Genomic DNA, 57,671 nt, shown 5'->3' with positions numbered 1-57,671 from the left:
AAGCCCCGTTATATTTCCTTCATCATCAATATCAATCATCTCCGAAGCCGGTGTTTCCGGCAAGCCCGGCATACGCATCATCTCGCCGGCAATCGGAACCAAAAATCCTGCGCCTGCGGCGATTTCAATTTCACGAATCGAGAGTGTAAAGCCCGTGGGTCTGCCCAAAAGATCAGGGTTATCGGAAAGCGATTTCTGTGTTTTGGCAATGCAAATAGGCAAAGCTTGAAGACCAATCGATTCGATGAGTTTAAGGTCGCTCTTGGCCTTTGATTGAAATTCAACGCCCGAAGCTCCATAAATTTCACGTGCAATGGTTTTGATTTTTTCTTCAACCGGTGCAGCCCAATCATAAAGCGGTTGATGCTTCCCGCGTTTCTTTTCAGCCGCTTCTGCAACAAAGGTTGCGAGTTCAACCGCACCTTCGCCGCCCTTTTCCCATACTTCCGAAAGCGAGACGTTCACGCCCAAGGCGGCGCATCGCTCTTTAATCAACGAAAGTTCTTCCGGGGTATCGGTGTAAAATTTATTGATGGCGACAATCGGTTCAAGCCCAAACTTCTTCACATTCTCCAAATGCTTTTCCAAATTGGCGAGTCCATTTTCAACTGCTTTTGGGTTTGGTGTTTTGAGTTCTTTCAAATCGCCTCCGCCGTGATATTTCAGCGCGCGAACGGTGGCGACAATCACCACCGCCGAAGGTGATATTCCTGCATACCCGCACTTGATGTCCAAGAACTTTTCACCGCCCAAGTCGAAGCCAAAACCTGCCTCCGTAACCACATACTCCGAAAGGCTCATTCCCATTTTGGTTGCAAAAATGGTGTTGGTGCCTTGTGCGATATTGGCAAATGGGCCGCAGTGCAATATTGCAGGGTTTCCTTCCAAGGTTTGAACCAAGTTTGGTTTTACGGCGTCTTTAAGCAAAGCGGCCATAGCCCCGTGCGCTTTGAGGTCGCGGGCGAATACGGGTTTTTTTTCAGTGGTCATCCCCACAAAAATGTTTCCAAGCCGCTGTTTCAAATCGGCGAAAGAGCGAGAAAGGCAAAGAATGGCCATCACCTCCGAAGCCGCGGTGATATCGAATCCCGTTTCGCGTGGAATGCCTTGCGCCGTGCCGCCAAGCCCAACCAAGATTTTTCGCAGTGAGCGATCGTTCATATCCATCACGCGTTTCCAACGAATGCTGCGCGCTTCAAGGCCGAGCTTATTTTTTTTGTTTTGAAGATTATTATCGATGATTGCGGCCAGCAAGTTGTGGGCTTTTTCGATTGCGGAGAAATCGCCGGTGAAATGCAGGTTGATATCTTCCATTGGCACCACTTGCGCTTTACCGCCGCCGGTTGCACCGCCTTTAATTCCAAAAACAGGCCCAAGCGAGGGCTCGCGCAAAACGGCGGTTGCGCGTTTTCCAATTCGGTTAAGCCCGTCGGTTAGGCCAATACTATTGGTGGTTTTGCCTTCCCCGGCAGGCGTCGGCGTAATGGCGGAAACCAAGATGAGTTTACAAGTGTTTAGCTTATCACTATTGATAAGGTGAAGCGGGAGTTTGGCTTTGAATTTTCCGTAGAGTTCCAATTCATCGAGTGGGATGTTTAGTTTTTGAGCGATGGATTGAATCGGGTGAAGTGTTGCGGCACGCGCAATCTCAAGGTCAGTCAGCATTTTGCCGTTGTGAATTGGTTATAATGTAAATGAAAACTAAAAACGATATTAAGAATAGATTCATTCTCAAAGAAATGTTCCTAAGCTTCATTTAAAAAATCTTTTGATGATTGAGAGGATGGTAAACGTTGGAATATGAATACGAGAAAGAAGTGTTAATTTTGAAATCAAAATAAAATGAGAAGGCATGTTATCTATTAATGTAAAAAAGCAGTTGCTCATCGAGGAGATTAGGGAATTATCGGATGAACAGTTTAAAGAGTTTGATAAGGAAGTTAAAAGTATCCTTAAGCCAAAACGCAAAAAGAAACGTATTTCACTAAAAGGTATTTGGAAAGATGTTGATTTTGGAAGTGATGAAGAATTAAAAGAAGATTTAACAGGACTAAGAATAGAGCTGCAAGAAAAAATTCTTAAAAGAGCACAGTGAATTACCTCCTTGATACCGTAACGATTATTCGTCACTTATCTGGAAAAGGAGATATTGGTAAAAGAGCAAAAAAGAATTTTAGCCAACATTGAATCATCTAGAGATAACTACTTTATTTCGGCAGTTTCTTTGATGGAAATTCTGTATCTCTCAGAAAAAAAGCGAATTCACTTGACTTTAGATTCAGTTCTTGAATCAATAAAGGAATCGGGTTTATATAATGTTATTGATTTAAATGTTGAAATACTTAATGAGGCTCAAAAATTGAAATTGAGTGAACTGCACGACCGAATGATTGTTGCCTCTGCTATTTGGGTTGATGCAGCAATAATTTCAAGCGACGAATCATTTAAGGGGATTAAGGGATTAGTCGTTATTTGGGATTGAAATGGAATTCAAATTTAAATGGAAAAAAGTTCTTCGCATAGTGTTATGAATCTGATTTCAATTGGCGCAACGCATCAAACCGCGCCGGTTGAGATTCGTGAGCGTCTGTCTTTTACTGAGACAGAGGCGAAAGCATTGCTTGAAGAGCTTTCTCAATCGGGTCTTGTTACAGAATCTTTCCTTGTTTCGACATGCAACCGTACGGAGCTTTATGCCGTGCCCGCCCGCGAAGAGGTTACGGCAGAGCACTTGAAGGAATTGATTATCGAGCGAAAACACGCGCGTAAAGAAGTTCGGCCTGAGCACTTTTTCTCACGCTTCGCTTGCGGTGCGGTGAAGCATCTTTTTGAGGTGACTTCGGGTGCCGATTCGATGATTTTAGGCGAATCGCAAATTTTAGGGCAAGTGAAGGATGCCTACCGCATTGCTGCTGAAACCGAGGCAACGGGAACGGTACTGAATCGGCTCTGTCATCAAGCCTTTTCAGTGGCGAAGCGGGTGCGAACTGAAACTAAACTGACAGACGGGGCTATCTCGGTGAGTTACGCGGCGGTTGAATTGGCGAAAAAAATATTTTCAGATCTTTCCGCAAAGCGTGTCTTGCTTGTGGGTGCCGGCGAAACCGCCGCCCTTGCCGCCAAACACTTGCTTGAAAAGCGGGTCACGCATATTTCAATCACCAATCGAACCACCGAACGCGCCGAAGAACTCGCACGAGATTTAGGCACCTCATCTGTAATTCCATTCACAAGTTTTAGTCAATACTTGGGTGAATATGATATTGTGATCACCGCAGTAGGTGGCACCGGTGAAGTGATTTCAGAAAGCGCTATTGAAAAAGGAATGCAAGCCCGCAAGCACGAGCCAATTCTCTTTTTGGATTTAGGCGTCCCGCGCAATATCAGCCCAAAAGCCGGCTCGATTTACAATGTTTTTCTCAAAGATGTCGATGACCTTCAAGGCATTGTAAGCAAGAATCTTGAAGCCCGCCGTGCCGAGTTGCCCAAGGTTGAAAAGATTGTAGGCGAGGAATTAGTCGAGTTTGAAACGTGGTTTAATAGCCTGCAAGTTGCACCTACAATACGAGACTTAAACGCGAAGTTTCAGAGCATTCTCAATGAGGAATTAGAGCGAATCAAGGGAAAGGTGTCGGAGGAAGAGTACAAGCGCACGGCGCAAGTTGCGGAGCGAATGATGCGTAAATTTCTTCATCTTCCCATCTCAAGCCTCAAGTCACCGCTCGATACCGCGCAATCCACCGCCGGAAAAATCAATCTCATTCGCGCCCTCTTCGAATTAGAAAAGGTAGAGCGATAATTCTATTCCATTCGAATAAAAGAGAAAAATTCAAGATGCTATATATCTGGGAAATCATTACCTCTCGTATGTATTTGGCGCGGTTCTGGGATGTCGTTTATGATATAATTGAACTGTGAAAACTTCTCGAAAACCCGAAATGAAGGATGGCGTCTTGGCGGTAGAAGCCAATTCTGCTGCTGCGTGGCGAGCGTGGCTTCAAGCGCATCATCAAACGCATAAATCAGTATGGCTGATCATCTACCGAAAAGAAAGCGGCATTCCCTCGGTTTACTATCCCGAAGCGGTGGATGAAGCGTTGTGCTTTGGTTGGGTGGATAGCAAGCCAAACAAACGAGACGACGTGAGTTATTATCAATTCTTTGCAAAGCGAAACCCCAAAAGCAACTGGAGTGCAATCAATAAAAAGAAAGTGGAGCGCCTTATTGCAGAAGGAAAAATGATGCCCGCAGGGCTTGAAATGGTTGCTTTGGCAAAGCAAACCGGAACGTGGGAAGCCTTGGAAAAAGTAGATGCCCTTATTCTTCCCGAAGATCTTCTCTCGCGATTTCAATCCAATCAAGTGGCTTATAGCAACTGGGAAAAATTTCCGCCGTCGTCTAAGCGGGGCATCTTAGAATGGATACAAGCAGCGAAAAAAGTTGAAACCCGAACGAAACGCATCGATGAAACCGTTTCGCTGGCAGAAAAAAATATCAAAGCCAATCATTACCGTCAGTAAGCCCTCATTTGTAGCCAAGGCAATAATAAAAGGAGAAGTTATTTTTTGAACTTCAACTTTCCATCGCTTCCTGAAGGTGTTGCTTTCGAAACAAACGGATTGCCTTTGATAAAAAACCGCCACGGTAATTCAACACTCCGAGTAATACCGATTCGAGTAGAAACCGAGATCTCGAATTTCCTCTTGGCGTGAGGGTTTTCTGCGATAAACAAGGGAGATTGAAAGAGCTCAAGCCCGTTTTCCTTTTTCCCGATACTGAACGCGGCAGTGAGTTTCCCCGGCCCATTCGTGAGGTCAATCTCTTTTTCAATGTTATTTCGAAACGATTTCATCGCTTCAAAGCCCATCATCGGTTCAACCGCGCGAATGAGGACTGCCGCGGCAATGCCTTCAGGTTCTGAAACCACATTCAGCATAAAGTGATTGCCGTAAGTGAAATACACATACGCCAACCCGGGTGCACCAAACATGACGGCATTTCGTGGCGTGATTCCCCGGTAGGCGTGGCAAGCCTCATCCTCAAGAGCGATATATGCTTCAGTTTCAACTATGACCCCCGAGCGTGTTCCTTCCGGTGTTTGATGAACTAGCACTTTCCCAAGCAGCGACTTTGCCAGACTCACCGTTGGCATAGAAAAATACGATTCCGGCAAAGGATGATACAGAGATGAAAACCGTGAATTCACAGAATGAGTGTTATCGAAAATGAACGATATGTCGTTAAAAATTAAATATGGTGATGAATCCTTATATTTAATGTTTATGTCGAAAAAAGGCAAACAAAGAAAAGCCAGAGGCATACCAACCGAATTTTAATCATTCGTCTGTTTCGATGGGAAAAGTTATCGCTATTGTAAACCAAAAAGGGGGCGTGGGAAAAACAACCACCGCTGTCAATCTTGCCTCGGCCATTGCGGCAGCAGAATTGACAACTCTTTTAATCGATATTGACCCGCAGGCCAATGCAACTTCGGGCTCAGGTACAAAAATGACTGAGGAAAGTAAAACAATCTACGAAGTGCTCATCGATAAGGTCGATATCGAAAATGTAATTCACTCTTCCAACATCCCGTATCTTGATATTGTACCTTCTCATATCAATCTGGTAGGAACTGAGATTGAGCTTGTGGATGTCCCGAATCGCGAACGCGTGATGCAAGAAGCGCTCGCAAAAGTTCGGAAGAAATATGATTATGTGCTAATCGATTGCCCGCCTTCTTTGGGTTTGATAACCGTTAATTCGCTCACCGCAGCCGATGCCGTTCTTATTCCGGTTCAAACCGAATACTACGCGCTTGAAGGGCTTGGGCAATTGCTCAATACCATCAATATCGTTCGCAAGCACTTAAACCCTGAACTTGAAATTGAAGGCGTTTTGCTTACGATGTTCGATAGCCGGCTTCGCCTTTCAAATTTAGTTTCCGAAGAAGTTCGAAAGTATTTCAAAGAAAAAGTGTTCAATACGGTGATACGCAGAAATGTAAAAATTTCTGAAGCCCCAAGCCACGGAAAGCCGATTTTGCTTTATGATGCGCAAAGTTTGGGCAGCAAAGATTATCTCGACTTGGCCTACGAAATGTTTGAGCGCGATGGCATCCGCCGCTTTAAGCGCGTGAATACGAAAACAAAAGGCAGTGAGAAAAACACACCCGGCGCCGGCACAACTGATCCAATCAACGAATAGCGAGCGAAATTATGGCACAAAAACCACCATTAGGCAGAGGGCTTCAAGCTTTGATTCCAACAGGCGGGATGGAAGTCTTTGAAAAAAAAACCGAGACAGGCGAAACCACTACTATTGTTCGCGAAGTAGCCACAGGAGCGACCGGAACCATCGGCAAAATTGAAGTGGCCTTGGTTCGCCCAAATCCGTTTCAACCGCGTGTCGATTTCGACCCCGTGGCGCTTGAAGAGTTAAAAAACTCGATTATTGAAAAAGGGGTCATTCAGCCCATTACCGTTCGAAAAACCGATTCGGGCTATGAACTCATCAGCGGCGAAAGGCGGCTTCGTGCGTCAACCCTTGCCGGAATAAAAGAGATTCCCGCTTATATCCTTGATATCCGCTCAGACCGCGAAATGCTTGAGCTTGCACTCATCGAAAACGTTCAGCGCGAAAAGCTAAACCCCATTGAAATTGCCAATGGCTATAAACGCTTAATGGAGGAATGCGGGCTTACGCAAGAGCAAATTTCGCAGCGTGTAGGGAAAGACCGTTCAACTGTCACAAATTTTTTAAGACTCCTTAAATTACCCAACGACATACTCCAAAGCCTTCGCATCGGTGAAATCACGATGGGGCATGCCCGTGCCTTGCTTGCACTGGAAAGCACACGAAAGCAACTTGAGATTTGGAAACAAACCCTTGAACAGCAGCACTCTGTTCGCAAAGTGGAGCAATTGGTAGGGAAAGCCGTTCGAGAAGCCGCGATAGAAAAAGGTGAAAAACCGCAACCCAAATTGATGAAGGGTGCAGAAAGTGCCGCCGAATATGAAAATCTTTTAAGGCAAAAATTGGCAACAAAAATTAAAATTAATCATACCGCAAAAGGTAACGGCGAAATCGTAATTGAATATTTTTCAACCGATGAATTGGATCGGATTGTAGAAGCGATTTCCTCCATACCGCAATAATTCTTCATTTTCCGTTTCAATGCAGTTTGTGGAAAAAAGAAATTGGGATGTTGAATATTTTCTGCCTTGCTTTGACAACCTTAATCCTAACCTAGCTTGCCTTTCAAAAAGCGTCCTTTCAAATGGCTTGAATCGCTAAAAGATGCCATTATTTTTTTGATTTTTTTTTGCGTTAATCACCCGTGTTCAAATTTATTTGCCCATTCGATTTCAATTCCTGTTGAACGGTCACTTCCTTTGGTATCGGCGGATTCCTTAATTGAAAGAAAACGAGTAAATAGTTTTGAAGATGATTCGCTTCAGGTGCTTTCAGATTCCTCTCGATTCGTTATTGCGAATCAAATTGTTTCTGAAAGGCAAGATACAGCCTCTCGGATGGAGCCTTGGCAAGTGGTGTTATGGTCCATTCCGTTTCCGGGCTTCGGGCAATTCTATAACGAGTCGTATTGGAAAATACCCATTGTTTATGGAGGACTTGGGGCAATGATGTACCTCGCACTGACAAACAATACGCTTTACTTGGACTACCGAGAGCGATATATCAACAGCTTAGCCACAAATGACCCGCTTGCAGAATCAAACCGGCGGCTTCGTGATTTTTACCGAACCAATCGCGATCAATATTACATTTTTTTTGTTGCGGCATACGCGCTTGCCTTGCTTGATGCCTATATCGATGCGCATTTTTTCGGGTTTGAAACTTCTGATAATCTCTCTATTCGAATCGCCCCTCAATTTGGCCCTAATCAAAATGAATTAATCCCATCGATTCCCCAAGGTGCATCAGTCGGGATACAAATAGGATTTTAGAACGTTTCTTTGACTCTAACAAAGCCTATTTAATGCGGTTTTTACAGTAGGCTTAAACCAAAAGAATAAAAAATAACATTAACCATCCGAACGATATGGATCAACTTCAAACCTCAGATATCACCGTGCGTGAAAGTTCAGAACAAACCTGTTTGAACTGTGGCACGGTGTATCAAGGCAATTTTTGCCCCAATTGCGGGCAGCCTGCGCGTGAAGGTTTGAAAACGTCTTTTGGAAAATTTATTAAAGAAAGTGTTTTGGATTTCTTTATGTGGGATTCAAGACTCGTCAAAACCTTGCGCATTTTTTTTCGATTTCCGGGTGCATTAACGCAAGAGTATAATCAAGGAAAGCGAATTGGGTATTTGCCACCATTTCGTTTTTTCCTTTTCTCGACAATTGTATTCTTTATTCTGAACGGGTTCTTAAATGGTTCAAAAGACGAAACCGAAGAAGGAAAAAGCAAATTTCGTGAGTTTGAACAGGGATTGAGAGAAGGCGGGAAACTTGATTCTCTTTTATCAGATACCACAAATGAACAAGAAGTTGATGATGAGTGGCAAATCGGATTAAACGGTAAGATCTCGCAAAGTGAAGCGAAGAAAGGTGAAAGCAAACAAAAATCAATTCTCAATTCGAAGAAGGAAGGAAAAAAACTTATTGACATTTCTTCTGACTCAAGTGAAAATTGGTTTGTTAAACGAATCGAGAAAAACTATAAAGCTCTTGAGGAAAGACCGAATGGGGTTAGTGAACTGATTTTAAGAAGGTTTACTCACATGCTGTTTTTTTTAATGCCTCTTTTTGCACTTGTCTTAAGAGTGTTATTTAGAAAGTCCGTGATGGCTTATACCGAGCATTTGGTTTTTTCATTGCATGTTCATGCACTGCTCTTCTTGGTTTTTCTCTTCAATATCTTGTTTAGTGAATTGGGTGAGCGGCTTCATCTTGAATGGTTGGAAACCATTTCAAATTGGATGTATATCTATCCACCCGTCTATTTATTTCTTGCGATGAGGCGGGTTTATGGTCAAAGCCGATTAAAAACTTTTGTAAAGTTTTTTTTGCTCAATTCAATTTATTCTTTCGCTTTGGTCATTGGAATGGGGGTTGCAGCCCTATTGGTTCTTATTGGTTTCTAAAGGAATTCAACTAAAGAAAAAAGTTTTTTTGACAATTGATTAAAAAAAACTATGTTCAAAAACTTAATTGAAACGATTAAATAGTTGTTTCAACGGCAGTTCAAAGCCGAAATAAATCAAGTTCATTAATCCAATAACGAATGACAGGGGCAAAATCGCCTCTTCACCAATATGAAGTCATTGATCTCGGCATTTTTGGCATTGGTATGTTTAGCATCATTCTCTGCCAAAGAAAGCATTGGGGCAGCCATTGAAAAGCCCGCGACCGTTTTAGGCACGACAGGAAAATTGACCGGTTCGGTCATCGATGTAAATACGAAAGAACCATTGATTGGTGCCAATATTAAAATTGATGGGACGCGATACGGCGGCACCACAGATGCCAACGGGAATTATACCATTCTTAATATTCCTCCCGGGACTTATACCATTAAAGCCTCTTATCTTGGGTATCAACCCAAAACTGTAACCAATATTCGAATCAAAGCTGATTATACCGAAAGGCTTGATTTTGTTTTGAACACCGATGAAATCAGAAGTGATGAAATCGTGATTCGAGCTGAGCGTCCGATTGTGGTCAAAGATCAAACTTATTCAGCTGCGGTTGTAAGTTCGGAAGAAATTCAAGCGTTGCCGGTGGAAGACATCAACCAAGTCATTGGCATTCAAGCGGGGGTTGTCGGTGGAAGTTTCCGAGGTGGCCGTCGAAATGAAGTCGCTTATTTGGTGGACGGCATTTCTGTAACCGATGTTTTCGACGGTAATTTCAGTCGTACCTTTCAAGCCGGGGCTTCGAATTTTATTGACCCGCAAACGATTCAAGAAGTGCAAGTCATTTCCGGTGCGTTTAATGCCGAGTACGGCCAAGCGATGTCGGGTATTGTGAACATCATTACCAAAGACGGAAGTGAAAAATATACCGGTCAAATGATGCTTTATGGTGGAGACTATCTGACTTCACGTGCTTCTTCGTACCGTGGGCTTTCTTCAGTTTCTCCCTTAGCAATCCCAAATATGCAGGCTAATATCAGTGGCCCCGTTCCTTTTACGGGAAACGATTTAACATTTTATGCGGCAGGTCGGTATTTCGCGAACGATGGATTTCTGAACGGGATTCGTCAATATCAACCCGGCGATGTCCTCTCGCTTTTGGATGTTGTCAATAATCCATATGCCTTATTACAAACCCCTTTTCCGGCAATTCGGGGTCGATTCGTTATCGGCAATCAAGGCTTTGGTACGATTTCATTTCCGGGAAACCCAACCTCCCCACCGATTGCACTTGACCAAAATGGCCGTGCAATCGTTGACCGTGCCAATGGCATCCCGGTCGCGGTACCATACAACCCAACGACTTCAAACCTTGCGATCTTTAATAACTATAGAAATTTAGGGACTGGCGATGATGCGGTTGTTCCGCTGAGCAACTACGAGCGCCGTTCATTTCAAACCAAATTGGCTTTTAAGGGATCTGCTATCCTTAAACTCACCTATAGTTTGAATTATGAGGATGAAAATTTCAGATCGTATGATCACGGCTGGTCATTAAATCCGGATGGCGATCAGCGGTTCTTTCGAAACACACTGAATCATATCGGCAAAATCACTTACACTGCTTCAAATACAACCTTTATTGAAGCAACTTACTCCAATTACAACACGCGGTCATTCAATTATGTTTTCGAAAACCCACTTGACCCTCGCTATCAATTTCCGGGTCTGGGAGGCAATGTCGGGCAAGGCGATTTCTTTTTAGCCGGTGGTACAAAAAATGATCGCTTTGACCGCACGACAAATACCAATCACTTCAGAGCCGACCTGACCAGTCAAATGACCGATATTCATCTTGTGAAAATGGGCGTTGATGTGAAATTTCATCGTCTCGATTTCAATGCCCTTGTCGTTAGAGATCAATTTGAAAATGGGGTTCCAAACCTTGTCAATGGATTTCAACCCGAACTTGCCGACCCTGTGACAGAGCTTGGAGGGGGCGATGTTTACCAAAGAACGCCGTTTGAACTTGCGGCTTATTTACAGGATAAAATTGAATTCGGCAGTTTAGTCATCAACTTAGGCATCCGGTTCGATTACTTCAACTCAAGAACTACAATCCCAAGAGATCCCAGTGACCCCAGCGAATTTATTAAGCTCCTGCCCGATAGTATTTATGCTGAGCGGAATGGAACAACCAATCGCCAAATTGATGCAACACCAAAATATGCCATAAGCCCACGGCTTGGCGTTTCATTTCCGATTACCGAAAACGGGTTGGTTTATTTTTCATTTGGTCAATTTTTTCAAATGCCACAGTTATCTCTGCTTTATGAAAACTCGCGTTATAAATATGGAGAGCAGGCCGGCGCCGGCGGGTTCATTGGCCCATTCGGAAATCCGGATATTAAACCGCAGCGAACAACCAGTGGTGAAATCGGGCTTCAACAGCAAATCGGAGAATCAATTGGGATAAACCTAACGGCTTACTTCCGTGATATTCGCGACCTTGCCAGTTCGGCCTTTATTCGTGACCTCGTAAACGGCGCACAATATTTTATATTTGATAATTTCGATTACGGATTTGTTCGTGGGATTACACTTTCAGTAACACAGCAGGTATCAAATGCCATAAGTTTTGGCGTCGATTATACGCTTCAAATTGCCCAAGGCAACTCTGCCGATCCGGGTTCAGCTGCTAATCAACGTCGAGGAGGGGCAGAAGTTGAAACACAACTTTTACCATTGCCTTGGGATCAGCGTCACACCTTAAACATCACGGCCAACTACGCTTCTGATGATTGGAATGTGGGAGTTATCGCACGTTACGGCTCAGGCTTTCCATTCACACCTGAATTGATTCCCGCACCAAGTGGCGGTGTTGCACGGCTGATTACAAACACCGCAACCAGCCCTGCTACTTTTACAATGGATTTACGGGCATCGAAAAATTTCAATTTCGATGGCGTCGGGATAGGATTGTTTTTGCAAGTTTTCAATCTCTTAGATGCGGCCAATGAGCTTGGTGTGTATGCACGCACCGGAAGCGCCGTCAATAATATTTTACTCCCGATTCAGAACAATCAATTCAATACACTCAATACCGTTGAAGAATTTTTCCAACAGCCCGGCAGACTTTCTGAACCGCGGCGCTTATCGCTTGGAATGACACTTAATTTTTAATATGAAAAAGGGTTCACAATTTTCACTCTTGACGGCATTGGTCGTCTTGTTCAGCGTATTATCGACTGAATTAAATGCACAGGGCATCAATCTTCCGCTTGAACAGCAATACGGATTGCAATTTCAACGCAGCAATATTCACAATGGAAACCGTGTGAAAACCACCTTTTTTAATCAAGGTAGAGTCGCGGGTGGTTTAGCTCCCAATGGTGCTTGGCCGGTAGAAAACAATACTTATGTCGGTGACTTAAATGTGGTGATTGGTATTGAAAAAATCTTTGCAGATACCATTCTTTATGACGCGAGTGATCCAACTCGTGCAACCGGCAGGCGGCTTCGCGATAATAGAACTGGCGTTCGTATTCCAACAAATTCAATCATCAATCCAAATATTGTCGTCAATGGGGATAGTGGTGTTTCAATCTCAGATACATCTTGGTATGTCACCGGAAATCCAAGCGTACGCTTTAGAAGGACGGAAAAAAATCCGGGCGGGATTTTCTATGGCCTCACCCCTTTTACCGGATTTAGCAATCCGCGTCAAGACCGAGTGGCGATGAGTCACCTCACGAACACTTGGCCCGACCGTTGGCCTGATCAACCGACTTGGATTGATGATCGAACCGGTCTTGCACAATGGAACGGTTACTTTGGCCGAGGAATTACTAATGCCGATCAAGAAAGCTATTTTGTGACAACCGATGGAACAGATCGGCAATGGTTTGATGCCTACGGTTATCAACCCTACCCGGGCGATACTCGCCGTTATGGCGCAGGGCTTGTCGTCTCAATCCGCGGCCTTCAATTCTCCAACTTTCTTGCTCAAGACAATATCTTCTGGATTTATGATATTAAGAACGATTCGAAGTTTGACTATGATAAAGTCTTCTTCGGATCGGTTGTAGGAACTAATATTGGCGGTGGACCAGCAGCGGGAGGAGTTACCTTCTTTGATCAAAGTCGCTCGATTACTTATAGCCGCGCCACCTCTCCGCAAAATGTCCCCGGAACTTGGGATGCTCGATTCCCGCCCGGTTTATTAGGACTTGCCTTTTTGGAAAGCCCCGGAAATTCATTTGATGGAATAGATAATGATGATGATTGGACGCTCTCGGGTCGAAATACTTCACTCACACCGGCACAATTCAATATAAACGGCGGTTCAGGTCCCTATGATTATGATGTCAATACCAAAACCACAAACCCCGAAAGTGGTCGAGATGAATTTCAATTCCGACGGGTATTGCAAGCCGGTGATCCGGTAATTGTGATTGAACGGGTTCGGAAGCCAATTGTAAAATACAACAGCGAAATTACTGTTTATCAACGGAGGTTTCTCCGAGTTCCTTCTAATGATACCACCGTTGTTTCACTTGGAAAATCGTATGTGATTGGTCCCGGCAAAGTACTATCAGAAGTTTCTAACAATTCATTTGATGATAACCTTAACGGACTCATCGATGAAAATTATATCCTTCATGTGGACAGAAGAGTAACGGAATTTGATTTAATTACTCAACAATCACGTTCACGAAATCTTACACCACTTCGGTACATCGATTATATTCAACTTGGTGTCGATAATCCCACAGGCTACCCCGCAGGTTCAGGAATTTTAGATCCTCTTGAAATCAATCAAAAACTTTACCCAATGATTGACGAACGCCGTGACGACACCTTTGATAACAACGGCAATGAAGATGGCAGTGAACTCTTCATAGATGCCCGTGATGTCAATGAAGCCGATCAAATTGGGCTTACAAGTTTTGCTTTTGGAACCAACAACGATTTTGATTTGGGAAATATCCCTGAAATGATTCGCTCAACCCGCCCCGGCCGTTTTGATTTGATTCAGCCAAACATCATCGATGGCGATTATATGTATGGCGCAGGTTACTTCCCCTTGGGTTCAGGGCAAACCGAGCGCTTTTCGATTGCGCAAGTATATGGAACAGATGAAATCAATATCCTCAGCAACCGCGATATTGTTCAAGCGATTTATGATGCTAATTACAATTTTGCCCGTCCCCCACAGCCAGTGCCTGTTGTAAGAGCTTATACCGATAACGGACGAGTGACTCTGTATTGGGAAAGTGAATCGGAAGAATATCGCGATGAATTTATTCGCCGAAGGCTAAACCTACCACAAGGTACAACTGATTTAAGAGTGAAGAATTTTGAAGGATATAAAATATATAAAGCAACGGATCCAAATTTTTCAGATGCTTTACTCATTACGGATTCACGAGGGCAGCCTGCACAGCAGTTAAAGGCATTGGCCCAGTTTGACTTGGATAATGATATCCGAGGAAATTTCCCACTTGCAACCACCATTTTGCTTGAACAATCGAGAGGTATCGCCTTTTATTTGGGTAACAATACCGGACTTGTTCGCTCATATACCGATACTTCGGTTATCAACGGAAAAACCTATTTCTATGCGGTAGTCGCTTACAACCGTGGTGATACAGCGCTTGGGCTATATCCGGCAGAGAATCCGGTCAGCGCGCGCCCTGATGGGAATGGAAATTTCCTGCTTGGTCAAAATGTGGTTGTGGTTGTCCCGGGAGCGAAAGTTTCTGGATTTGAATCCCCAATGGGAAGCGGCGGTTCATTAACTCCTTTGCTTACGGATGGAAAACCTCCGATAGGCGGCGGGAGTGTGCGATATACAACACTTGACCCCAAGGCCGTACGGAATAAAGAATATGTGGTAGAATTTAGTGATGCCGGTACCGATGGAATCGATAACAATGGCAACGGACGAATTGATACTCAAGATGCGCGCGAGCTTTCACGTGTTACCACGTCGTTCAGAGTCATCGATGTGACCAATGCCAATAGCCCTGATACGATTATCAAACAAAGTCGTTTCCCATTGAATGTGCAGAGTTCATATCGGAGGAATTCAACCCTTTATGTAGGAGATAGTCAGATTTTTAACGGGCTAATGCTCTCAATTGAAAATGATATCAATATTCGATATCAACCGCAGCAATCCGGTTGGGTTGCTCGAGGGAGTGAACCGTTGCCTAATGCATATACAGTGAGTATTCAGCAAGTGAACAATGGCACATTTGATGCTGGTAATGTTGCTTTTGATACCATTGCACAAGCCAATGATTTTGAAATTGAAGTGGTTGAAACTTCAAATAGTGACCGAGTGGTATTTCGGCGTGGCAACGCAAATCGGACGATTAATTCACAGCCGTGTAATTTTGTGGTTCGAAATCTTTCGACGGGTCAAGTCGCACGCTTCTTTTTCCCCGTTAATACGGTCAACACGCGATTAGATTCCAATCTTGTACAAATTGCTTTACCATTTCTTCCTGTTGCTCCGGCAAGTGGTGTGGATTCTCTTTACAGTTGGGTGATAACCTTTTCGCCAACCCGTGTGCCGGGTGCGGTGAAACCGAAAGTCGGGGATAAGTTCGTGGTTCGGTTTGTCAAGCCATTTGTCTCAGGTGATCGGTTCAAATTAACAGCGCAATCGGTTGGAATTGCATCCGAGATCGAAAAAACCGCACTTGACCGTGTGAAGGTTGTGCCTAACCCATATGTCGCGAGAAGTTTATATGAACCCTCATTGCCCGTAGGTGTACAGACCGGCCGTGGGGAAAGGCGAATCAGCTTTACCAATGTTCCACAAAATGCAACAATTCGAATTTATAATGTTCGCGGCGAATTTGTGCAGGAAATCAGGCAAAGCGGAAGTTTGGAAGGAACGGTGTATTGGAACCTGAGAACAAGAGATGGGCTAGATGCCGCATACGGGCTATACATCTACTACTTGGATGCTCCCGGGATTGGTAGCAAGACCGGAAAGTTCGCCATAATTAAATGAGGAGTGTGAGATGAGATTAAAAGTTAATGGTAGAATGAAACGAACTTCAGCACTCTTCCTCGCAATGATTATTGCGATTATAGGTGGAATGAATCGTCAAGAGATTCATGCACAATCGCGAGTGGCGACAACGGCAGCGCAATTTTTAGGCATTGGGATTGGACCAAGAGCCGTAGCGATGGGCGGTGCACAAATTGCCTCTCGCCCCGATGTGATGTCGCTCTATTGGAATCCGGCGGGCATTGCAAGAAATGACGGTCTTCAAATCGGATCGGTCCACTCCGTGTGGCTTGCAGGGACAAGTATCAATTGGGCCGGGTTAACTGCCAAGACAGGCTTTGGCACATTTGGAATAGGCGCAACGTTGCTCAGTTCAGGAGATATTGAACGCACAACAGAAGCGCAACCCGATGGCACGGGCGAATTCTTTTCAACCAACGATCTCGCTATTCAATTTAGCTATGCTGTTTCACTCACCGATCAGTTTTCGATTGGAGGAAGTTTGAAGTTTATCAACCAATCCATTTGGCGAGCTTCGGCGCAAGGCGTCGCGCTTGATTTGGGGCTTCTTTATAATATTGAAGATCGGCTTCGCGTTGCGGCAACAATGTATAATTTTGGAACACAAATGGCTATGAGCGGCAATGGACTGTTGATTACCGCGTCTTCCGGAACTGGCGCTGCAGGGGAAAATAACGGGATCCCCGCGATGTTAGGTACTGAAAGTTGGAATCTTCCCCTCGTCTTTAAGATTGGTCTTTCCTATGATCTCATCAAAGACAATGAGAATCTTCTCATCATTGCACTTGATGGTGTTGCACCGAATGATAACGATTCATACTTCAACTTAGGTGCAGAATATGGGTGGCATGATTTACTGTATTTTCGTGTCGGTTATAACACCCTTTTCTTAAACGAAGCTGAAACCGGTTTAGCATTTGGACTTGGGGTCAAGTATATGCTTGCAGGCCTAAACTTCCGATTCGACTACTCTTATCAAACCTTCGGACGCTTGAGCGCGCCGCAATGGCTTTCGCTTTCACTTCAATTTTAATTTTACTACTACTTAAGGGCCGGCAATGAATTCACCGATTGGAACACAACCACAAACGCTCTCGCAAGAGTCAAATAAAAACTACACGCCCGCCTTTATTACAGTAACAACGCTCTTCTTTATGTGGGGCTTTCTGACTTGCTTAAACGATATTTTAATCCCCCACTTAAAGTCGGTCTTTGAACTAAGTTTTGTGCAAGCGGCAATGGTTCAGTTCACATTTTTTTCGGCTTATTTCATTATGTCGCTTCCGGCCGGAAAGGTCATTGCAAAAGTTGGGTACAAATCAGGAATCGTAATAGGGCTGAGCACCGCCGGCGTTGGTGCTTTGCTTTTTTATCCCGCAGCCGCATTTCTATACTATCCCTTTTTTCTTTTGGCTCTGTTTGTACTGGCAACGGGAATTACGCTTTTGCAAGTTGCCGCAAACCCTTATGTCTCCGTTTTAGGAAAGCCTGAAACGGCTTCAAGCCGATTAAATTTAGCGCAAGCATTTAATTCCCTTGGAACCACGATTGCTCCGGCTGTTGGGGGACTTTTGATTTTGAGCGGCACAATAAAGACGGCAGAAGAGCTTCAAGCGATGACCCCTGAGGCGATGTCGATGTATAAACTTAGTCAAGCCACACTGGTTCAACTTCCTTATATCGGGCTTGCGATTGCGCTTTTCATTCTCGCCGGTGCAATGGCTTTTTTTAATCTTCCTACGATTTCAACGGTCGAGGGAAATGAAAAAGAAGAAAGTTCGTTTGGAGAAGTCCTGCGCGAAAAACAATTGGCCTTTGGGGCATTAGGCATTTTTCTTTATGTCGGCGGTGAGGTATCAATTGGAAGCTATCTCGTAAACTTTATTGGACTTGAAGAAATTGCAGGATTGCCCGAGAATCAAGCGGCGGCTTATGTCTCATACTATTGGGGCGGTGCAATGATCGGTCGGTTTATCGGATCGTATTTACTGACTGTCATTAAGCCCGGTAGATTATTAGGCGCATTTGCAATCACTGCCGCGTTGTTAGTTTTTGGAACATTGATGACAAAAGGTTCTATGGCGATGTTCTTGATTTTATCGGTCGGATTAATGAACTCCATCATGTTTCCAACCATTTTCACCTTAGGTATTGATGGCTTAGGTCAAAAGACCAATGCAGGTTCAAGCATTATGATTATGGCGATTGTCGGTGGCGCAATTCTTCCCGTCTTGATGGGGGCAATGGCTGATTCTATCGGGCTTCATCAAGCATTTTGGTTGCCACTTCTATGTTATGTGTATATAGCTTACTACGGATTTATAGGCTCTCAACATCGTTAATAAATTGATATGCAAAGTTCAAGAATGAAAACTTTAGTTACCATTTTCGCATTCTTTTTGGCTATTAATTTATATGCCCAAATTCCCACAACGGGTCTTCAACTTTGGCTTCGTGCCGATACTTTGGCATTGGCCGATGGCGATTCGGTATCACTTTGGCCGGATCTTTCAGGCGGAAATCGTAATGCAACCAGCACCGGAAGTTTCAAACCCATTTATGTAACGAATCAAGTCAATGGAAAGCCCGCAGTGCGATTTCAAGGGACGAGTGGATTTTCATCAAGCGGAAGTGCAATGACTGTTCCAATGCTCTCCGGTTCAAATATTTCAGCCTTTGTGGTTGTGGCAAATCGAAGAGCCCCATTGGTTCAACAAGCCGTCGATGTCATCTTAGCCTCAAAAACATCCGGCGACCCCAATCAATTCACAGGATTTGGATTTTCAACCTATAACGGTTTTGCGTCAACCGCATCACGAACGCTTATTGCAGAGGCTTCAGGAAATGGTTCTACGGTACGCTTAAGACGAAATGGTCAGAATGCACCCAATATCAATCTCAATCAAAATCAGTTTGTGGTTGCTGCCTATATCGGTTCGGGAATCATCAATCAGGGCGTAGTGAATGGTCAAACTGCGGGAACGCAAGTACGGCTTGGAAGCTTTGTCGGTGAAACGCAAGGATTATATGGCACCAATGATATTGCCGAAGTTTTGCTCTACAACCGCACCTTGAATTCAGTAGAAACCGTAGCGGTTGAAAAATACCTTAGCGAGAAGTACAATATCACCGTTGCAACAGAACCCGTTGCACCGCCCGGTGGCGGTAAGTTTTACCGTGGAGCAGAGTATCGCACCAAAGAATCTTTCCTTTATGGCCGCTTTGAAGTACGAATGAAATCCGTTCCCGGCAGCGGCGTGCTGAGCACATTTTTCACCTATCACGATTTTGTGGGCAGTACCGAGCAGTGGAATGAAATTGATATTGAAATCTTGGGGAGATATAATAACGAGGTACAGTTTAATGTCATCACGGCATTTGAAACCAGCCACGATTACAGGCAAGTGGTGAATTTCAACCCGCATCAAGATTTTCATGATTATGCCTTTGAATGGACTCCCACGTATGTGGCGTGGTTTGTGGATGGCGTTGAGGTTTATCGGCAAACACAAGCGCATATTCTCACGCTTCGCCGTGCGCAAAAAATTATGATGAATATCTGGCAACCCATCTGGACAGATTGGACGGGTACATTTGATTGGCGCATTTTACCGCTATATCCTGCTTATGAATGGGTGCGGTATTCCAGTTGGAGCGAAAGCCGAGGATTCACATTTTCTTGGCAAGATAATCTCGATAGCTTTGATTCAAACCGATGGGATCGAGGGACAGGCACTTGGAGCGCGAATAATGCACAATTCACACCCGATAACATCTTCTTCCAAAATGGGCGAATGTTTCTGGGGCTTACAATGCCGGAGCAAGCCGGGCAGCTCTTGAGAATTGACCGAAGAGGGCGAGAGATTTCACGAGACTATGAGTTGATGCAAAACTTTCCGAATCCGTTTAACCCAACCACCACCATCCGATACCAACTTCCCGAAATTTCGCGCGTTCAGCTTGATGTGTATGATCTCTTGGGCAGAAAGGTTGAAACATTGGTGAACACGTTGCAAAGCAGTGGCCGCTACGACATAAACTTTAATGCCTCGTCACTCGCAAGTGGGGTGTATTTCTACCGCCTTAGTGCCACGCCTCTCGGTGGGCAGCGCGGGTTTATCGAAACAAGAAAAATGACGCTCATTAAATAAGATGATATCACGACGAGATTTTTTGCAATCATTGGCCAAAGCCGCCGCTGCAATGGCCTTGGGGCAAGTGATGAATCACGATTTACTTGCAGAGGGAATGCATTCCATTGAACATCAAGCGGGTAATCCGATTGAAGGTCAAGAATTTGTGAGCAAACGGCCACTGCCAAAAGACAGAAAATTTCGAAGTGAAAGTGTTGATGCCGTAATCGAGGACATTAAGCGAAGTGATATTGACCCTGAACTAAAATGGCTTTTTGAAAACTGCTTCCCGAATACGCTGGATACCACCATCACTTTCCACGGAAAACGCAACGGTCTGCCAGATACCTTTATTATCACCGGCGATATTCCCGCAATGTGGCTGCGCGATAGCACCGCGCAAGTAACGCCCTACATTCCACTTGCGAAAGCAGACTCAAAACTTTCCACGCTTATTGAAGGCGTTATTCATCGGCAAACGGATTGCATTCTCATCGATGCCTTTGCGAATGCGTTTAATATCGATGGGAAAGAAGCCTCGCGGTGGCATCAAGATAAAACCGCAATGCGCAATGAGCTTCACGAGCGAAAATGGGAAATCGATTCGCTTTGCTACGCCATTCGTTTGGCCTATCTCTATTGGAAAGCAACAGGCAACTCGGCATTTATGACCAAACCGTGGAAACAAGCAATGAAACGCATTGTGGATGTCTTCACCGAGCAGCAGCGCAAAGAGAATGAAGGCACTTACCGCTTCAAGCGTGAATTCGCCGCGTGGTACGGCGATTTCATTGCCAACGATGGGCTTGGGTTGCCAACGCGCAAAGTGGGGCTTATTCACTCCGCCTTCCGACCTTCCGATGATGCTTGCCTTTTTCCATTTCTGATCCCGTCTAATTTCTTTGCTGTTACCAGCTTAACCCAACTGGCTGAGATGCTTCAAACCGATACAACTGAAAAATTGCTTGCCGATCGCGCAAGAGGGCTTGCGAGTGAAATTTCAGCCGCACTTGAGATCCATTCCAAAAAGCAGCATCTCACTTACGGCTTGTGCTACGCCTTCGAAACGGATGGTTTTGGGAATCATTACTTTATGGATGATGGGAATCTTCCATCGCTTATTTCTTTACCGTATTTAGGTGCGGTTCCGGTAACCGACCCTGTTTATCAAAACACACGACGCTTTATTCTCTCAAACGACCACATGTATTTCTTCAAAGGCAAGGCGGGCGAAGGCTACGGCGGCCCACATGCCGGATGGGAAATGATTTGGCATTTGGGCGTAATTGCCGTAGCACTTACTTCAACGAGCAATGAGGAAATTCGGAAGCAACTGCAAATTCTTAAATCAACCCACGCCGGAACAGGATTTATGCACGAAGCCTTCCATAAAGACGATGCTAAAAAGTTTACACGCTCTTGGTTTGCGTGGGCCAATACACTCTTTGGCGAACTCATCTTAAAACTTCGTTCCGAACGACCCGACCTTTTGAAAAAAGTTTGAAGTAATGAGATGAAATAATCGATGAAAGAGTTTTCTTCAATCCCTCACAGGCGATATAACCCACTGACCGGAGAGTACATTCTTGTTTCCCCACATCGGAATCAACGGCCGTGGCAAGGGAAAATAGAAACTGCAAAAATCGATACACCGCGTACGCACGACCCTTTATGTTATCTCTGCCCCGGAAATACGCGAGCCAATGGGGAGATGAATCCGAATTATACTTCCACATATTCCTTCACCAACGATTTCTCCGCGATTCTCCCGAATACAGAACCGAGTTCTTTTGAACATGATTTACTCAAAGCCGAAAGCGTGCAAGGAACGGCGCGGGTTATTTGCTTTTCTCCCAATCATAGCCAAACAATGGCTGAGATGAGCGTCGAAGAAATTTCAGCCGTTATTGATTTATGGCAAACGGAAACCGAAGAACTCTCAAAGAACTATCGATGGATACAGATTTTCGAAAACAAAGGTGAAATGATGGGCTGTTCAAACCCACATCCGCACGGGCAAATTTGGGCAATGAATTCGCTTCCCACGGAGGCCAAAAAAGAAGATGACACCCAAAAAGAATACTTCCAAAGAGAAAACAAGAAACTGTTGATGAACTATCTCTCAATAGAACTTGAGGCCAAAGAACGCGTGATTTTAGAAAATGAACATTGGGCCGTGGTGGTTCCATTCTGGGCGGCATTTCCATTTGAAACATTGGTGCTCCCAAAAGCCGCACATCATCATCTCTTAAGCCTCAGCAAGAATGAAAAAAAGTCGTTGGCAAAAATTTTGAAAGAGCTTTTAATGGGTTACGATAGGCTCTTCGATGTTTCATTTCCATACTCAATGGGGTGGCATCAAGCACCCTTTGGTGCCGAAGGAAAACATTGGCAATTGCACGCGCATTTTTACCCACCGTTGCTCCGCTCTGCAACCGTGAGAAAGCATATTGTTGGGTTTGAATTGCTTTCTGAATTGCAGCGAGATATGCTCCCCGAAACCGCCGCACAAATGCTTCGCGAGTCACATCAAAAACACTTCAAAAGCGAGTGAGGCAAGAATGAATGAATCGATGATGAATCAAGTTGCTGCAAAGTTTCACGCCAAGTTTGGAAAGCCGCCGGAATTTATTGCGCGAGCACCCGGAAGAGTAAACTTGATAGGGGAACATACCGACTATAACAACGGGTTTGTGATGCCAATGGCACTCAGCAACGCCGTCTGGATTGCTTGCCGAAGAGTATCATACCCAATCATAACCTTTTATTCCACCTACTTCGATGAAACCAAAGGCTTTTCACTCAAAAATATTTTCAAAGAAACACATTCGTGGCTTGAATATGCCAAAGGCGCTGCGTGGGCGTTGCTTTCCGGAGAAGATGGAAAAATCTCACATGTGCCAAAAAGCGGACTTGAATGTTTGATTGATACCGATTTACCGATGTCCGCCGGGCTTTCTTCCTCCGCAGCACTTGAAGTAGCATTGGCAAGAGCTTTTACAGAGGCCTTTCAATTGGTGTGGGAGCCGACTCATGCAGCACGCTTAATGCAAAAGGCCGAAAATGAATGGATTGGGATGCGCTGCGGTATTATGGATATGCTCATTTCCACCTCGGCACAAAAAGGAAGTGCACTCCTCATTGACTGCCAAGATTTTTCGATGCGCCCCGCACCACTTCCAAGCGGTACAAGCATCATCATTTTAGATACCGGAACAAGGCGGGCACTTTCGGAATCGCGATATAACACAAGGCGAGAAGAGTGTGAAGCCGCCGCAAAAGCCCTTCAGCTTAGCTCTTTACGAGATGCCACCTTTGAAATGATAGAGCAAAAGAAGCTCAAGAGTGAATTAAAAAAACGTGCTATTCATGTTGTTTCTGAAAATCTCCGTGTTCTCAAGGCGGAAGAAGCGATGAAACAAAACGACCCAAAGTGCTTAGGTAAATTGTGGATAGAGAGTCATCAGTCTCTAAAGAATGATTTCGAAGTTTCGGCAGAAGTGCTCGATACAATGGTAAAGCTTGCTTCAGAAGATGAGGCGTGTTATGGTGCACGAATGACTGGTGCAGGATTCGGCGGCTGTGCCGTTGCGCTTGTGCAAAGTGAAGCAGCTGAAACATTTTGTAAGAAACTAAAAGTGAGATACGAAAGGGCAATGCCTGTCACCTGCACTATTTTTGAGGCAAAGTCGGAATGCGGGGCAGAATTATTTCAACACAATACATTGGCATTATGAAAAAAAATATCCAAAAATTTACCCGAAGCCTTATTCTTCTTGCCGTCGTTGGATTCTGTGTATGCTTCGCACCGGTGAATGAAGTCATTGGGCAGGAAACAGCGATTCCAAAAGTGAAACTTTTGGGTGAATTAGGGACATTCAAATCGCGGATTGAATCGCGCGAGATTGAAAGAGGAATCGTTGATTTCAATCTTACCCTAACATCAGCACGAATGGATACACTTCCCGCCGGACTGACACTCGCCTTTAAATTTCCCATCGTTGATATCCAAAGCAATTGGCATCCTTCAATGCTCTTTACACGGCATTTGCGAATTACTTGGCAGGAAGGATTTTTTTCGAATGTCACACACAACGCGCCGCTGATGATTGCGCTCAATGCCGAAGGGAAATCGCGCGTGGCCTTTGCGTGTAGCGATGCCGAAACGCCCATAACCGTAAGAATGGGTGTGGACGAAGAAACCTCGTCGCTGGAGTGCAAGGCCGAACTCTTTTGGCTAAAAACAGAACCGTGCTCTACATACAGCGTCACGCTAAGAGTCGATACAAGGATTCTTCCCTACTCGCAAGTGCTTACAGATTTTTCATTGTGGTATAGCACGATGTATAAACCACTCCCGACTCCCGATGTTGGCCGTCAACCGATGTATTCTTCGTGGTACTCTTTTCATAAAGCTTTGAATGAGGATACGCTTCTTGTACAGTGCAAAATTGCGAAAAGCTTTGGCTGCGATGCAGTGATAATCGACGACGGATGGCAAACCGACGATCCAAAAAGTATCTATGAAGATTGTGGCGATTGGGAAGTCAATCCAAAAATTTTCCCAAACTTTAAGAAAACCGTCGATTCCATTCACACCCTTGGGCTCAAAGCGCTTTTGTGGTATGCCGTTCCATTTGCCGGTGTAAGAAGTAAGGCGGCAAAAACTTTCAAAGATAAAATGCTTTATACTGATTGGGGACTGCGAACGCATGTGCTTGATGTCCGCTACCCCGAAGTGAGAAACCATATTGCTTCGCGGATTGAAGCCGGCGTGAGAGACTTTGGTCTTGATGGCGTTAAGCTTGATTTTATTGATATGCTGCGCTCGCCATCAGCCACGCAAAATGAAACGATGAACGGACGTGATGTTATATCCGTTGAAGTTGCAACAGCCAAGTTAATGGCCGATATCATTGCTCGCCTTAAAGCCATCAACCCCGAAATTCTCATCGAATTCCGCCAATCCTACATTTCTCCGCCAATGCGCCAATACGGCAATCTCTTCCGCGCCGGTGATTGCGCGAATGACGCGCTCGAAAACAGACTTCGCACCCTCGATATTCGCTTGCTTTCCGGCTCTACTACGGTTCATAGCGATATGATTACTTGGAATACCAATGAACCCGTTGAAATCGCTGCGCAGCAAATTTTGGCAGTGCTTTTTAGCGTACCTCAACTTTCAAACCGTTTTGAAAAAATTCCTCAAAATCATCTTAAGATGATTCAGCATTGGATGACATTTTGGAAAGAAAACCGTGCTCTGCTTTTGGATGGAAAACTTACGCCACTTCACCCCGAATTAAATTATCCGGTGGTTTCTTCAGAAAAGGGGGGAGAAATTCTCACAGCGGTTTATGCGCCGCTCATACTAAAAGCGCCGTTCGAACAAAAGGAAATAAAGCGTTGGAAAGTCATAAATGCCACCCATCAAACAAAACTCACGGTTCAGTGCCAAAAGAATTGCGGGAATCGGTCAATTGAAATTCGGGACTGTTTCGGAGCGGTGGTTGCAAAAAGAAAAATAAATTTTAAAGTGGGCGTACATGAAATTGAAATTCCACGCTCAGGCTATGTAACTTTCTATTAAGCTGTAAAATGAAAACACATTGGGGAATTGATTTAGGCGGCACAAAAATCGAAGGGGTGGTTCTTGAAGAGGGCAATATTCAAAAGCCATTGTTTCGTTCGCGAATTCCAACAGAGGCCGATAAAGGCTACGAGCATATTGTGGGGAGAATTGAAGCAATGGTTCGCGAGATGCAGAAATCTACGGGGCTGAAAATTCCCGAATCAATTGGGATAGGAACTCCCGGCACTTTTGATCCTTTCATCAACGCAATGAAGAATTGCAATACCACAGCGCTGAATGGGAAAAATCTTCCTCACGATTTAGGGGCGAGGCTTTCGAGTAAAGTCATTGTCGCCAACGATGCCAATTGTTTTGCCTTAGCAGAGGCACTCTATGGCGCAGGGCGCGGAGCGGAGGTGGTATTCGGTGTCATAATGGGTACGGGAGTTGGCGGTGGAATTGTGGTGAACGGAAAAGTTTTGAACGGAGCGCAAGGCATTGCCGGAGAATGGGGCCATAATGTGCTTGATGCAAATGGCGAAATGTGTTACAGCGGAATCAAAGGTTGTGTGGAAAGTTTTATTTCTGGCCCTGCGCTTGAAAAATATTTTTTCACACAAAGTGGTGAAAGGCGCAGCCTAAAAGAGATTGTTGATTCTCGTAAGCACAACCCACTTGCCGAAGAAACGCTTCAAAGGCTTCATCATTATTTTGGCCGAGCCCTTGCAAGCATCATCAATCTGCTCGACCCCAATGTGATTGTGCTCGGCGGTGGCGTTGGCAATATCGATTCGCTTTATATCGAAGGAATTGAAGAAGTGAAAAAATATGTCTTCAATCACCGGTTTGATACGGTCATCAAGAAGCCTGAACTGGGCGATAGTGCAGGGGTTTTCGGGGCAGCGTTTCTATCATAAAAAATATCATTTTGAAAATTGAAGGTAAAAACTTAAACTTGAACGCAATAATTGAAACGATTAAATTAACTGATTAAATGACTTCACAATTGAATTCATAAGTCAGTTCAGTCGTTTGCAACAAGACCATTAAAAACCTTTGGGATAATCATTTTGCCTAAAGGAAAGTATCCAATAACTCAAACATATACGACAATGAGTAAAAGAGCGTTACTGCTTCTTATGCTGGTTTTTATTGCCTCAGGTTCAGCCTATGCTCAAATCCCCACCGGAGGATTGAGATTCTGGCTTCGGGCAAGTGACATTACCGGTGCCAATGGCGATTCTATCGGCACTTGGCCCGACAACTCCGGGAACGGGCGCGCAGCCTCTTCTACCGGTAGCTTTAGACCTACCCTTGTAACCAATGCCATCAATGGACTGCCAACCGTTCGCTTTAATGGCGACGGCGGTACGACAAAAAATCAACCGTTAATGGTTGTGCAAGATTCAACCGTTGGAACAGTGAATGTTTTTATTGTTTTAGCCCACCAACGAGATCCTTTAGTAGCCGACCCGGGTCAAGCAGTTGATGTTGTAATGGCGGGCAAAACCGACTTCCCATCACGCGGCTTTGGGTTTTCAACTTATAATACTTTTGCGAACCGAGGGAACCGTGAAATTCGTCGTGAAGGTGGAATCAATGAAGGAACAGATGGAAATGTCACCATTCGTAAAAACGGCTTTGCTATATCAGCTACCCTAAATCTTGGCGAATATGCAATTATTCAATACGATGCAAATGGCTTTAGCAATACTGGTGGAAGCGGTTTCCCGTTTGTACTCGGAGCTCTTAGAGATTCTTTGAGAGCAGGTAAAAACGACATTGCGGAAGTGATCGTTTATAACCGCTCTCTTACAACCGAAGAACGCGAGCAAGTTGAAAATTACCTCAGCGGTAGATACGATATCCCGATTTCTCTTCCTGCCGTTGCTACAAATCAAATTCCAACAACAGGCTTGCAAGTTTGGCTAAGACCGGAAGAATTGGGTAACAGTGGATTCAATCGTGGTGATGCAGTCACCACTTGGATCGATGTATCAGGAAAAGGTCGAACAGCAAAATCAACAGGTTCTGCGAGCCCAACACTTTTCAACGGTGCAGTGAATGGTTATCCTTCAGTTCGCTTTGACGGTGTGAATGATACGATGGGTTTTGCTTTGCCAACCTCCGGTGCCATTACTGCATTTGCCGTAGCGGCAAGTCGGGCGGCAAACCTTGCTAATCCTAATGTTTTGATGGCTTCAACGGCTGATGTCCAAGGAACAACCAACGGGTTTGGAATGTGGCTTTCAGGCGGCGGAAATCGACAGTTACTTGCTGCCGGAACAGGCGGTACAGCTGCAACACTTCGAAAGAATGGTACAGGAACATTATCCTTAAATCAAAATGAGTTTGCAATTGCAACCTATACAGGAACGGTTACAAATTCTGCAGGAAGCGGTGTAAGAACTCGTCTTGCTTCGGCTCTAAATGGTACTGGAGCGGGTGAGGTAGAAATTGCTGAGGTGCTAGTTTACAATAGAATTTTAACACAGCAAGAAATCGAAACCGTCGAAAGATACTTAAGCTTAAAATTTAACATCGGTGTTCCAGCTAATGTGGCGCAAACAGCATTGGTTCTCGATGACTTCAGCGTATCTGATACAACGCTCAACGGATGGACGGTTGGTATTCCTGCAGGTGATCAACCTTTCCGTGATCGTTATACCCTTGCGTGGCAAACAGACTTAGGCCAACCCGCCCTTAAAGTGGGTGTTTCAGGAAGCATCGGTGTCAATGGACTTCCGCAAGGTCGCCGTCGCTTACCCGGTGATTTAGCAGATACTCTTGGTGGTGGTGGAGATTCTTTCTGGAAAACGATTAAAGCCAATGCAAATGATACCACCTCGGTCAATTTAAGCCGAGCAAAAGTAATTCACGTTTGGGCGAGAACTGAAACTGAAAACTTGAATGCGTTTGGACGCGATATCGCTCCGACACTTCGGGTTGTTTTGCGCGATACATCTTTACGCGCTACAAATGGTGGCCGCCGTTTTAGCAATGAAATTGCACGCGAAGCAACTTTGATTGCCGATGGCAAATACCGCGAGTACATCTTTGATTTTAACAACAATTTTGTTGGTCTGAATTATGATGATGTCTTCGGGTTTGGGGCCACAGCAGTTTATTCGGTTGATAGCACTCAAATCGACCAAGTCATTATGACCGTGAACCCCGGACTCATTTATGGAATGACTTTCCGTCATAATTTTGACGATACCGATAGAGAAGCACGTGTTGTTGGAAACCGTGGCCCTGATAATGTTGGTGGTGATTATGTACCGGTCTATACCACAAGCGCTCCAAGATTCCGAGGGGATATCTTTATTCGAAAGATTGAAGCCAACGATAGTCCGTTGCCAACTTCACCTAAATCAACCGCAACCAGTCCGACCGTCGCTGCTGGTGAAGCCGGTGAAGGTGCCTATGTATTAGGTAATACCGGCGCTTTTATCGAAATCCAAAGAAATGGAACATCAAGCGGAACCATTACAACGACACGTGGCGTCAATGCAACGGTTGACACTGTGGATGTAATCGATACTGTTGGTTTCGGAAATGTGTACCGTATCAATGACGGCGATGCAGCTCCGCATATCGTAATTCCGGGAAGAATTTGGACAATCAATCAAACCGGTTTAGGTGCAGAAACACGCTTCGATATTTCACTCGATGTTTCTGGATTAACAAACATTCCGCGTCCGCAAAATCTTTATATCGCAAGAAGAGCCAATAGCTCCGTTTCGCGATGGACTCCAGTTAGCACTTATCGTTCAGGGAATTTCTTGAAAGCATTCAACTTGTCTGCAGCTGAGTTAGGACAGTTTGGTATTGCAACTAAAACCAATCGCAACCCGACCGCTGCGCTCTTGAATACGCCAAGAAAAGAAGCTGGTCGTCCAACCGGTTATGAACTCGCTCAAAACTATCCGAATCCATTCAATCCGGCAACAACCATTCGTTACTCTGTTCCGAGTGTTGAGAATGTCAGCCTAAAGATTTATGATGTTCTGGGTCGCGAAGTCGCAACACTTGTAAATACACGGCAAACTGCTGGTAACTATTCGGTTACATTTAATGCAGCAAATCTTTCAAGTGGTGTTTACTTCTATCGCTTACAAACCGGTTCGTTCTCTACGACCCGCAAAATGATGCTTATCAAATAAGTATTTTTTGACTCCGATGATGAAATCCGTCCGGCGGTTACTTGCCGGACGGATTTTTTTTTACCAAAAGGCCTGAAACATTTAAGATGATGAGAAGATTCCTTTCATTTGCGTCCTTCTTAATTCTTTGTTTTGTTTTTCAATTTCACCTTAGGGCTCAAGACAAAGGGAATGCTGAATTTGTAAATCCACGAGTTGGGAACAGCGGTCACGGACATACCTTTCCGGGTGCTACAACCCCTTTTGGAATGGTTCAACTTAGCCCTGATCAATTTATCGAAGGATGGGATTGGTGTTCCGGCTATCATTACTCAGATTCAATCATCATTGGATTTAGCCACACACATTTCTCCGGCACCGGCATCGGTGAAATGGGCGATATTTCCTTAATGCCGTTTACAGATTCCCTCAAATTATCCTATGCTAAACGCGCCAATTGGCATGATGGCTATGGTTCAAGGTTTACTCATGAAGACGAAATTGTTGAAGCCGGCTACTACAAAGTTTTTCTAAAAGATCACCAAGTTCAAGTTGAACTGACCGCGTCACCGCGCAGCGGGTTTCATCGATACACATTCCCAAAAAATAAAAAGCCGTTTATCGCATTGAATCTCCTACACGGTATCGGATGGGATTTTGCAACAAACGCCTCTATAAAAAAAATTAATGACAGTACACTGATTGGCTTTCGATATTCGTCAGGATGGGCAAAAGACCAACGCGTATTTTTTGCTGCAACATTTTCTAAGAAACCGATAACAATAGTTTTTACCACCGATTCACTCATTTCACCAAACCTTACGCAATATGAAAATCCAAAAGCACGAGCGATTCTGAGCTATCCTGAGGGAACGGGCGAAATATTGGTCAAAGTTGGAATTTCTGCTGTAAGCGAAGAAGGGGCTTTACAGAACTTAAAAGAAGAAATTCCACATTGGAAATTCGATAAAACCAAAGAAGAAGCTGTGTCGCTTTGGCGAAACGCGCTGAGTAATATTACTATCGAAGCGAATGATCAAACCAAGAATGTTTTTTATACCGCGCTTTATCATGCAATGATTGCGCCGTCGCTCTATCAAGATACTGATGGCAGGTATCGCGGCTCCGAAAGAAATGAAAAGAAAATTCATCTTGCTAAAGGGTTTACGAATTACACCGTCTTTTCATTATGGGATACCTACCGAGCGTGGCATCCGCTTGCTACCCTGCTTTTCCCTCAAAAAGTCAACGATTATCTCGAATCCTTTTATGCTCAGTATCAAGAATACGGCGAACTTCCGGTATGGTCTTTGATGTCAAACGAATCCTATGTGATGATTGGCTATCATGCAATTCCGGTCGTTGCAGAAGCTTATAAAAAGGGATTTATCCAAAAAAAGGATGCACTTCGATTTTACAAGGCGATGCGTCATAGCGCCACACGCGATGAATCGGGCATCAATGCCTATCGCAAATGGGGGTTTATGCCGATTGGCGTTCAAAATGAAACGGTTTCCAAAACATTGGAATATGCTTACGACGATTGGTGCATTTATGATATGGCGCAATCACTCGGAATTAAGGATGATATCACGGAATTCCGAAATCGCGCGCTAAGTTATACGCGCCTCTTCGACCCCGCGACAGGTTTTATGCGAGCCAAAGATTCGCTCGGAAATTGGCGCACACCTTTTGACCCGTTTAATGCCGATCACCGCGCCGGCGATTTCACCGAAGGAAATGCGTGGCAGTATAGCTGGTCGGTTCAACACGATCCGGCAGGACTTATTCGATTAATGGGTGGGAATGAAAAGTTTATTGCTAAGCTGGATTCACTTTTTACGCTTGAGCGGAAAATGGGAAGCGAAGCCCCGCCTGATGTCTCAGGTCTAATCGGCCAATATGCACACGGTAATGAGCCAAGCCATCATGTTGCCTATTTGTATTCTTATGCAGGCGCACCCGAAAAAACAGCCGAAAGAGTCAGGCAAATTATGCAAGAGCTTTATCATGATGGGGTCGATGGGCTTTGTGGAAATGATGACGTCGGCCAACTTTCAGCGTGGTACATTTGGAGTGCCTTAGGTCTTTATCCCGTCAATCCCGCTTCAGGGCACTATGTCTTTGGCTCCCCGGTGATTAAAAGAGCCACCATTTCTCTTCAAAACGGAAAAAAACTCTTGATTGATGTCAAAAATAATTCGTCGGAAAATCGGTTCATCCAGAGCATCACCCGCGATGGAAAACCGCTTAACCGTGTATGGATTTCTCATCAAGAGTTGATAGCGACATCTACACTTACGATTACGATGGGCGAAAAACCCCATCCCACTTGGGGTAGAGCAAAAGAATCTGCTCCTCCTTCAATGAGTTTTCGACCGCTGAAATGAAACGAGAAAGAATGAGGCAGAAGATTCAAGGAGTTTGCCTATTCGCACTTCTCCTTACTGTTAGCCTACTGCTAAAAGCAGGGTTTAATTTCCTTTTCGCTCAATCGAAAATTTCCAAGGTGAATCCATTTATTGGAACAGATGGAGGCGGCAATGTTCATCCGGGGGCAACGGTCCCTTGGGGAATGATCGCGCTAACTCCAAGAACCGAAGAGCGAGGTTGGGGAAATATGGGTTACAGGAAAGAGAATAAATTCATACTCGGTTTTGTCCACAATCAAGTGAGTGGTGTGGGTTCGGGAGAATATGGAAATTTTCTTTTGATGCCGGCTCGAGGCGCAACTGAACTCGTGCGAGACAAAGAATATTCATCGCGTGAAAGCGAGGTGGCAAGCCCCGGATATTACAAGGTGTTTCTGACGAAACCAAAGGTTACGGTAGAACTTACAGCAAATGAATCAATTGGGTATCATCGATATACCTTTGACGATTCATCAAGTGATACACTGAAAATCATTTTCAATGCTTCGGAGGCCTCTCATCCACAAACGGTTTCAAGCGCAGAAAGTGAATATGACCCAAAACGAAATGAACTGAGATGTACGGCCGTCTATACAGGTGGATTCGGGGAACTCCCGTCCGATTTCCGCGCATACTTTGTTGCATCCTTTTCTGAAAAACCTGTAGCAGTTCATTATTGGAAAAATGGCGGCATAATCACATCCAACAATGAACCAAATCGGAGTGAAAGCAATGAAGAATCGGGCATTGTGGTGTCATTTCTGCCAAAAAAGAATCGGAAATCAATTGAGGTGATTGCTTCTGTTTCCTATCTCAATTTCGAAAGCGCTAAGAAAAAAATTGATGACACAAAGCGAAAAAAACAGTCTTTTGATCAAACAAGAAAATCAGCCGAATTGACTTGGGAAAGTTACTTAAATAGAATTTCGATTGAAGGGGCAACAAAAGAAACAGAAACAATTTTCTACACCGCGCTTTATCATTCACTCTTGATGCCAACGCGGCTCAATGAATGGGAAAAGGATAAAGCCGGTACCTTCAAAAAAACACACGCCTATACAAATTACTTTGCAATATGGGATATTTATCGAACCCTCTCTCCGTTTCTTAGTCTCATTTTACCAAGTATTCAACGAGATATGTTGAATGCATTAATTGATATTGGAAATCAATATGGGTGGCTTCCAGACGGCTTTACCGGAAATGCATTCACGCCAATGCAAGGGGGAACCAATGCAGATGTGCTATTTGCGGACGCCGCTGTGAAAGATTTGCCCGGGGTTCGGTATGAAGAAGCGTTTCAATTGGTTTTGAAAAACGGGTTTATTCCGGGAGATGAACCGAACCTGAAATCAACAAGAGCCTTTCGTGGCAAGCCTCGTCAGTATTTAGAATCAGGTTGGCTCGGCGCAGATGAAATGTGGCAATCGGTTAGTAAGTCGCTCGAGTTTGCTTATAACGACTTCGCACTTTGGTCATTTGGAAAAAAAATTAAAAAGGAAAGTGAAGTGGCATTTGCTTTTGAAAGAAGCCAAAAAATATTCGCGCTTTTTGATTCAACAACAGGATTTTTCCGTCCAAAAAATCGAAACGGAGAATGGGTTGAAAATTTTAAGCCAGAGTTTGTTTTTCCTGAAGGATTATTTTGGAGTGCTGAAGTTCACTATTATGAAGGCTCTGCGTGGCAGTATTTAGGATATGTTCCTCACGATCCGTATGGGCTTATTTCGAGGCTTGGTGGTGATCGTGCCTTTGTTGAAAAGTGGGATTTCTTTTTTAATCATCGCAGCAACCGCGATTATACCAAAGGCTACTTTTCAGTCTCTAACGAGCCCGATATGCTTGCACCTTTTCTTTATATCTACGCCAAGCGAGCAGATCGAACACAATTTTGGACGAATCTCATCTTACAAGAAAACTTCGATACCACAGCAGCCGGACTTCCCGGCAATGATGATAGCGGCACAACTTCTGCTTGGTTTCTATTTTCTTCGTTGGGGCTTTTCCCAGTCGCAGGTCAGCCGATTTACTTGCTTACTTCACCTCAATTTCAAAATGCCTCTCTTACACTTGAGAATGGAAAAAAATTAACGATTCGTTGCACAAACAAAACAAAGGAAAATATTTATATCAAAAGCCTTAAGCTTAATGGGAAATCCATTAACCGTGCTTGGCTCATGCATGATGAAATAAAGAACGGCGCAACGCTTGAATTTACCTTGAGTTCTATTCCAACAGATTTTGGCAACAGTGAATTGCCACCGAATCCTATTCATTAAACACAGGAATCAATATGAAAAAAACACTCGTACTATTTCTCATGTCAGCCCTTCTCTTTTCGGTGGGCTTCGCTCAAAATGCCAAAACGCCGGCAGAGCAGATTGCAAATGATAAAGTTATTTATCAAAAGATTGATTCCCTTCTTCGAATCATGACCATTGAAGAAAAGCTTGGGCAGTTAAATCAAGTCAATAGCGGGATTAGCGATCACAAAAAAGGTGCCTACTTAAGTCCCGACCTTGAGCCGATGATTCGTGAAGGAAAAGTCGGTTCGATCTTAAATATCTATGGCGTTGATGTCACTCGCAAAGCACAGGAATATGCGATGCAGTCTCGCCTTAAAATCCCCATTCTTTTTGGACTTGATGTGATTCACGGTTATCGAACAACTTTTCCAACACCACTCGCCGAAAGCTCTTCGTGGGATATGGCACTCTTGGAGGAATCAGCCCGAATTGCAGCGATTGAAGCTTCTGCCGCGGGTGTTCACTGGACCTTTGCGCCTATGGTCGATGTTGCCCGTGACCCACGCTGGGGCAGAATCATTGAAGGTGCAGGAGAAGATACTTACTTCGGAACGCTTGCTGCCGCCGCACGTGTAAAAGGCTTTCAAGGAGAAGATCTCAGTTTGAACAACACCATCTTGGCTTGCGCGAAGCACTTCGCGGCATACGGCGGTGCAGAAGGAGGACGAGATTATAACACCGTCGATATTTCTGAACGAACTCTTCACGAAACATATTTGCCACCGTTCAAAGCGGCAATTGATGCCGGTGTTTTGAGCTTTATGGCCAGCTTTAATGAAATTGCAGGAATGCCTTCAAGCGTTAATCGCAAGTTGATGACGGAAATTCTTCGCGAAAAATGGGGGTATAAAGGCTTTGTTGTCAGCGATTGGGGCTCAATCGGCGAAGTGAGAAATCACGGCATTTCGAAAAATGACGAAACCCTTGGGATTCTTGCACTCAATGCAGGGCTTGATATGGATATGGAAAGCAAGATTTTCATCAAGCTTGCCGGTGCAGTTCGAAGCGGAAAAATCAAAATGGAGGTTCTGGATGAAGCCGTACGCAGAAATTTATACATCAAATTTAAATTGGGTTTATTCGACGACCCGTTTCGCTATTGCAACAATGAACGGGAGAAGGCACTCGTCTTAAGTCCAAAGCATCGAGAAATTGCCCGAAAAGTCGCAGAGCGCTCAATTGTACTTTTAAAGAATGAAAACAATCTTTTACCGTTAAAGAGAGATACGAAACGTATTGCTGTTATCGGTTCGCTTGCAAATGCAAAGCGCGATATGCTGGGTGAGTGGGAAGTTGTCGGAAGACCGGAAGATGCGATAACAATTCTTGACGGTATTCGGGCAAAAGTTGATTCCAAAACAAAAGTCGTTTATGCAGAAGGTTGCACCGTCTCGCGTGACGAAAAAGTGGCATTATCAGATAAGGGGTTCAATGCTGCAATTCAAGCTGCGAAAAATTCGGATGTCGTGATTGCCGTGATGGGTGAAACCGCAGATATGAGCGGTGAGGCGCACAGCCGTAGCTCGCTTGATTTACCCGGGGTTCAATTAGAGTTGTTAAAAAAACTTGTAGAAACGGGAAAGCCAATTGTATTGGTTCTTTCAAACGGTCGTCCCATTTCATTAAACGGTGAAGCACTTAAAGTACCGGCAGTTCTTGAAACTTGGCAATTGGGTGTAGAAGCGGGAAATGCAATTGCCAATGTGCTTTTTGGCGATTATAACCCTAGCGGCAAATTGACCGTCACTGTGCCACGAAGCGCTGGGCAAATTCCCATTTTTTATAATCATAAAATCTCCGGAAGACCCATAGAACCAAAGAACCCAACAGACCGATACAAATCACGATATATTGATATTCCAAGCGATCCACTCTATCCTTTTGGTTATGGATTATCTTATACCACATTTGCATATCGAAATCTGAAATTGGATAAAAAATCAATGAAAGAAAATGACACATTGAAAGTGTCTATCGAAATTGAAAATACAGGTAAGCGAAACGGAGAAGAAATTGTTCAACTTTACATTAATGACTTTGAAGCTTCAGTGACAAGACCGGTGAAGGAATTGAAGTCGTTTCGAAAATTAACCTTGAGCCCCGGAGAAAAGAAAATCGTTGATTTTATGATAACCCGTAAAGATCTCGAATTTCTTTCAGCTTCGCTGACACCAATCGTTGAAAGTGGTAAATTTACGGTGATGGTTGGTAGAAACTCAACTGATGTTTTAGAGGAAAGTTTCGAGCTTGTGCCTTAAATTTCGAAATCAAATCAAGTAACGATTTAAGATGCAGAATTCACGCCGTTCAAGAGCAGTTACGCTCAAAGATCTCGCAGAGCAATCTGGGCTTACGACGGCGGCGGTATCGATGATTTTAAACGGCCGTGGAAAGTTCAAGGTTGAAACGGTTGCAAAGGTTCGTGAGATTGCCGAAAAGCTCAATTATGTTCCGAATGTAAACGCTTACCGTTTGGTAAAGCAACAGACAAACCTCATTGGGCTTTTGGTTCCAAATATCAATGCGCCTTTTACAATCGAAGTTCTTTGCGGGGTAGAAGCCGCGTTGAAAGGAAGCGGTTACAATCTAGTCATTTACAGCACCACTGGAAAAGCGGAAGAAGAAGAAAAAATTTACCGCGAAATCGCCAGAGGCAAACAAGTTGATGGAATCGTGGTTCAGCTTTTTGATCACAGTGAGCGTCGAACAAAGCTATTCTCATCTTTTCAATTGCCTTGCGTAGTCATTGAAGCAGACTTAAAATCACTGGATTCTATTTCAGTCGATAATGTCTTGGGTGCTTTTGAAGCGACGGAGTATCTGATCAAAATGGGGAGAAAGAAAATCATTTTTGTTTATGCCTCCCAAAGTACCGTCATGAAAGAGAGGCTCGAGGGTTACTTATCCGCATTGAAGAAACATCGCATTCCTCCTCTCAAAGAACATATTCTTGAAATTGAATCATCGGAGGTAGAGAAATTCCATTTCGACGAAGGGGTGAAAATTGTGAGGTTGGTTCAAGAGAAGATTGATAAAAAAGAGATGCCTAAATTTGATGCGGTCTTTTGTGCCAATGGCGATGAAGTTGCTGCCGGTGTCATTCGCGGGCTTGGAACATTAAATTTAAGAGTTCCCCAAGACGTTGCCGTTATTGGTTACGATGATCAACCGATCGCCCGAACTGCAATTCCGGCACTAACAACGGTGCGTCAACCAATTCAAGAAATGGGAAGCAAGGCCGTGAAGTTTCTGCTTAATCGACTCGAAAACCCGAAGCACAAGCCTCAAGTCCTTAGAATTAACCCCGAACTCATCCTCCGAGAAACTGCGTAAGGTTCTGCATCGCAGAGGGATATTTTCTTAAAAAATTCTTAAAATATTTTGAGAATTAATTAGACAATTGATTGCAAAGTTTTTTTGAAAAGGGTAAGTTTGAAATCGTGAATTAAAAAAATTTGAATAAGCGATTTTGATGAAACGATTGACATCAAATAGGGTGTTTTGAAAACATAAGGAATGCGCCCTATTTGAAGAATTGCAAGTTTCCTCACGCGTTCCTTGATTATGATTTTTTCAGCCTGTTCATCTCTATCTTAAAGGGTATTCAGTCTCGACTAACATTCTATGACAAATTTTCACAATAAGGTTCTTCTCCTTGCCTCAGTCCTTTTTTTTGCTTCAGTTTCGTTTGGATTACTTTTCGGTGATGAATCAACATCTACACCAATTTCGGCTGTTCAAGCCCCAAAAGATGAAAGCGGATGTTTTGCTTGTCATAGTAAATTAACCGGCGCCGCGGCCGTAAGTGAAGAAACTTGGGGCGCCGATACGCATCATAAAGCCGGCGCTTCGTGCGTCAGTTGTCACGGCGGGAATCCGGATCCTTCGATAACGCTTGCGAATTGGCAACAGGCTCATAAAACAAAATCCGAGGGCGGAAATTTTGTTGGTAAATTCTCAAGAGAATCGCAACCGGAAATGTGCGGCTCTTGCCACGAAAATGTGAGCAAAATGCAAACCTTTACGCTCGCTCATGAAGACCCAACCACCGGAATTAATGCAGAATTTTGGGAAAGCAAACACGGTAAAGCCCTCAAAGCGGGGAATGCTTCTTCAGCAAGCTGTGTTGATTGTCACGGCAGTCACGGCGCAATGAAAGCCTCTGAGCCGGCTTCTCTGACTTACCCAAAAAATATTTCCAATATGTGCGGCTCCTGCCATAGCAACGAGCAGTACATCACCGCTTCGCTTGAAAAGTCGGGGAAATCGTATGAAGATCATAGCGCCGCTTATATGGAAAGCGTTCACGCAAAAGCGATTTATGTCAAGAATGACTTAACTGCCCCTACCTGCAACGATTGTCACGGAAATCACACCGATTATCCTGCCGGGGCAACAAAAGTTGCTGAAGCATGCAATACCTGCCACGTTTCAATTGCACAAAATTATGCAGCCGGGCCGCATCAAGCCGCTTATGCTGCCAATAACAATCCGGGATGTATCTCATGCCACGGCTCGCCAAACGGACATGCAATAGCGAATTGGAATCATGATAAAGTTGGAGCTCATGAAGGTGCACAGTGTACCAATTGCCATAATGCAAATGTTCCTGAGCCGCTTCCTTATGAAGTTAAAGTTTCACAGTTGATGCAGGCAGTTCAATCAGATCCGCTGACTTCGACTTGGCCAAAAACCGCACGAGATTCGGTTGATTTTGCAGTGAGAAATGGGTTCTATTCAGGAATTCTCTATCTCGGCAAAGCACCGGAGTCGTTTGAAGATTCGCTTCGATTGGTTTCATTTTATTTCAAACTTCAAATGTTCGCTGTTAGAATCGATACGAGAGAAGATTCAATTGCGATGGCGAAATTCGCTCCAAAAATTTTCCCGTTTGTTGGTGCTAATAAAATCGCAAGTCTTGCAAATTTTGCAGATACAGTTGGTTTGGTTGTAGAAGTGCTTGATTACGCCGCCTCAACACGCCGTTACGAAGCCAATCTTCGGGCGCTTGGTAGTGCAACGAAGTTAAACGCCTCGCTCGTCTCGATGGAAACCACATACAAGAATGCGAAGGAATTTTTAGCCACACGCGAAAAGAAAGGCGATTATGTAAAGCCTGAAGAAGAATTTTTAGAATCGTATGAAACGCAGGTGAATAATTCCGGTGGAAATCATCATGTGGTGCGTTATGCGCTATTTGAAGAGGCAATGGCGGAAGGCTTAACTCAGCGTGACTCAGTTCAAAACCTTGTTGAATCAATGAAAAAGGCTGAGGATCAAAAAATTTGGGTGTTTAGTGTCGTGGGTGTTTTGGTCTTACTGCTTGTAATCTCCTTAGGAACATTGGTGTCAAGGCTAAATGGAACAAGCGATGCAGGAAAAGCAGAGTATAAATTTACCCGAAGGCAAGATTAGAAAACTTCAACTGTTGCTAAAGTACAGTCAAATAGGGTGAAAATTTAATGAAAAGCGTCTTTTACACAGAAGTGAAAGACGCTTTTTTTATTTACCTTCACAAGGGTAATGATTAAAAGTGAATAGGAAAAAACGATAAGGCCGACTTTAATTTGTGATTTGAACCCTTCTCATCTCAAAATGTTATATCTGCATCAAATAAAAAATAAATTAATTGAACTTTTTGAAGAGCTTCAGTCGCAAGGTCGATTTGCACGCCCACCAATCTATGTCATTCGCTTAAACTCACCCGTCCATCGTGTAAAAATAATGAGTCTTGCGGCTGAAATTGCTCGAGGCAAAGGAATGAAAGTTCACGAATTTCGTTTCACCTCAAGAGAGCCATTGATTGAACAGTTGGAGCGAGAATCCGGAAACCCAAAAATGCTAAATCCTGAACTTTTTTTGATCAATAGTTTTGACGAAAATGTTCGAGATGAGCAAACCGAAATTCGAGTATCTCTTTTATTTGAAAGCTTCATTCAAGATACCGCACGAATTCCTGCTCCACTAATGATATGGATGCCCGCGTTTATCGTTGATATTCTCTATCGAAGAGCGCCATTTTTCTGGAAAGTCATTGGAGGAAAAGTAACCGACTTTAATGACCAAAATGATGTTGAACGAATCTTCGAAACGAAGCGTGAACTGGTGGGTGAACGCGAAAGCAGGGCTCGGCGAATCACCGCATTGGAAGTTCAACTCGAGGAAGCACGCGAAAAAATTGGCGTAGTGCCAACCGAAACAATTTCATTGATGAAAGTTTTAAGCCAAAACTATTTCGAAGATCGTCAGTATGAAAAGGCGTTTGAAATTTATAATGAAATCCTCGGATACTATACGGCTATCAATGATAAAATCGAGAAAGCGACAACCCTTTATCAAATCGGTTTAATCCTTCAAATCTGGGGCTGTTACGATCAATCAGTTCATAGTTACCGAGAGTCTCTACAGCTTTTTTCAGAAACAGGAAATAAACCGGCTCGTGCAGATGTCACGCAGCAAATTGCTCGTTTATATCAAGAATTGGGTGAATTTGATCTTTCCATCGAATACTATACCATTGCCATTACTGAGCAACAAGGTTTGGGGAAAATTGAACGAGCAGCAAATGCCTTGCTCAGATTAGGAAGCGTCTATGAAGAGGTCGGAATATTCAATAAAGCCGTTGAAAAATATCGGGAATCTTTTGAACTTGGCAAACAGCATACAAACTACCGAAGAATGGCAATTGCCTTGCTTTTTACCGCTCGTATTTATGAAGAGAAGACACTTTATAAAGAGGCGATAAAATATTTTTTTGCTGCACGGTCTTTATTTGAAAAACTTGGATTGCAGCACAAAGAATATGTGGAGTCGTCTCTTGAAACAATTGAAAAATTGCTTGGCAAAGAAACCTACGAGCGTTATGCTGAAGAAGCTCGAAAAAATGCAGGAAAGAAAACAGACACTTAACCCACCGTCAAAGCCTCGGTTCACGTCAATTAAGATTGATTTCTTAATCGAATCACTCTCACAATGGTTGAAATCACAATCAGTCCAACAATAACAAGAATAATCAGATTTAAGCATTCAACCAGTTGCGGAAACGAAGCGCCAAGGTAATATCCTAAAGAGGTAAAAAATAAAATCCAGCAAATGGCACCCGATACACTAAAGAAAATAAAAACAGGGAAAGGCATAGACGCAATACCTGCAACGGTGGTGGCAAAACTGCGGATGACCGGTACAAAACGAGCAAAAAAGATTGTCTTCCCCCCGTGTTTTTCATAAAAAGCCTGTGTGCGAAGCAAGTAATCTTGGCGGAAAAAGAGTGTGTTTTGCTTTTCAAATAAAGGCTTCCCTAAATGCTTCCCAATAAAATATCCGGTGATATCCCCTAAAATAGAAGCGGTAATCATGACGGCGCAAACCCCGGTAAATGATAATTTTCCTGTCGCAGCAATTAATCCTGCGGTGATAAGAAGGGAATCGCCGGGCAAAAGAAACCCGACAAAAAGCCCGGTCTCTGCAAAAACAATCAAAAATAAAATCCCATAACCGCCCCAAAGAATAAGATCGTCAAGTGTTTTGACATCCAAAAAAAATGGTGAAATTATGCCTATAGCTTCAAGCATTCGAAAGCTCCAACATCCGCTCCATCGGCTTCAAAGCCGCCAATCGTAGCGATTCAGACATCGTGATTTCTGGGGTTCTATTTTTCATGCACAGATAAAGTTTTTCAAGCGTATTCAGTTTCATATATGGGCATTCATTGCAAGCACATCCTTTTTCATCAGGAGGAGCTGCATAGAAAGATTTATGGGGAGAGCGTTTTTTCATTTCATGCAAAATTCCGGTCTCTGTTACAACAATAAACGAGTCATGCGCCGATTTCTCGGTGTATTCTAAAAGCGCTTTAGTGGAACCAATAAAATCCGCATGCTTCAAAACCGGTTCTTCGGATTCGGGATGTGCAATGATGAGTGCCTTGGGTTGGTGCGTCTTCAATCCAATCAGTTTCCGCTCCGAGTAAGATTCATGAACAAAGCATGCCCCATCCCATAAAATCATCGGCCGATTCAGCTTCTTCATTAAGTAACCACCAAGATTTTTATCTGGTGCAAATATAATTTTTTGTTCCAGCGGTATTGAGCGCACAATTTTTTCCGCATTCGATGAAGTGCAAATAATATCTGAAAGCGCTTTGATTTCTGCCGTACAGTTGATATAACTAATCACCACGGCCTCAGGATGCAATTCTTTAAACGTTTTGAAAAGCGGCGGCGGACAACTATCGGCAAGAGAACAGCCTGCGGCAAGGTCGGGCAAAAGCACTTGCTTATTGGGGTTTAGAATCTTCGCCGTTTCAGCCATAAAATGAACGCCGGCAAAGACAATGACATCCGCATTGGTTTTTTTTGCGGCTTGCGCAAGCTGAAGGCTATCGCCCAAAAAGTCGGCAACATCCTGAATATCCGGCTCTTGATAATAATGCGCCAGCACAACGGCATTCATCGATTTCTTGAGCTTCTCGATTTCTTCAAATAAATCAAGTGTTGAAAGAGAAGAGGGTTTCATTTCTGAATCTATGTCAATCGTCATTGCAGCCAAATGAATTTCATTTTACAAAGTTACATTGCGTCTTTACACAAAGTCTGCAAAGTTAAAACATAATATGCAGATGAAAAGGTGATCAATTACTGACAAATAAATTGGTGGGTGTCATAATATTTTGGGAATAGCACTTCAATTTTTTGCGTGTAAGTTCATGATTCATTTATGAAAAAATTATCCAAGATTAACACAACAACCGAACTTCAATGAATCCAAAATCATGTTTTATCACCGGTGCTTCGGGAAGACTGGGCAAAGCCTCTGCAATTGCATTGGCTCGTGAAGGATGGTCAGTTTTCTTCACTTTTAGAAATTCAATAAGAGAAGCGAAATCAACCCGAGATGAAATAAGAAGGTATGGTGTAAACTCCGAGTGTTACAAATGCGATATCTCACGCCCAAAAGAAATAACGCGTGTTTTTAGGGCATGCCGCTCTGAAACAAATGAACTCCACTTGGCGATATGCAATGCGTCTAATTTTTTTCCTACACCCTTGCCTGATGTGACAGAAAAAGACTTCGATGCCTTGGTGGATACAAATCTGAAAGGGACTTTCTTTACAATGCAAGAAGCAGCCAAATGGATGCATGAAATGTCGAAAACGGAAAGCAGGGCAAAAAAGAAGAACATTCTTGATTCAACCGGGCATTTGCATAAACATATTGTGGTGATGACCGATGTCTCGGCGAGGCTCTCGTGGCGGCGGTATGCGCCATACACAGCCGCGAAAGCAGGAATAGAAAACCTAATTCGCGTGTTTGCGAAAGAATTTGCTCCTGAAATTCTTGTCAATGGAATTGCGCCCGGAACGCTTCTGCTTCATGAACAGCGCGATAAACCTTTCGAAGATGCCATTCTTCAAAAAATTCCTTTGCAACGATTGGGCTCACCTGAGGATGTGGTGAAAGCGCTTATGTTTTTGGTCAGTTCCGATTACATCACCGGCCAAATTATAACCGTGGATGGTGGAAGAATGCTGTACTAACAAAAAGCTTAAGGCGATGGAACTTCGCCTATTTTTTCAAAGGCTAAACAAATAAACCGATTGTCTTCCGAATTAAATTGTTGAAGCAATTTGAATGAACGCTCGTTCTTTTGAAAATATTCATAAGCCACATCCATTTTGTACTCCGGTCTGAATCCATAATGGGTATCCCACAAAATTATTGATCCAATGGGTGCCTTGGCAATATCCGCCTGACGCATTGAACGGACGCGGGTTGTATCCGTGATTCGAATGCCCCCAAAAAATTGAACCAGATTATGATTTGTAAGCCAAATACGCTCTGGATAAGATTCTTTCGCCCAAGCCGTATAGGTTTGAATGCACTTATTTTCTGAATTGAGTTTCAAAGGAGACAATAAAAATGGAACTGAAAGAAGTAAACAAAATAAAGTGCTAAGCATCATAAACCGAAGGGAGATCGCCGAGGTGTGATACAAATAAATAATCACGAAGAAAATACCCACAAAAAGGAGCTTTGAATATTCAGGCTCATTGGTATAAACAAAAAGGTTTGATTGGTAAGAACAAAAGAAAAGGGTAAACAGTCCAATAGCACCCATCCAAATGAGAGGAAGTTTTGAAGAACGATGCTGCAAAATTTCATTTAACCCAATAAGGGAGAAAATTCCGAAAATGGTATAAAGGCACGCCATATATCGAAGATTGCCGGGGTTAACACCGCTATCTAAAAATTTAGAAGTAGAAAGACATTGAAAAAGAAAGAAAGGGATAAAGATGAGATATAAAATCTCATATTTCTCAAATGCTGCCTTGATTCGTGATACAAGTGGGGCATTGCTTTCGCTATTAAAACTAAAGGAAAACAACCCCATTAAGAAAAGAGAGAAAGGAATAGAGCCGATAATCGAAATCAACATAATGATATAATGCTCGAATCCGGTTCGCTGAAACTTCGCCTCTACGCCTGCGGCATAAGCATCTTTGAAAATGTAAAACCAATCCCCTGTTTTCATAAATCCTAATATCACAAGGAGAATTGGGGAAAAGCCCAAAACAAAAAAAGGAATGAGTTGCTTTCGATATATGAAAATCCCGCCAAGAATGAGCGACATGATTGCCGTTTCTTGACGAATCATAAAAAGGTAAGATGAAATAAAAGCGGTCAAAAGGTAATTCTTGCGTTGATAAACCAAGCACAAAAGTGCAAAGAGCAAGCCGGTGAGCAATTCTGAATAGGTTCGGAAGGAAAGATCGATTAGCATTGGCTGAAGCAAAGCGAATATGGCAGCAAGGGGAGCATTGGAAAGCTTAAACTCCTTCGCGGCCAAATAGGCAACAAAAGCACCAGCTATCGTTATAAAAATGTTAAACACCATCACTGCTTGAAAACCAAAAAGAGAGGGAATCGAATAAATGAGCTTAAAACCAAACTTTGACCAGTTTCCGATATGATCCAAAGGGTTTTCAAAAAAAGTTTGCGCACGCTGAAAATGGCCAATCTCATCATCCTGATAAAATCCGGTGGATTGATAACTGTAAATAAAAAATAAGATTCCAAATCCAAGACAAGTAAAAAGAATTTGTTGCCAAGAAAGTGATACCTCATTGATTTCTATCGCGACGATCGTGCTTTTAAGCTTACCTTTTTTCGACATGATTAGAATTGAGTTAATTTTTTTTTCGGAGGGGATAAAATCCTAGCCCCCATACCACAGAAGCAAATGTGAGAAAATGAAACGAGATCATCTTTAAGAAATCGGTAACTGAAAGCGAAAGCAGCAGCAAGGGAGCCAAAAACGAAACCAATAACAAAAGAGAAATTGCACCAAAAAAAGCGACTCTAGGAGAAGGCAAAAATTGAATAGCAAATGCAAAAATGCCGGTTGCAAGCGGTATCGGTAGAAACGATGCAAGAATAATGCGGAATGGATCAATCGCCTCAGTTTCTGAAGCTGCTAGTATAGCAGGCGGAAAATTGCCGAAAAAGTGAAAAATAACATAGAGGGCAAGATTTCCTAGAATCGAGATTGCTGCCGCGCGAATTGCACCGCCAACAAGCTTGTAACCATCAATATCTTTTTCCCAAGGATTCCCGTAATATGGATTCATGAGTTACGACTATCAAATGCGATTTTTATCTTATGACGAATTCAATAGATTTAAATCTATTCTTTGAAATAAATGGCGCAAAGATAGCCGTCAAAAAAGGATAAATTCATGTAGAAAAAAATTTTTCCCAAAAACCGGTCAAGTAATTCACTTTGAGTCATTACCAATCACACATTCGTCGCACAATTTTTTCGCTTCTCATAGTCATCATTGCGATGCATTTTCAAAGCAGCGGTCTTAAAGCCGATGCCCCTATCCGAATTTCTGCAAAAGATTTGCAATCGGGTTTGATTTCGCTTTCCGAAATTGACAACCTGTGGTGGGCATACAAGCCGGGTTTCGGCTCGACTGAATTTGCAGCTCCAAATTATAATGATACCGAGTGGTTCATTTTGCCAAATGAAATCGATAGCGCGAAGTGGGAAGGTATTGGTTGGTTTCGTCTTTACCTCGAAGTCGATTCGGTGCTCTCGGGCCAACCGCTTGCATTTGTATTCAGACACAGTGGCGCAATGGAAGTTTATCTTGATGGCAAGTTGATCCGCAAAATTGGAGAAGTTTCGGATTTGCCCGAATCGGAAGAGCCAGATCTCTCAAACATTACCCCAACCATTATTTCGCTTACAGGCAGGCATGTGTTGGCCGTTCGATATTCAGAAATGAATTATCGCGAGTTCACAAAATCCGGACTTGCTGCGATTCGAAATATCAAACCACAAGCTTTTGCAGATGTCAATGTCACCATTTGGCCTGTGAATGCAACGCTAATGGAGTGGCAACGAGACCTTGTCTCTCAAGTGAGTTTCTCAATTGGGCGTCTTTCGCTTTACGCAACCTTAGGGCTTCTTTTTCTTCTTCTCTATCTCTTTTATCCAAGGCAAAATTCTAGTCTTTATTTCAGTCTCTATGCCTTTGCGCTTGCAATAAATATTGCCGGTTCAATATCACAAAGCCTCTTTAATCTCAATTTTTATGAAATTGAGATTCTCAAAATCGTTGCCTCATTAACTATTGGTCTTATCAGCATTTCATTTTTACTGTTTCTCTATAAAGAGTTTTATGATCACCTCCCAAAAATATTTTGGTTTTATCCGGTGATGCTTGCCTTGTCAGCCTTATCTCTGATTGTGCCTTGGATGCGATGGTTCACTTTATACTTCGCCATCACAATTATTTTTTCTGCCATTCATTGCCTTTACATTTTGATTGCAGCTTACCAAAAGGGAAGGCGTGATACTTGGATTCTATTTGTCGGCACGGTTTGCCACTCCATCAATGTCTCTCGTTTAGGCTTCGAATATTTTGGAATCAGTATGGGTCAAGATATGGCCGATTCTGTACGATTGGCGTCAACTCTCGGTGTGCTCGTTGCAGTAACGATTTATCTTGCGCGAAGAGTGGCTCGCACAAATACCGACCTAGAAATGAAACTTGTTGAGGTGAAAGAACTCTCAGAAAAAAGTCTGCAACAAGAGGTAGAAAAAAAACTTTTAGAGGCTGAAAATAAACGCAAGTCTGATGAGTTAGAATCTGCTCGATCTCTACAGCTTTCAATGTTGCCGAAAGAAATCCCCAATATTTTAGGGCTTGATATTGCGGTCTTTATGAAGACAGCGGCTGAAGTTGGAGGAGATTATTACGATTTTCAATTATCCGAGAAAGGCGTTCTGACAGTTGCGCTTGGCGACGCTACCGGTCACGGAACCAAAGCTGGGATGATGGTAACGATTGCAAAAAGCTATTTTCAAACACTGGCTGCCGAGCCTGAGCCGCTGGATATTTTGCATCGAATGTCTCACGGGATTCGAACGCTGAATCTTCGTGCGTTGTATTTAGGCCTTCAGTTATTGAAATACGATCAAGGTAAGGTGATAATGGTTTCGGCAGGAATGCCGCCCGCAATGATTTTCCGAGCTGCAGAAAGAAAGGTTGAGAAAGTGATCATCAAATCGATGCCGCTGGGAAGTGTTGAATATTTCCCCTATCCAAAAGAGGTGTTTACACTTCACCCCGGAGATACACTCTTAATGATGACCGATGGATTGCCCGAGCTTTTTAGCCCTCAACGCGAACTGCTCGGATATGAAAGGGTTGAAGAAAAATTTTTAGAGGTGGGGGATCAAAGTGCCTCAATGATAATTAATCACTTAGCCGCTTGGGCCGAATCTTGGGTTGAGAAGAAGAGCATTAATGATGATATTACTCTTGTTGTGCTAAAGGCCACTTGAAGAGTGCGAAAGTAAAGTCTTATTCAAATGTTGGAGTGTTCGGAAAGCATCTCAAAGTAAGACTTGCTCAGCAAATCGCTTGGGTTGATTCCCAATTGTTGCATAAACCAAGCAACTGTTTGATGCCCTTCTTCTTCAGTTTCTTCAGGCTTCAGCACAACCTCTAATTCGAGGAAATCACCTAAGCCAGCAACTTGATCCAAATGAATGCGGGTGTTTTTAAATAGATATACTTCTCGCGCTTTACTAACCTCACCTAATTTCCCGTGAAGTTCTGTCAGAATCTGTTCCATTGAAGCGAAATCCTGTAACGGTGAACGCCAATAAGTTGAAAGTTTGCTTTGAGGTGAATTTTCACGAACATAAAAAATAAGTTCTGCGGAATGATTATTTATGACACGAGCTTTAAGACGCCCCTTTTCTGAACGAAAAAAAATATCTCGTTGAAATATTGAAAAGTGAGTTTCAGGAGAAATGTCAATGGCATTTCTCTTAAATAAGTCTATCAAATCATCTTTCGATTTACTTAAAGAACCTATTCTTGCTTTTATTTCAATGTTTCTCATCCGGTTTAATCAATAAATAATATTCCTTGTCGTATAATTAACCTTGTAGTTCAACGATTTCAAAAAAACAATTCAAAAATTTTATGCCAACAAAAATTACAATTCTGAACAATGGTTCAATCAAAATCGAAGGGGAAATTGAAGTTTTAGATATGAACGGAGATAAATTTGATTTGAAAGGAAAAACAACCATTCACCTTTGCCGATGCGGAGAAAGCGCTAAAAAACCCTTTTGCGATGGAGCGCATAAAGGATGCAATTTTGTTTCCGAGGTAAAAGCATCGTAGTCCAATTTTTTTGGATAAAAAAGCTAAGATTCCTTATTATCTTAAAATACATTTCATCACCTTTTTATCAATAAACACAATCGCGCTTTTATGCGAATATTAATGACCGGTGCCAACGGTACGGTTGGTGCGCCACTCAAAGCCTATTTTGAATCACAGGGGCACGAAGTGATCGGTTGGAATCGAAAAGAAGTTCCAATTTTGGAATACCAACCGATGGAAGATTTTGTTCGGCAAATAAAGCCCAACGTGCTTTATCACTTAGCCATCCCATCAACCCATACCGGCCGCGAAAATGAATCGTGGCTTGTCAATTATGAATGGACAAGTGAACTTGCTTGGATTACCAAAATCTTTCAAATCAAGTTCATTTTTACGAGCACGGCAATGGTTTTCTCTGACGCAGCAAAAGGGCCTTTTACAATTCAATCAAAGCCTGATGCAGAGAGCGGCTATGGTTATGAAAAGCGATTAGCCGAAGCTCGCTCGGTATTTCAAAATCCTTCAACAATTGTGGCTCGCTTAGGTTGGCAAATCGGAGAAAAGGCTGGAACAAATAATATGATTGATTTTTTTGATCGTAAAATGAAAACAGATGGTGAAATTGTAGCAAGTAAGAAATGGCTTCCGGCTTGCTCGTTTCAAATTGATACGGTTCATGCCTTGGCTAAATTGATGGATTTTCCGCCGGGCTTGTATTTGATAGATTCAAATCGGAAATCGTCTTTTTACGAAATCGCAACAGCGCTTAACAAAAGGCACGGCAATCGATGGAGTATTAAGCCCGGTGAGCATTTTGTATTTGACCAGAGGATGATTGACGAACGGCTTGCCGTCCCACCGCTTTCTGTTCATCTCCCTGAGTTAATCTGACTGGCGTTTTAAAATTTTTTATTTAACCCTTTTTGTTTAAGCCATTGAGAAAAGTTGTAGAAAATTTCGCCTTCATAATCGCTTTCATCGGATGCATATTTATCTCGAATGCTTGTAATCAACCCGTGACTTTTGAGCAGCCGGTATTCTGTTTGGGCGATAGCAATTATGTCGCATCTACTGTTGCGGGTAACGGAACATTAGGGTTTGTGAATGGGGCTGTCGAAAATGCTTCTTTTAATAACCCTTACGGTATTACAATAGGAAACGATGGGGTCATTTATGTTTCAGATAACGGCAATCATGTGATCAGAAAAATATTGCCAACAGGGGTCGTTCAAACGCTTTCAGGAAATGGAAGTTCAGGAAGCCAAAATGGTTTACCTGACTCAACTCGGTTTAACTCTCCAATTCGTTTGGCGGTTGATAGCTTAGGCAATGTTTATGTTGCCGATTTTAATAACAACGTCATCCGCAAAGTGACACCGGATGGCGTGTCAAGCGTTTATGCAGGCAGTGGCGTTGCAGGCTTTGCCGATGGCGATTCAACTCAAGCGCAGTTTTATAGCCCCGCCGGAATCTGTCTTGCGCCCGGCTTAATCCTATACGTGACGGACTTCAACGGGCATCGTGTTCGTAAAATCACACCTGATCGAAAAGTAACCACTTATGCCGGAAGCGGGATTTCAGGTTTCGCCGATGGCATTGGGATCTCAGCCCAATTTTTAGGCCCTTCAGATGTCGCAATCGATAAAAGCGGAAATCTCTATGTAAGCGAATTTCTAAGCAATCGAATTCGCAAAATTTCACCCGACCAATCTGTTCGCGTATTTGCAGGGGGTACCTCTGCAGGCTTCGCCGATGGAAGCGGTTCCTCGGCTCAATTCAATTCTCCCGATGGAATTACTGTCGATTCCGCAGGTGCTGTTTGGGTTTGCGATCGCGGAAACAACTTATTTAGAAAAATTTCACTTGATGGAAGAGTATCAACCATTGCAGGGTGCAGTGCTCAAGGTTTTTCAGACGGACGAGGCAAAGATATTCGATTGAATGCTCCGCGCGATGTAGCCATCGATGCAAATGGAAATTTTATCATCGCTGATGGCATTTCCAATCGTATTCGTAAAATTCAGTTCTCTCCTTTGTAAACGGTTCATTCAATCATTTTAATGACCTTGAATGGTCAAAAAATTAGTGATTAAAGGAATCAGATGAACTGCATGACTTGATGCAAGGGAAACTTCCATTTCACCTCCGCCGTTCATACTTTTAATACTTTAGCAAAACTGGCACAAGATTTGGATAGTGATAGTGCAAGGCATTTCCGATTTTTTATGACACTTGTTTCAAAAACCAATGCCAACAGCGAAATAATAATGTAGCGCCGAGCATCAATAGGCTAAAGAAGATTTGATGAAGAAAAAACTGAAGATTTGTCAGGACTAAATCGACTATTATGTCATTATTGCTACCAAAGATGACATTTTTTCAAAAAATAACGGCTTTTAGGCCATAAAGAATCGGATAAAAAAGAATGGCGAGAGAATTAACAGAAAGAGAGCGAGAAGTTTTAGAGCTCATCATTCAAAATTTCATTCTCACGGCAACACCGGTAGGCTCGCGATTTCTTTCTAAGAAAAGCGACTTAAAACTTTCTGACGCAACCATCCGAAACGTGATGTTTGATTTGGAAAGCGAGGGCTATATCACGCATCCACATACCTCAGCGGGGCGTGTTCCTACCGATAAGGGGTATCGGTTTTATGTCGATTCAATGATGCACATCGGCAAATTGGCTAAAGATGAAAGACTTAAAATTGATCGAAACATTGGTCAGATTTCTGCGCTTGCGGGTCAATCTGATGATATTTTAAGAGAATCGTCGCGGCTTTTAGGAAGAATATCAAGGCAAATTGGGGTTGTACTATCGCCAAGCCTTTCTCGCGGTATTTTTGAAAAGCTTGAAATTGTACCGCTTAGCTCAAGCAAAATAATGGTCATTTTATCGCTTCAAGCGGGGCTTGTTAAAACCATTATGTTGGAAGTACGCTCTGAAATTCCACGGTCTAAACTTGAGGATTTGGCGCGGTTTATCAATGAGCGTATTGCTGGATTGACCCTCCAAGAAATTCGTCAAAGCTTTGCTGAGCGTGTCGCCGGAGAAAATGACGAAACAGGGCTTATACGAATATTTATTGATGCAACCGATAGGTTATTTGATGAACAGCCAGAGGTTGAACGGATTCATATTGGTGGAAAGGAAAATATTCTTTCACATCCAGAGTTTGAGGAAAAGGATAAAATTCGCGGAATTTTTGAATTTATTGAAAATGAAAATGTTATTGTGCATTTGCTTGAAGAGGGGCGAAGCGCAATTCAAGGAAGAGAATCGGAAGTATTTGGAGAAAGTGGTGTACGAATTACGATTGGAAAAGAGAATATGAATAGCAAAATGAATAATTGCAGTATAATCACAGCTCAATATGCGGTTGGCGGAACAGTTGGAACGGTAGGTGTTATCGGCCCAACCCGAATGGACTATTCGAAAGTGGTTCGGGTTATTGATTATGTCGCGCAAAGACTGTCATCAACTTTATCTCAGTATTAAAAAACGAGTTGAGTAAAGATGAAAAATGCTTGGGATATTATTCGTGACATTCTTGATAACAAATCCACATTCGCCTTGATAATGATTTCTTGGGTGATGGGGTTGCCTTTAATTTGGAGACTGCATTTTTATTTAGATTTTCAACAACCCGAAAAAATTCATCTTAATCATCTCGTGTTTTTCTTTTTGGGAATCGGATTGGTTTTGCTGCCTTTTTTGAAAACAGTTAAAATTTCTAATTGGATTGAAATTTCGAGGGAAGTGAAGGAAACTAAAGCAGAAATGAAAGACTTTAAAAGTGAGATTCGGCAAACCGTTTCAATGCTTTCAAATACTGTGAATACTTCATTGAAGCAGCAAGTTAATTTAACGGTCAATTTGCCGAATTCAGAAAAGGCAATGAAAGGAGAAACAGAATTATGATTCAGCTTGAAACCGGAAAGGAAAGATTGAAAGTTTATATCATCAATAAAATTTTGAGCACTTTTTGGAAGTATCAACAAGAGCATTTTGGAAGAGAAATAACAAGCAAAAGGTGGACTTTTACGGTTGGACGGTTTCATCCTGAAGCATTTGGTTTTGAATCTGCAATTAAAGAATTGGCCGAAATGGGATATGTTTTTTTTGATTATAAAACAATGCAGTTTGGTCTAACTGATAGAGGGATAGAGTTTTGTAAGGAAAATGAAGACCAGTTGAATTTGACAAACGTTTTTACTTTCTAAATAATAATAAAGTGAGATTTGAAATGACGGAAGATATTAAGACAGACTCAGTTCAAGCAGAAAACAAAAGCGAGCTAACTGCTGCAAATGCGCTTTCAGAGAATAAAGCTGAAAGAATTGGTGAGAAAACAGAAAGTGAACAGTTTCAAGAAAAAATTCTCTCACTTCAAGAAGAGCGCGATCAATTCAAAGATTCCTTGCTGCGCAAAGCAGCAGAGTTTGAAAATTTTCGTCGGCAAAAAGAAAAAGAAGTACAATCAGTTTTGAAGTATGCCGATGAAGGTGTCGTAAAAAAACTTCTTCCTGTAATCGATGATCTTGAGCGAGTGATTGTCAATGCCGATAAATTTTTACAGGAAAAGCCCGAAAACAAAATATATGTTGATGGGGTGCGATTGGTTCATCAAAAATTTCTAAAAGTGCTCGAAGAGCGTGGGATTAAGAAAATCGACGCCGTTGGAAAACCTTTCGACACCGCATTTCATGAAGCCTTGATGGAGCAAGTTTCTGAAGCCCCACCTGAAAGTGTCATTCAAGAATTTGAACCGGGGTATGTGCTTCACGATAAAGTCATTCGCCACGCGAAAGTCGTCGTAGCAAAAAAAGCAGAATAAATTTTAATAATGCAGTTTGAGAAATGCCAAAGACAATGTCACAAAAAAGGGATTTTTACGAGGTTTTAGGAGTTGCAAAGTCGGCCGGAGCCGAAGATATCAAAAAGGCGTATCGGAAGCTTGCAATGCAATATCACCCCGATCGGAACCCAAACAACAAGCAAGCCGAAGAGAAATTTAAAGAAATCAATGAAGCGTATGAGGTCTTGAGCAACGAAGAAAAACGCCGTCGTTACGATCAATTCGGACATGCCGGTGTGGGCACTTCAGCCGCCTCCGACGGTGGAAATCCCTTCGCAGGGCGTAGTGGCGATGTAAATGATATTTTCAGCGCATTTAGTGAAATGTTCGGCGGAGGGTTCGATCCGCAATCGGGATTTGGAAGTACCGGCCGTTCACGACAACGCCGTCAGCAAGGCGTACCGGGTGATGATCTCAAAATCAAGTTGAAACTAACGCTTGAAGAGATAGCCGCCGGAGTGGAAAAAACATTGAAAATAAAAAAGCAAATTAAATGCGAAACTTGTGAAGGCAGCGGCTCAAAAGGCGGAGGCTTTGATACTTGCCCGACTTGTAACGGAACAGGCGAAATTCGGCAAGTCTCGCGCTCGATGTTTGGTCAATTTGTCAATATTTCAACTTGCCCAACCTGCCACGGCGAGGGTCGCATCATCAAAAATAAATGTACTTCGTGCCACGGTGAGGGACGCGTGGTTGGTGAAACAACGCTAAAAGTGAATATTCCGGCAGGCGTTGCCGAAGGCAATTACATTCCTATTCGCGGTCAAGGAAATGCCGGAATTCGTGGCGGTTCCGCCGGCGATCTTTTGGTCATCATTGAAGAAGCACCTCACGACATTTTCACACGCGATGAAGACAATATTCTTTGTGATGTCTTGGTCAGTTTCCCGGATGCCGTTTTGGGTGCGGAAATCGAAGTGCCTACCTTAGAGGGAAAAGCGCCTCTTGATATCCCCGCAGGAACGCCTTCCGGAAAGATGTTCAAACTTCAAGGCAAAGGAATTAAAAGTCTTAATGGCTATGGTCGAGGCGATCAAATTGTGAGAGTGACGGTGGCTGTTCCAACAAAAGTCTCAAGTTCCGATAAAGAATTGCTTAAAAAAATGAGGCAGTCTGAGACCTTCACGCCTGAAAATAAAACTTCACGTAAAGGGACTTTTGATAAAGTGAAAGACATTTTTGGAATGTTTTGAAATTCGATCGCTTAAATCTTTCCATTAGGTTTAAGCGTTTCTTTTTTGGTGTAAAGAAAAATTGATAACACCGAACAATTGCCGTAACTTCGCGGCGCAAAAAGAGTCACAAAGAAGTGTTAGAAGTGCAGGAAAGCAATCCCAATACGGAATCCAATTCTTCAGAGAGTTATCGTCTCCCACTCATTTGGCAGATTATCAATAGTATTCCGGTCGTTTTGATTCGCTTTTACAAGGCGGCAATTTCGCCGTATTTGCCGCCTTCTTGCCGTTTTCAACCTTCTTGTTCACAATATGCACTTGAGGCCTTTCAGTCTCATCATTTTTTTAAGGCCTTTGGATTAACGGTTTGGCGAGTGTTGAGGTGCAATCCTTTTGTTCGCGGGGGTTACGATCCTGTACCTTCGGGCAGCAATGGTAAAAAGCACACTTGTAATCACCATCACGAATCGTTAAGCGGAGAAATTATCAATCGAAATTCAAACAATGGATAGAAATACTTTTATCGGGCTTTTGCTCATCGCTCTTATTGTCTTGGTGTGGATGCAACTCATTTCTCCGCCGCCGAAACCGCCCGAAAAAACGCGCTTCGCGCCAATTGATTCGTCCGTTGTTATTCATGAAGATTCGGTTTTCAATGCCAAAAAGCAAGCAGAAACACTTCGCTCGATGGGGGAATTCGGTGCAGCTGCAGCAGGGGTAGAGCGCTTGATTACCGTTGAAACGGATGATTTTACCGCCAAAATCTCAACCAAAGGCGCCTCACTCATTTCGTATGTGCAAAAGCATCATTTGAATTACAAAAAGGAACCATTTAATCTCGTCTCTTCTCCAAGCGGGGCAACTTCAATCTTTTTTCAAAGTAATGATGGGCGAAATATCCGCACGGCAGACCTCTACTTTACTTTACTCGCTGAAGATTCAATCTTCACCGTTTCTGGCAATGCCAAACTTGAACTTCCCTTTATTTTGAATCTGGATAACGGGAAATCGATTCAAATAACATACTCCTTTAACTCAGCCGGCTACACTATTGGTTATACGCCACTTTTCAAGGGCTTTGAAAACGGTATTTTCGGCAATGAAATTCAAGTTGAGTGGGCCGGCGGAATCATGTCGTCCGAAAAGGATAAAGTGGATGAATCCGCAAATTCCTATGCGAATGCCTATCAAGCAGGCTCATTGGTAAAGCTTGATGCATCAAGCAAAGATGAAAAGTATAAAGAGCAGCCGAGTGGAAAAACAAAGTGGGTGTCGGTTCAAAGTAAATTTTTCTGCGCGGCATTGATTTCAGGTAGTGATGGAACCGGTGCCTACCTTGAAGGAAAGCATATTGCAAAATCGGAAAAGGATGTTTTTGAAGATTATACGGTTGCTCTTCGTCAGCCTTTGGTGCCAAATCTAGAAATGAAAGAAAATTTCACCATCTATCTCGGCCCGTTAGACTATAAACCAATGAAGGCTTTAGGTGTTGATTTGGAGAAGACGATGGATTTTGGATGGGAGTGGGTTACAAGACCGTTCGCTGAATGGCTGATTCTCCCTGTATTCAATTTTATGCGCGAGTACATTCCGAGTTTCGGACTAATCATTATCATCTTCGCCCTATTTATCAAACTAGTGACCTACCCGCTGACGATTGCCTCAACGAACTCAATGAAAAAAATGGCATCGCTGCAGCCACAATTGCAAGAAATTCAAGAGCGATTTAAGGATAACCCAACTAAATTACAATCGGAACTTGGAAAGGTCTATCGAGATGCGGGTGTCAATCCCGTAAGCGGGTGTTTGCCGGTGTTGCTTCAATTGCCGCTTTTATATGCACTCTATAATGTATTTAAGGCGTCGATTCAATTACGGCAACAGAGCTTTCTTTGGGCACAAGATCTTTCTGTACCGGATTCAATTTTCGATTTCCCCTTTTCTATTCCAATTTATGGCGATCACATCGCGGTCTACCCAATTCTAATGGGTGTAACGATTTGGGTACAGCAAAAGGTAACGCCCACGACTGCACCAACCGAGCAAATGAAAATCTTTATGTACATCTTTCCAGCAATGATGCTTCTCTTTTTTAATAATATGCCGGCAGGGCTTGGGCTTTATTACCTAATGTTTAATGTTTTCGGTATTGTTCAGCAGATTTATATCAATAAAACCACTCCACCCGCACCTGTGGTTCATCATGTTCATGAGCCAAAAAAGAAGAAGAAGAAG

At 43.2% G+C, this 57,671-nt stretch carries 44 protein-coding genes (2 of these 44 only partly in view); 37 read left to right on the top strand and 7 right to left on the bottom strand.

Annotated features, from left to right (window positions below; translation table 11 throughout):
• Positions 1 to 1,665, bottom strand: the 5' portion of a protein-coding gene (locus SFU91_04005) for a formate--tetrahydrofolate ligase (GenBank protein MDX2128180.1). 6 nt of this gene lie to the left of the window's left edge; only the first 1,665 of its 1,671 coding nucleotides appear in the window; the start codon lies at positions 1,663 to 1,665; its stop codon lies beyond the left edge, outside the window.
• A 187-nt stretch (positions 1,666 to 1,852) separates the two neighbouring features.
• Here SFU91_04005 and SFU91_04000 point away from each other — a divergent pair, with 187 nt between their 5' ends.
• From SFU91_04000 to SFU91_03985, 4 genes are all read left to right on the top strand, one after another.
• A complete protein-coding gene (locus SFU91_04000) occupies positions 1,853 to 2,095 on the top strand; it encodes a hypothetical protein (protein ID MDX2128179.1) in 243 nt (80 codons plus the stop codon).
• Positions 2,096 to 2,134: 39 nt separating this feature from the next.
• Positions 2,135 to 2,482, top strand: a complete 348-nt coding sequence (locus tag SFU91_03995) for a PIN domain-containing protein (GenBank protein MDX2128178.1) — start codon at positions 2,135 to 2,137, stop codon at positions 2,480 to 2,482.
• Between the two features lie 45 nt (positions 2,483 to 2,527).
• Positions 2,528 to 3,799 carry a glutamyl-tRNA reductase gene (hemA, locus tag SFU91_03990; protein MDX2128177.1) on the top strand — a complete coding sequence of 424 codons (1,272 nt, stop codon included), beginning with the start codon at positions 2,528 to 2,530 and terminating at the stop codon, positions 3,797 to 3,799.
• Positions 3,800 to 3,914: 115 nt separating this feature from the next.
• Positions 3,915 to 4,520 carry a YdeI/OmpD-associated family protein gene (locus SFU91_03985; GenBank protein MDX2128176.1) on the top strand — a complete coding sequence of 202 codons (606 nt, stop codon included), beginning with the start codon at positions 3,915 to 3,917 and terminating at the stop codon, positions 4,518 to 4,520.
• A gap of 38 nt (positions 4,521 to 4,558) precedes the next feature.
• On the opposite strand, the gene SFU91_03980 is transcribed toward SFU91_03985, so the two are convergent.
• Positions 4,559 to 5,206: a DNA-3-methyladenine glycosylase gene (locus tag SFU91_03980; GenBank protein MDX2128175.1), complete on the bottom strand. Its 648-nt coding sequence runs from the start codon at positions 5,204 to 5,206 to the stop codon at positions 4,559 to 4,561.
• 146 nt (positions 5,207 to 5,352) lie between these two features.
• On the opposite strand from SFU91_03980, the gene SFU91_03975 reads away from it, so the two are divergent.
• The 21 genes from SFU91_03975 (at position 5,353) to SFU91_03875 (ending at position 41,621) form a co-directional block, all read left to right on the top strand.
• A complete protein-coding gene (locus SFU91_03975) occupies positions 5,353 to 6,204 on the top strand; it encodes an AAA family ATPase (protein ID MDX2128174.1) in 852 nt (283 codons plus the stop codon).
• 11 nt (positions 6,205 to 6,215) lie between these two features.
• Entirely contained in the window at positions 6,216 to 7,154 is a 939-nt protein-coding gene (locus tag SFU91_03970; GenBank protein MDX2128173.1) for a ParB/RepB/Spo0J family partition protein, read from the top strand.
• A 96-nt stretch (positions 7,155 to 7,250) separates the two neighbouring features.
• A complete protein-coding gene (locus tag SFU91_03965) occupies positions 7,251 to 7,964 on the top strand; it encodes a DUF5683 domain-containing protein (GenBank protein MDX2128172.1) in 714 nt (237 codons plus the stop codon).
• A 95-nt stretch (positions 7,965 to 8,059) separates the two neighbouring features.
• Positions 8,060 to 9,106 carry a DUF3667 domain-containing protein gene (locus tag SFU91_03960; protein MDX2128171.1) on the top strand — a complete coding sequence of 349 codons (1,047 nt, stop codon included), beginning with the start codon at positions 8,060 to 8,062 and terminating at the stop codon, positions 9,104 to 9,106.
• 171 nt (positions 9,107 to 9,277) lie between these two features.
• Entirely contained in the window at positions 9,278 to 12,280 is a 3,003-nt protein-coding gene (locus SFU91_03955) for a TonB-dependent receptor (GenBank protein MDX2128170.1), read from the top strand.
• 1 nt (position 12,281) lies between these two features.
• On the top strand, positions 12,282 to 16,124 hold the full coding sequence (locus tag SFU91_03950) for a hypothetical protein (GenBank protein MDX2128169.1): 3,843 nt from the start codon (positions 12,282 to 12,284) through the stop codon (positions 16,122 to 16,124).
• A 10-nt stretch (positions 16,125 to 16,134) separates the two neighbouring features.
• A complete protein-coding gene (locus SFU91_03945; GenBank protein MDX2128168.1) occupies positions 16,135 to 17,178 on the top strand; it encodes a PorV/PorQ family protein in 1,044 nt (347 codons plus the stop codon).
• A 25-nt stretch (positions 17,179 to 17,203) separates the two neighbouring features.
• Positions 17,204 to 18,487 carry an L-fucose:H+ symporter permease gene (gene fucP / locus SFU91_03940; protein ID MDX2128167.1) on the top strand — a complete coding sequence of 428 codons (1,284 nt, stop codon included), beginning with the start codon at positions 17,204 to 17,206 and terminating at the stop codon, positions 18,485 to 18,487.
• A 9-nt stretch (positions 18,488 to 18,496) separates the two neighbouring features.
• Entirely contained in the window at positions 18,497 to 20,296 is a 1,800-nt protein-coding gene (locus tag SFU91_03935; GenBank protein ID MDX2128166.1) for a family 16 glycosylhydrolase, read from the top strand.
• Between the two features lies 1 nt (position 20,297).
• Positions 20,298 to 21,782 carry a glycoside hydrolase family 125 protein gene (locus SFU91_03930; GenBank protein MDX2128165.1) on the top strand — a complete coding sequence of 495 codons (1,485 nt, stop codon included), beginning with the start codon at positions 20,298 to 20,300 and terminating at the stop codon, positions 21,780 to 21,782.
• Between the two features lie 21 nt (positions 21,783 to 21,803).
• Positions 21,804 to 22,832, top strand: a complete 1,029-nt coding sequence (locus SFU91_03925) for a UDP-glucose--hexose-1-phosphate uridylyltransferase (protein ID MDX2128164.1) — start codon at positions 21,804 to 21,806, stop codon at positions 22,830 to 22,832.
• Between the two features lie 7 nt (positions 22,833 to 22,839).
• The gene (gene galK, locus SFU91_03920) at positions 22,840 to 24,015 is read left to right on the top strand and encodes a galactokinase (GenBank protein MDX2128163.1); all 1,176 of its coding nucleotides are present in this window, start codon (positions 22,840 to 22,842) and stop codon (positions 24,013 to 24,015) included.
• Complete coding sequence (locus SFU91_03915; protein ID MDX2128162.1) at positions 24,012 to 25,868, top strand: glycoside hydrolase family 36 protein; 1,857 nt, start codon at positions 24,012 to 24,014, stop codon at positions 25,866 to 25,868. The genes galK and SFU91_03915 overlap by 4 nt, the downstream gene beginning before the upstream one ends.
• Before the next feature lie 8 nt (positions 25,869 to 25,876).
• A complete protein-coding gene (locus tag SFU91_03910) occupies positions 25,877 to 26,767 on the top strand; it encodes an ROK family protein (protein ID MDX2128161.1) in 891 nt (296 codons plus the stop codon).
• Positions 26,768 to 26,962: 195 nt separating this feature from the next.
• Positions 26,963 to 30,016 carry a T9SS type A sorting domain-containing protein gene (locus SFU91_03905; protein ID MDX2128160.1) on the top strand — a complete coding sequence of 1,018 codons (3,054 nt, stop codon included), beginning with the start codon at positions 26,963 to 26,965 and terminating at the stop codon, positions 30,014 to 30,016.
• A gap of 86 nt (positions 30,017 to 30,102) precedes the next feature.
• A complete protein-coding gene (locus SFU91_03900) occupies positions 30,103 to 32,385 on the top strand; it encodes a GH92 family glycosyl hydrolase (protein ID MDX2128159.1) in 2,283 nt (760 codons plus the stop codon).
• A gap of 11 nt (positions 32,386 to 32,396) precedes the next feature.
• Entirely contained in the window at positions 32,397 to 34,685 is a 2,289-nt protein-coding gene (locus SFU91_03895; protein ID MDX2128158.1) for a GH92 family glycosyl hydrolase, read from the top strand.
• Between the two features lie 14 nt (positions 34,686 to 34,699).
• Complete coding sequence (gene bglX / locus SFU91_03890) at positions 34,700 to 36,970, top strand: beta-glucosidase BglX (protein MDX2128157.1); 2,271 nt, start codon at positions 34,700 to 34,702, stop codon at positions 36,968 to 36,970.
• Positions 36,971 to 37,001: 31 nt separating this feature from the next.
• The gene (locus tag SFU91_03885; protein MDX2128156.1) at positions 37,002 to 38,045 is read left to right on the top strand and encodes a LacI family DNA-binding transcriptional regulator; all 1,044 of its coding nucleotides are present in this window, start codon (positions 37,002 to 37,004) and stop codon (positions 38,043 to 38,045) included.
• A 291-nt stretch (positions 38,046 to 38,336) separates the two neighbouring features.
• Positions 38,337 to 40,127, top strand: coding sequence for a cytochrome c3 family protein (locus SFU91_03880; protein MDX2128155.1), 1,791 nt, complete (start codon positions 38,337 to 38,339; stop codon positions 40,125 to 40,127).
• Positions 40,128 to 40,307: 180 nt separating this feature from the next.
• Positions 40,308 to 41,621 (top strand): tetratricopeptide repeat protein, encoded by a 1,314-nt coding sequence (locus SFU91_03875; protein ID MDX2128154.1) that lies wholly within the window; start codon positions 40,308 to 40,310, stop codon positions 41,619 to 41,621.
• A 29-nt stretch (positions 41,622 to 41,650) separates the two neighbouring features.
• Here the strand turns inward: SFU91_03875 and SFU91_03870 are convergent, their stop codons facing one another.
• Both SFU91_03870 and nadA read right to left on the bottom strand, forming a co-directional pair.
• Entirely contained in the window at positions 41,651 to 42,283 is a 633-nt protein-coding gene (locus SFU91_03870) for a VTT domain-containing protein (GenBank protein MDX2128153.1), read from the bottom strand.
• The gene (gene nadA / locus SFU91_03865) at positions 42,276 to 43,250 is read right to left on the bottom strand and encodes a quinolinate synthase NadA (protein MDX2128152.1); all 975 of its coding nucleotides are present in this window, start codon (positions 43,248 to 43,250) and stop codon (positions 42,276 to 42,278) included. Before nadA ends, SFU91_03870 begins: the two co-directional genes overlap by 8 nt.
• A 218-nt stretch (positions 43,251 to 43,468) precedes the next feature.
• On the opposite strand from nadA, the gene SFU91_03860 reads away from it, so the two are divergent.
• On the top strand, positions 43,469 to 44,248 hold the full coding sequence (locus SFU91_03860) for an SDR family oxidoreductase (protein ID MDX2128151.1): 780 nt from the start codon (positions 43,469 to 43,471) through the stop codon (positions 44,246 to 44,248).
• Positions 44,249 to 44,256: 8 nt separating this feature from the next.
• Here the strand turns inward: SFU91_03860 and SFU91_03855 are convergent, their stop codons facing one another.
• Both SFU91_03855 and SFU91_03850 read right to left on the bottom strand, forming a co-directional pair.
• Positions 44,257 to 45,885: a hypothetical protein gene (locus SFU91_03855; protein ID MDX2128150.1), complete on the bottom strand. Its 1,629-nt coding sequence runs from the start codon at positions 45,883 to 45,885 to the stop codon at positions 44,257 to 44,259.
• Positions 45,886 to 45,898: 13 nt separating this feature from the next.
• The gene (locus SFU91_03850) at positions 45,899 to 46,339 is read right to left on the bottom strand and encodes a hypothetical protein (GenBank protein ID MDX2128149.1); all 441 of its coding nucleotides are present in this window, start codon (positions 46,337 to 46,339) and stop codon (positions 45,899 to 45,901) included.
• 215 nt (positions 46,340 to 46,554) lie between these two features.
• Here SFU91_03850 and SFU91_03845 point away from each other — a divergent pair, with 215 nt between their 5' ends.
• Positions 46,555 to 48,567, top strand: coding sequence for a SpoIIE family protein phosphatase (locus SFU91_03845; GenBank protein ID MDX2128148.1), 2,013 nt, complete (start codon positions 46,555 to 46,557; stop codon positions 48,565 to 48,567).
• Positions 48,568 to 48,590: 23 nt separating this feature from the next.
• On the opposite strand, the gene SFU91_03840 is transcribed toward SFU91_03845, so the two are convergent.
• Positions 48,591 to 49,133, bottom strand: coding sequence for a class IV adenylate cyclase (locus SFU91_03840; GenBank protein MDX2128147.1), 543 nt, complete (start codon positions 49,131 to 49,133; stop codon positions 48,591 to 48,593).
• Between the two features lie 83 nt (positions 49,134 to 49,216).
• Here SFU91_03840 and SFU91_03835 point away from each other — a divergent pair, with 83 nt between their 5' ends.
• From SFU91_03835 to yidC, 10 genes are all read left to right on the top strand, one after another.
• Positions 49,217 to 49,420, top strand: a complete 204-nt coding sequence (locus SFU91_03835) for a CDGSH iron-sulfur domain-containing protein (GenBank protein ID MDX2128146.1) — start codon at positions 49,217 to 49,219, stop codon at positions 49,418 to 49,420.
• A 90-nt stretch (positions 49,421 to 49,510) separates the two neighbouring features.
• A complete protein-coding gene (locus tag SFU91_03830; protein ID MDX2128145.1) occupies positions 49,511 to 50,293 on the top strand; it encodes a sugar nucleotide-binding protein in 783 nt (260 codons plus the stop codon).
• 44 nt (positions 50,294 to 50,337) lie between these two features.
• On the top strand, positions 50,338 to 51,441 hold the full coding sequence (locus tag SFU91_03825; GenBank protein ID MDX2128144.1) for an NHL repeat-containing protein: 1,104 nt from the start codon (positions 50,338 to 50,340) through the stop codon (positions 51,439 to 51,441).
• A gap of 386 nt (positions 51,442 to 51,827) precedes the next feature.
• Positions 51,828 to 52,901, top strand: a complete 1,074-nt coding sequence (hrcA, locus tag SFU91_03820) for a heat-inducible transcriptional repressor HrcA (GenBank protein MDX2128143.1) — start codon at positions 51,828 to 51,830, stop codon at positions 52,899 to 52,901.
• An 18-nt stretch (positions 52,902 to 52,919) separates the two neighbouring features.
• Positions 52,920 to 53,324, top strand: coding sequence for a hypothetical protein (locus tag SFU91_03815; protein MDX2128142.1), 405 nt, complete (start codon positions 52,920 to 52,922; stop codon positions 53,322 to 53,324).
• Entirely contained in the window at positions 53,321 to 53,626 is a 306-nt protein-coding gene (locus tag SFU91_03810) for a hypothetical protein (GenBank protein MDX2128141.1), read from the top strand. Before SFU91_03815 ends, SFU91_03810 begins: the two co-directional genes overlap by 4 nt.
• 23 nt (positions 53,627 to 53,649) lie before the next feature.
• Entirely contained in the window at positions 53,650 to 54,240 is a 591-nt protein-coding gene (locus tag SFU91_03805) for a nucleotide exchange factor GrpE (protein MDX2128140.1), read from the top strand.
• Positions 54,241 to 54,263: 23 nt separating this feature from the next.
• Positions 54,264 to 55,454, top strand: a complete 1,191-nt coding sequence (gene dnaJ / locus SFU91_03800) for a molecular chaperone DnaJ (protein ID MDX2128139.1) — start codon at positions 54,264 to 54,266, stop codon at positions 55,452 to 55,454.
• Positions 55,455 to 55,651: 197 nt separating this feature from the next.
• Positions 55,652 to 55,948, top strand: coding sequence for a membrane protein insertion efficiency factor YidD (yidD, locus tag SFU91_03795; protein ID MDX2128138.1), 297 nt, complete (start codon positions 55,652 to 55,654; stop codon positions 55,946 to 55,948).
• On the top strand, positions 55,941 to 57,671 hold the 5' portion of the coding sequence (gene yidC, locus SFU91_03790) for a membrane protein insertase YidC (protein ID MDX2128137.1). 3 nt of this gene lie beyond the right edge of the window; the window shows 1,731 of its 1,734 coding nt (coding positions 1–1,731); its start codon is at positions 55,941 to 55,943; its stop codon lies beyond the right edge, outside the window. The genes yidD and yidC overlap by 8 nt, the downstream gene beginning before the upstream one ends.

Source organism: Chloroherpetonaceae bacterium (genome assembly GCA_033763895.1).
In the GTDB taxonomy this organism is placed as follows: domain Bacteria; phylum Bacteroidota; class Chlorobiia; order Chlorobiales; family Thermochlorobacteraceae; genus JANRJQ01.
This window is presented reverse-complemented; position numbering and strand designations above follow the sequence as displayed.

Coding starts and splice junctions, on each gene's coding strand:
- SFU91_04000 (MDX2128179.1), top strand. CDS start 1,853: ATGTTATCTATTAATGTAAAAAAGCAGTTGCTCATCGAGGAGATTAGG.
- hemA (MDX2128177.1), top strand. CDS start 2,528: ATGAATCTGATTTCAATTGGCGCAACGCATCAAACCGCGCCGGTTGAG.
- SFU91_03975 (MDX2128174.1), top strand. CDS start 5,353: ATGGGAAAAGTTATCGCTATTGTAAACCAAAAAGGGGGCGTGGGAAAA.
- SFU91_03970 (MDX2128173.1), top strand. CDS start 6,216: ATGGCACAAAAACCACCATTAGGCAGAGGGCTTCAAGCTTTGATTCCA.
- SFU91_03960 (MDX2128171.1), top strand. CDS start 8,060: ATGGATCAACTTCAAACCTCAGATATCACCGTGCGTGAAAGTTCAGAA.
- SFU91_03955 (MDX2128170.1), top strand. CDS start 9,278: ATGAAGTCATTGATCTCGGCATTTTTGGCATTGGTATGTTTAGCATCA.
- SFU91_03950 (MDX2128169.1), top strand. CDS start 12,282: ATGAAAAAGGGTTCACAATTTTCACTCTTGACGGCATTGGTCGTCTTG.
- SFU91_03945 (MDX2128168.1), top strand. CDS start 16,135: ATGAGATTAAAAGTTAATGGTAGAATGAAACGAACTTCAGCACTCTTC.
- fucP (MDX2128167.1), top strand. CDS start 17,204: ATGAATTCACCGATTGGAACACAACCACAAACGCTCTCGCAAGAGTCA.
- SFU91_03935 (MDX2128166.1), top strand. CDS start 18,497: ATGCAAAGTTCAAGAATGAAAACTTTAGTTACCATTTTCGCATTCTTT.
- SFU91_03930 (MDX2128165.1), top strand. CDS start 20,298: ATGATATCACGACGAGATTTTTTGCAATCATTGGCCAAAGCCGCCGCT.
- SFU91_03925 (MDX2128164.1), top strand. CDS start 21,804: ATGAAAGAGTTTTCTTCAATCCCTCACAGGCGATATAACCCACTGACC.
- galK (MDX2128163.1), top strand. CDS start 22,840: ATGAATGAATCGATGATGAATCAAGTTGCTGCAAAGTTTCACGCCAAG.
- SFU91_03915 (MDX2128162.1), top strand. CDS start 24,012: ATGAAAAAAAATATCCAAAAATTTACCCGAAGCCTTATTCTTCTTGCC.
- SFU91_03910 (MDX2128161.1), top strand. CDS start 25,877: ATGAAAACACATTGGGGAATTGATTTAGGCGGCACAAAAATCGAAGGG.
- SFU91_03905 (MDX2128160.1), top strand. CDS start 26,963: ATGAGTAAAAGAGCGTTACTGCTTCTTATGCTGGTTTTTATTGCCTCA.
- SFU91_03900 (MDX2128159.1), top strand. CDS start 30,103: ATGATGAGAAGATTCCTTTCATTTGCGTCCTTCTTAATTCTTTGTTTT.
- SFU91_03895 (MDX2128158.1), top strand. CDS start 32,397: ATGAGGCAGAAGATTCAAGGAGTTTGCCTATTCGCACTTCTCCTTACT.
- bglX (MDX2128157.1), top strand. CDS start 34,700: ATGAAAAAAACACTCGTACTATTTCTCATGTCAGCCCTTCTCTTTTCG.
- SFU91_03885 (MDX2128156.1), top strand. CDS start 37,002: ATGCAGAATTCACGCCGTTCAAGAGCAGTTACGCTCAAAGATCTCGCA.
- SFU91_03880 (MDX2128155.1), top strand. CDS start 38,337: ATGACAAATTTTCACAATAAGGTTCTTCTCCTTGCCTCAGTCCTTTTT.
- SFU91_03875 (MDX2128154.1), top strand. CDS start 40,308: ATGTTATATCTGCATCAAATAAAAAATAAATTAATTGAACTTTTTGAA.
- SFU91_03870 (MDX2128153.1), bottom strand. CDS start 42,283: ATGCTTGAAGCTATAGGCATAATTTCACCATTTTTTTTGGATGTCAAA.
- nadA (MDX2128152.1), bottom strand. CDS start 43,250: ATGACGATTGACATAGATTCAGAAATGAAACCCTCTTCTCTTTCAACA.
- SFU91_03860 (MDX2128151.1), top strand. CDS start 43,469: ATGAATCCAAAATCATGTTTTATCACCGGTGCTTCGGGAAGACTGGGC.
- SFU91_03855 (MDX2128150.1), bottom strand. CDS start 45,885: ATGTCGAAAAAAGGTAAGCTTAAAAGCACGATCGTCGCGATAGAAATC.
- SFU91_03850 (MDX2128149.1), bottom strand. CDS start 46,339: ATGAATCCATATTACGGGAATCCTTGGGAAAAAGATATTGATGGTTAC.
- SFU91_03845 (MDX2128148.1), top strand. CDS start 46,555: ATGCATTTTCAAAGCAGCGGTCTTAAAGCCGATGCCCCTATCCGAATT.
- SFU91_03840 (MDX2128147.1), bottom strand. CDS start 49,133: ATGAGAAACATTGAAATAAAAGCAAGAATAGGTTCTTTAAGTAAATCG.
- SFU91_03835 (MDX2128146.1), top strand. CDS start 49,217: ATGCCAACAAAAATTACAATTCTGAACAATGGTTCAATCAAAATCGAA.
- SFU91_03830 (MDX2128145.1), top strand. CDS start 49,511: ATGCGAATATTAATGACCGGTGCCAACGGTACGGTTGGTGCGCCACTC.
- hrcA (MDX2128143.1), top strand. CDS start 51,828: ATGGCGAGAGAATTAACAGAAAGAGAGCGAGAAGTTTTAGAGCTCATC.
- SFU91_03815 (MDX2128142.1), top strand. CDS start 52,920: ATGAAAAATGCTTGGGATATTATTCGTGACATTCTTGATAACAAATCC.
- SFU91_03810 (MDX2128141.1), top strand. CDS start 53,321: ATGATTCAGCTTGAAACCGGAAAGGAAAGATTGAAAGTTTATATCATC.
- SFU91_03805 (MDX2128140.1), top strand. CDS start 53,650: ATGACGGAAGATATTAAGACAGACTCAGTTCAAGCAGAAAACAAAAGC.
- dnaJ (MDX2128139.1), top strand. CDS start 54,264: ATGCCAAAGACAATGTCACAAAAAAGGGATTTTTACGAGGTTTTAGGA.